Below are 49416 nucleotides of genomic sequence, written 5' to 3'. Positions count from 1 at the left end.
GCGCGCTCTATCTGCGACGGCCCTCACCGACCCCACCCCCCCCCCTACCCCCCCCACCCCCCCGGCGCTGCCCCCCAATTCATTCAGCGGGGGGGGGGGGGGGGGCGCCCCCCCCCCCCCCCCCCCCCCCCCCCGCTTCTCCTTCTGGACTATGCCCGATTAATTTTCGAAGCCCGGTTAGTTCTCGACGCCGACGATCGAGAGGTCGATGCCGCCGAAGAAGTAGCCCACCTGGGCGTTGCGGACGTTGGAACCGACCACGCTGTTGGTGTGGCTGCGGATGAGTGGCACGATCGGGTAGGTCTTCAAGGCTGAGCCGAAGGCCTCGGACCACTTCTTACCAAGTTCCTCTGAGCTGCCGTCCGTATTACGGAGCTCGAACATGGCCTTGGACACTACGGGATCGAAGTAGCGGGAAGTGTTGGAGAAGCCGTAGCTGGTGCCGTCGTTGTTCGGGCCGAGCAGGGGATCTGCGGAGGTGCGGATGGAGGCAGGATCGGCGCCGCCACACCAGCCGGAGCGGCCCATGTCCGGGAGTTGCTCGCTGGCCAGGATGGAGTAGTAGTTCGGTGCGGGGATCGCAACCAACTCAACCTCGATGCCCAAAGCCTTGAGGTTTTGCTGAACCACGGTGCCGGTGTTCTTGAAAGCGTCCCGGTTGTTGGCGTAGCCGTAGGTGAGGGTCTTGGGGTAATCCTTGCCCTCCAGCAGCTTCTTGGCTTCCTCAAGCTTTGGCTTGCCGGTGGGATCCAGTTCCAGTTCGGTCTCCACGTAGCCGCGCATTTTGGAGTTCAGCGGGCTCTGCGTGATCTCACCGAAGCGGCGTCCACCGTACTGCACCAGGATGGATTGGCGATCCAGGGCAAGCGCGATGGCCTTGCGGACGTCCGGATCCGTGATCTTCTGGGTGTTCAGGCTCAGGACGTCATTGCAGCCCAGGAGGCCGGAGGCAACGCGGTCCTTGACCTGGGCGTCGGCCAGCTTGGCGGAATCCGAGGTCTGCAGGGCACCGTTGGAATCGAGCGTGATGGCGTTGGGATCCGAGTCGGCCAGAAGCTGCTGGCTGATGGTGGCCTGGGAGGTGGACAAGGAGAAGCTGAACGTGTCCGGAAGGGCGGAGCGGTTGGGATCCGTGGCGGGATCCCAGTGCGGGTTGCGGACCAGCTTGAGGGATTTGCCGCGGTTGTAGGACTCCACCATGTACGGCCCGGAGGAGACGGGGTGGTTGGTGTAGTCGAGCTTGGTGTCCTTGGCCTTCGGGACCGGCGCCGTGTTGGAGCGCGATGCCAGTGCGGGGAACTCGGCGAACGGCTTCTTCAGGTGGAAGACCACGGTGCGCTCATCGGGCGTTTCGACAGCCTTGAGCACAGCGGAAGGATCCTTGTACGGCCCCTTGTACCCGCCGGCGTCGAGCGCTGCGTTCAACTCCTGCGGCGCCTGGGTGAAGACATCCTGCGCGAAGGTGCGCTCCACGCCGTATTTGATGTCCGCCGAAGTGATGGGCGTTCCGTCCTCGAACTTCACGCCTTCCTTCAGGGTGAAGGTCCAGCTGAGTCCGTCATCGGAGACCTTGCCGGTATCGGTGGCGAGGTCCGGGACGACAGTTGGCGGCTGGCCGGCCGTTTCCTTGGCCATGGTCAAGGTGCGGTAGTACAGCTGACCGACGTTGGCCGTCTGGACATAGTTGCTGTTGCCCGGATCCAGGGTCTGGAAGTCGGAAGACATGAGGACGTTGATGTTTCCGCCCTTGCCGTTGAAGCCGGACTTGACCACGTTGGGGGCCAACTCCGTGACCGAACCGGCGGGCTTGGAACTGCTGGGCTGGCTTTGGCCGGCGCCACAGCCGGTAGCGGCCATGGCGATCAACACCGAGAGTGCCAGTGCTCTTGCAGGGGTTTTCATGATGCTCCTTGTGAGGGGGTGAAAGGCGATGCGGGGATGAGGGTTAGTGGCGCGAAGCTTTGGGGTCCAGGGCATCCCGGACGGCGTCGCCCAGGAGGTTGAAGGCCAGGACGGTGATAATGAGCATGACGCCGGGGACAGCGAGGAACCACGGATCGCTGAGGTACCAGTTGCCGGACTGGGCGGCGTTGAGCATCTGGCCCCACGACGGTGTGGGGTCCTTGACGCCCACGCCCAGGAAGGACAACGCGGCCTCCGCCGAGATGTTGGTGGGGATCAACATGGTGGCGTACACCAGGACGACTCCCATCACGTTGGGGATGATCTGGCGGAAGAGAATGCTCAGGTGTGAGGCGCCAAAGGACCGTGCGGCTTCGACGAACTCGCGCTCGCGGAGGCTCAGTGCCTGGCCGCGGACAATGCGGGCGAGGTAGGCCCAGCCGAAGAAGCCCAGGATGATGACCAGAGAGGCCATGGGCAGGAAGCTGCCTTCCCCGAGCGGGGTATCCCTGAGCCGCGACTGCAGGATGGGCGTCAGCGACAGCACGAGCAGGAGGTGCGGAAACGCAAGGAACAGGTCCATGATGCGGCTGATGATGGCGTCGGTCTTCCCGCCGAAGTAGCCGGCCGCCGCGCCCAGCACCGTGCCGAGGACTACGGAAACTGCGGTGGATAACAAAGCGATGGTGAGGGAGACCTGGCCACCGTAGGCAAGCCTCGCGAAGAGGTCGCGGCCCAGGCCCGGCTCGACGCCCAACCAGTGCTGGGCCGAGGGGTACATGTAGCCGGGGAGCGGAAGCCCGGGGGTCTGGAAGTCATCCAGCACTTCCGGGCTGGTGTTGGAAGTAAAGGGGTCGTTGCCCGACATGGCACTCAATACGGGAGCCAGGATGGCGAACAACAAGATCGCCACCACCACGCACAGGCTGAGGAGCGCGATCTTGCTGCGCCGGATCCTCATCCACGCGGTGGCGAGCAGTGAGCGCGCCTCGGCAGGAGCGGCGGCTTTACCTTCCGGCGACGTTGCCGGAGGCGGCGGGCTGCCGGTGTTCGGTTCGATGGACTGTAACTGGGTCAACGGTTCTGCTCGATTCATGATCCGAGGAGCTGGCTCCGGAGTTCTTGTATACCAAAATAGACTAGAGCACGATTCATGCGATGTAAATCACAAATAATGTAGTGTTTGGAATACCAGAGAGTAGTCATCGTAATGTCCGCCGTAGGACAGGAAACAGGAGTCGCCCGTGCCCACCAAGGTCACCGCCCGCTACGTGCTGGGCCATCACAACGGACAGCATGTCCTGCTGGAGAACGCCTGCGTGGTCTACAGCGGCCACACCATCGAGTACGTCGGCCATGACTACACGGGCCCTGTGGACGAAGAACGCCGGCTGGGTGACGCACTGCTCATGCCAGGCCTGATCGATCTGGACGCCCTGACGGACATTGACCACCTCATCCTGGATAGCTGGGCCGGCGCGGAGCAGGCCAAGGGGCACCAGTGGTCAGAGGACTACTTCCAGAACCGCCGCGCGAATGTCTTCACCGCCGAAGAACGCCAGCAGATCCGCGAATACGCCCTGATCCAACTGGTCCTGCATGGCATCACCACTTACATGCCCATCGCGTCCGAGGTGCACTCCGAATGGGCTGAGCCACTCGAGGAACTGGTGGGGATGGCGAAGACCAGCAGCCGTTTGGGCCTGCGGGCCTTCCTGGGTCCCGCCTACCGTTCCGGCGTGAACGTCGTGTTGGACACGGGCGAACGGTCAGTAATGTTCGACGACGGTCGCGGCCGCGAGGGACTCGCTGACGCCTTGCGCTTCATTGACCATGCGAGCGAACTCAACGATCCGCTGGTCAACGCAGTCCTGCTCCCGTGCCGGATCGAGACGCTGGACATCGAGCTGCTCAAGGCCACTGCGGCAGCGTCGAGCGAGCGGAACGTGCTGGTGCGCCTGCACTCCCTGCAGGGCTTGGTGGAACGCGAACTCATCCTGGACTGGCACGGTGTGACGCCCCTGGAGTTCCTGGACCAAGTGGGTTTGCTCAACGAACGCCTCCTGATCCCGCATGCCACCTACACGGACCGGAATCCCGCGGTGCATGGCGAAGACCGCGGAGACCTGGCAAGGCTGGCGGGCAGCGGCGCCAGCATCATCCACTGTCCGCTGACCTCGATGCGGTACGGCAGCACCCTGGACTCCTTCAACGCGTACACGGAAGCCGGCATCAATATCTCCCTTGGTACGGACTCTTTCCCGCCGGACCTCATCCGCGGCATTGATGCCGGCGTTCAGCTCGCCAAGATCCTCGCAGGCACCAACGACGCCGGTGACGTAGCCGGGTACATCGACGCCGCCACTCTGGGTGGGGCCCATGCATTGAAGCGGCCTGACCTGGGGCGTCTTGAACCGGGGGCCCAGGCCGACATGGTGGCCTTCTCCTTGGCAGATATCCGGGACGGCGTCCACGACGACCCGCTGCGGACCCTCCTCCTGAACGGCACGGCCCGCCAGGCCGTGCTGTCCGTAGTAGCCGGACGGACCATCATGGCTGATGGCGTGATAGCCGGAGTGGACCTGGATCACTGGCGCCTGAAGGGCCAGGAACTGTTCGAAAAGATGCGCAGCGCCTATACGGTCCGGGATGCCCGGAACCGCCCCGCCGACGAGCTCTTTCCTCCCGTGTATGCTCGGTTGGAACGCTGATCGGCGCCGTCCGGCACAGGGAGCGGACGCTGGCATGAAGGGAAGTTTGACAGTGGCTGAGGCGATGCCGGAAACGGGAAATGGCCGCGATGAAGAGGCCCGCGCGGAAAACGTCTACCAGTTGGTGCTGGAGGGCATCGTCACGGGGAAGTACGCCCAGGGGATGCGGTTGCGTGAACGCGAGCTCTCGGAGATCTACAACGTCTCCCGAATCCCCGTACGTGAGGCCATTCAGCGACTGGAGCAGGACGGCTTTGTGGAGACTTTCCCGCGCCGGGGTGCGGTGGTGCGGCAACTGACGCTCACGGACGTCAATGAGCTGTTCGACATTCGCCTCTGCCTGGAAACCTTCGCTGCCAGGATGGCTGCCACTCGTGTGGCGGAGGGCAGCGACGGCGGCCGGCTGGAGGAGCTCATGGAGGCTTCCAAGGCGGCCATCGACGAGGACCGGACCGAAGATGTGGCGGTGATCAGCGCCGAACTGCACGCCGAGATCGTCCGGCTCTCCGGCAATAGGCTGCTCATTGAATCCGTGAAGCCGCTCTTTGGGCGCATGCGGTGGATTTTCGGGCTGGCCCATAATCGCAGCAATGAACTCCAGCGCGACGAACACACTGAGCTGTGCAACGCGATCCTGAAAGGCCGGCCGGACCTGGCATACTCGCTGGCTTACTCGCATATCGAGCTGGGCCGCGAACCGGTCCTGTCAGGGCTCGCCGAAACCCTGGAACCGTGAGTTTTTGTACAGATAACGCCCTTTAGGGGACCTCTTCCGGGCGTTATCTGTACAAAAACTCCGCTAGTCGTCCGCGTCCGGGTACTCTTCCTCGTCGTCGTACCGGCCGGATTCCTCTACCTCGACCTCAAGGATCTTGAGCAGCTCCGTGTCCGGGTTCAGCATGATGGCGGCCTCGTCACGTCGGTGCTGCAGCACTGAGTCCAGGTAGGACTGCACAGTCTCCGCCAAGGGGACGTACCTGTCCTGCTTCTGGCTCATGTACCAGCGGTGCTCCAGGACCTCGTGCACCACTTCTGCCGGCTCCAGCTTCCCTGCCAGGTGACGGGGAATGGACCGCACAATGGGCTCGAAGATCTGGCTGACCCAGATGTGGGCGCTGATTTCCTCGTCGAGATCCGGGTTGTTGTCCGCCCGGAACTGGTCCATGTCGTTCAGCAGCCTGCGGGCCTGGTTCTCCTGGGCGTCCAGTCCGGTGAGGCGCAGCAAGCGGCGCTGGTGGTGACCGGCGTCGACGACCTTCGGCTGGAGCTGGATGGTTGAGCCGTCCGCCGTGGTCTTGATGGCGTATTCCTCCACATCGAAGCCCAGCTCGTTGAGGCGGCGGATGCGGGCGGCCACGCGCCACCTTTCGCCGAGTTCGAAAGATTCCTTCTCGGTCAGCTCAGTCCAGAGCCGACGGTAGCTGTCCATGATCAGCTCGCTGGTGGCGACTGGGTCCACCTTCTCTTCGATGAGTCCGCCGTCCAGCAGGTCCATCAGTTCACCGGCGATGTTCACCCGGGCGATTTCGAGGTCGTATTCGCGCTGGCCCATGGACAGGTCCGGGTAGAGCTCGCCGGTTTCGGCGTCCACCAGGTAGGCGGCGAAGGCGCCGGCATCACGGCGGAACAACGTGTTGGACAGTGAAACGTCACCCCAGTAGAAGCCCACAAGGTGCAGGCGAACCAGCAGCAGGGCCTGTGCGTCAATGAGCCGGGTCAGGGTGTCCTTGCGGAGCATCTGCGAGAACAACGCCCGGTACGGCATGGAGAACTTCAGGTGCCGGGTTACCAGCACAGGGTTCAGTGGGCGCCCGTCCGCGGTGGTGCGTCCGGTGATCACAGCCACCGGCTCCACGCAGGGAACATCCAACCGGGCCAGCTTGCGCAGCATGTGGTACTCGTGTCGTGCCACGTGCTCCGACGTTTCCTTGATGGCGATCACCGAACCGCCCAAGTGCGCGAACCGCACGATGTGCCGGGAGATACCGCGGGGGAGCGCCGCAAGGTTCTCGGCGGGCCAGTCCTCCAGGGCGATATGCCACGGCAGGTCCAGCAGCTCCGGATCAGCCGCAGCCGCCGTAATGTTCAGGGAACCGATGACGCTGGCAGGCGGTGCAGTGTCCTGGGCACTGGCCGCTTCAGTGCGGGGGAGCTTGCCGATCTGCCCGTAGTCGGTAGGTTCGTCGTGCCACTGGGCTTCGTTTTGCTCGCTCATGCCTCAATTGTTCCGTACTTGGCGCTGATGGCTGACGCTTCGGCAAAGGGATACTCCGGCTTCGCAGACCATTCGACGTCGGGTGCTTCCTGGAAGACGACACCCTGCTTGGCGAGCCGGGCACCCAAGGCGCCCAACCGACGTCGGAAGTCACCGGCGTTGCGGACCTCCTGTCCGGACCAGGCGACTTCGGCCAGGGAAACAGCCCGTGGGTAGAGGAGCCACTGTGCCTGCTGGTTGTCGCGGACGGTTTCAGTCCACAGCGGCCCTTCGACGCCCAGGATCTGCTGGTCCGTGAGCCCGCCCTGGGCAGGATCCCAGTTGTAGTACTCGGACCAGGTAAAGGGGCCGCCCTCCACCCATTCAAGTCCGATGGGGCTGTCCGAGGCGTACTTTTGGTCCAGGTAGGTGTTGGCGGCGGGAGACATGATCACCTGTGAGCCAGCCTGTTCTGCCTGCCGCACCACGGGGGCGAAATCGCCGTGCCAGTATTGGATCACGGCACCTTCCGGAAGCTCGACGGCGGCAAATTCGTTCCAGCCCACCACGGTTTTGCCTGTCTCAGCACCGATCCGAACGAACTGCTGCACCATGGCAACGTAATCGTCGTGGTCGGTGACCTTCGCCTCGTCGCCACCGATATGGAGGTAGGGACCCGCTGTGATGGCAGCGAGCTGGCCAAGGACTTCGCGGACGAACTCGTAGGTGGCTGGCAGGTCGGCGGTGAGGGTTGACCACCCCACCTCCGCGGTGGTGCTCATCGGTTTGGCTGCGCCGTCCGGGTTGAGCTGCGGAATAGCGGCAAGGGCGGCGTTGACGTGGCCAGGGAGGTCGATTTCCGGCACTACCAGCACGTTCTTGGTTGCGGCGTAGGCCTGGATGTCCCTGAAATCCTGCTGCGTGTAGAACCCGTGGCGCCCGCGGGCGGGTACGGCGGTGGGGACTTCCACTGCGCCTTGTCCGCCCAAGGCGGTCAGCTGGGCATAGGGCAAACCCGACGGATTTTGTTCCGGTTCGTGGATTTCAATACGCCACGCTTGGTCGTCCGTGAGGTGCAGGTGCAGGGCGTTCAACTTGAACTGGGTCATGACATCGATCTGGGCCTTGACCTCCTCCACCGTGAAGAAGCTGCGGGCAACGTCCAGCATCAGTCCGCGATACGCGAACCGGGGAGCATCGGCAATCTCGACGGCGGGAATCACCCAGGTATCGTCGCTGCGGTCAGCGCCTTCGACAGCCGCCGGGAAAAGCTGCCGGAGTGTCTGCACTCCGTTGAAGAGTCCAGCGGCAGTGGAGGCCGTGAGCTGTACTCCATCTTCGGCGGCGGTAAGGGCATAAGCTTCCGGGCCGCCGTCGAAGGTTTCCGTCAACTCCAAGGCGATGTCGCCGGGGCGGGTGTCCGCAACGAGGGGCAGCTCGAAACCGGTGCCACTGTGCAGAAGCGCAGCGAGCTGTTCACCGACCGGCGCGGCGGAACCGACCGCGGTGATCCGTGCTGTGGAAGCAAGCGTGAAGGCCGGGCCATCCAGGAGTGCGACGTGGGAGGGGCGGGGGATCAGGTTGTCCGTCGTGTTCATGCCGTTCTTTCTGGGAGAAAGGTTAACGCGAGAGCGGCCCGACCTGGAGGGGTCGGGCCGCTTTCATGCGGAGTTATGTGACTGCCGGTGGGATTAGTCGCCCAGGCGGAGGCCGGTCTTCGTGTCGAACAGGTGCACGTGGCCGGACTGCGGACGAACGAAGATGGACTCGCCCTTCATCGGGGGGCGACGACCGTCGACGCGTGCAACGATGTCGTGGCTCTTGCCATCGAGGATGGTGTGGCCGTAGACGTATGCGTCGGCGCCGAGTTCTTCGACAACGTCAACCTCAACCTGGAGGCCTTCGCCGTTGCCGACGGTCTCGAGGTCTTCCGGACGGGAGCCGACGGTGACGGTCTGGCCGTGAGCTTCTTCGAGGACGTCACGCGGCACGGGGTAAACCGTTCCGCCGAACTGGACGCCGCCGTCGACGACGGGGAGTTCCAGGAGGTTCATGGCCGGGGAGCCGATGAAGCCTGCAACGAAGACGTTCTGCGGGCGGTCGTACAGGTTGCGCGGGGTGTCAACCTGCTGGAGGAGGCCGTCCTTCAACACAGCCACGCGGTCACCCATGGTCATTGCTTCGACCTGGTCGTGCGTCACGTAAACCGTGGTGACGCCGAGGCGGCGGGTCAGGGATGCGATCTGCGTACGGGTCTGGACGCGGAGCTTTGCGTCAAGGTTGGACAGCGGTTCGTCCATGAGGAAGACCTGCGGGTTACGGACGATTGCGCGGCCCATGGCAACACGCTGGCGCTGACCACCGGAGAGTGCCTTCGGCTTGCGGTCCAGGTACTGCTCAAGGTCAAGAAGCTTGGCTGCTTCGCGGACACGCTCGGCGCGCTCTTCCTTGGAAATGCCGGCGATCTTCAGTGCGAAGCCCATGTTGTCCGCAACAGTCATGTGGGGGTACAGCGCGTAGTTCTGGAAGACCATCGCGATGTCGCGGTCCTTCGGCGGAACGTCCGTGACGTCGCGGTCACCGATCAGGATGCGGCCGGCGTTGACGTCCTCAAGGCCTGCGAGCATGCGCAGGGAGGTGGACTTACCGCAACCGGAGGGTCCAACGAGGACCAGGAATTCGCCATCGGCGATGTCGATGTTGAGCTTATCGACGGCGGGCTTATCTGTGCCCGGGTACAGACGCGTAGCGTTATCAAAAGTAACTGTTGCCACAGTTATCAATCCCTTCACCGGCAGGTACGTGCCGGACGATCCGTTGTGAATGGTTCATTTTCTTCAGTTGAACTCCCCGGCCAATGGCCGGGGAGGATCGTGTGACGTCGCACGGTTCTGTGCGTCACATCACATCCAAGAGTATGTCAGACTTTTTGACTAACTACCTAAATGTTACGAACGTCACATGTTGCGCTGCTCACACGCTACGCCTCGGCGGTAACCCGCCGACGCTCCTTCAGCAACGCTTCCAGCAACTCCGCCACGTGCACCGGCGCTTCCACCCTGTACTGGGCCTGGGTGAAGTCCAAGCCAACTTTGATGCCCACGTCATCGCCCAGCAGCCGGCCCAAAGCATCCTCGTCGGTGACGTCGTCCCCGGCGAACAGGATGGCCGTAGCGCCGGTGGCCTGGCGCAGGAATTCCACGGCCTCACCCTTGGACGCGTGGACCACTGAGGTTTCCAGCACCCGCTTGCCGGTTTTGAGGTACACGCCAGGGTGCTCGCGCAGCACCCTGGTAGCTGCCTCGACGGCGTCTTCCGCAACGTCGTCGTCGGCCATCCTTGTGTGGAGGACGACGCCGGCGGGTTTGTCTTCGAGCAACGTCCCCGGAGCGATATTCACTATTTCGGCCAGGACCTCGCGGACCGCGGCCAGCTTGGTGCGTTGTTCGTCGTCCAGCTCCAGGCCCAGGGACCCTTCACCAAGCCAGACTTCCGCTCCGTGGCTGCCGATCAGCAGCGTGTTGGCCGGAGGCGACGCGACCAGCCGCAAGCTGTCCAGCGCCCGGCCCGAGATGAGTGCCGTCGTCGTACGCGGAAGTTCGGCGAGGGCCTCCAAGGCCGCTGCTGACCTTGGAAGGGGGCGCGCGTCCTCAGCGCGGTCGACGATGGGGGAGAGCGTGCCGTCGAAATCGAGGGCCACCAGGAGATGCTCCGTGTCGGCGATGTTGCGGATAGCCTCCAACAGTTCCGGCGGGAGGGACAGATTCTCAGCTGTCATCGCGCACTACCTTTTCTTCCAGGGCGGCAAGGAACTCAGCCGACCAGTGATCGACGTCGTGGTCCAGGATTTGCTTGCGCATCAGCTTCATGCGGCGGCGCGCTTCCTTGGCGGGCATGTTGATGGCCCGCAGGACGGTGGACTTGAGTCCGTCGATGTCGTGCGGGTTGATCAGGAGCGCCTGCTTGAGTTGGTCGGCAGCGCCGGCGAATTCGCTCAGGACCAACGCGCCGTCATCCTCGGAACGGGCGGTGACGTATTCCTTGGCCACCAGGTTCATGCCGTCGCGCAGGGCGGTGACCAGCATGACGTCCGCAGCGAGGTACAGCGCCACCATTTCTTCCACCGGGTAACTGTGGTGCAGGTATCGGACAGCCGTGTTCTGGATGGTGTCGTAGGTGCCGTTGATGTGGCCCACGGTGCCTTCGATCTCCTCGCGAAGGAGCCTGTACTGCTCGACGCGTTCGCGGCTGGGGCTTGCCACCTGGATCAGCGTGGCGTCCTCCACCTTGATGTGCCCGTCAGCCAGGAGTTCCTCGAAGGCCTTGAGCCGGTGTCGGATGCCCTTGGTGTAGTCCAGCCGGTCCACGCCAAGGAGGATGGTTTTGGGGTTGCCCAGGTCTTTGCGGATCTGCTTGGCGCGCTCGATGATCTCCGGGTTGGCTGCGAGCTCGCGGATCTGGGCGACATCGATGGAGATGGGGAACGCCTGTGCCCGGGCGATGTGCGTCACCTCGCCGTCGGGACCCTTCACGTGGACCTGCTGCTGTTTGACGCTGGCGCCCAGGAAGCGGCGGGCCGAACGCATGAAGTTGCCGGCGTCGCTGGGCCGCTGGAAGCCCAGGAGGTCCGCGCCGAGCAAACCGTCAATGATTTCCCTGCGCCACGGCAGCTGGGCGAAGATCTCCGGCGGCGGGAAGGGAATGTGGTTGAAGAAGCCGATCTTGAGGTCCGGGCGGGCCTCACGCAGCAGGCGTGGAACCAGCTGGAGTTGGTAGTCCTGCACCCAGACAGTGGCGCCGTCCGCGGCGTGGCGGGCGACGGCGTCGGCAAACTTCCGGTTGACCTTGCGGTAGGAATCCCACCACGTACGGTGGAATTCAGGCGGCGCGATTACGTCATGGTAGAGCGGCCAAATGGTCGCGTTGGAGAAGCCCTCGTAGAACAGCTCGACATCGTCGCTGCTCAGTTGCACCGGGATAAGGTCCATTCCTTCGTGGCTGAAGGGGCGCACCGTCTCATCCGGGGCGCCATGCCAACCCACCCACGCGCCGTCGGACTTCGTCATCATCGGCGCGAGCGCCGTCACCAGGCCGCCGGGCGAACGCCGCCAACCGCTTTCTTCGTTGTCATCGCTGATGCGATCGACGGGCAACCTGTTGGAGACCACCATGAAGTCGAACTTGGTTGCCGTGGGCTTCTTGACGGGAGAAGCCCGGACGCCGTCTTCGGTCTTGAGTTTTTCGCTTGCCAAATCCTGCATTAACGCTCCCTGGGGTTGCTGTGACTCAACTCCCAGCCTACCGGCGGAATCTTCCCTGGCACTTGATCGTTCAACTACCGGGCAGGAAGGTCTGCGGCAGATCTTCAAGTTTGCTCCCGTAAACTGACCCCGTTGCCCTAGCTATGCACTATGACGTCGAGTACCCCGAGGAACTGATGAGCCCCGCAAACGAACCACGCCTGTCCAAGGCCGAACGCACCGCCCAGGCACGGGAAAGAGCGCGCGAAATCCGCGAAGCCCAGCTGAAAAAGGACAAGCGCAGCAAGCTTCTGGTTGGCTGGGGCATTGTGGTTGCCGTTGTCGTCATCATCGCGGTGGTGGCGTTCGTGGTCATCGGCCAGGCGCAGAACAACGCACCCATCGCCGACCAAGGCCCGACGCCGGCCAACGGCAACGTGCACGGTGGCGTCACACTGTTGGCCAACAGTGAAGTTGTTAAGTCCGAACCCGCCACCGTCAACGTGGCAGACGTTCCCAGCCCTGCGGCCACCCCGCCTGCAACCGTGACGGTCCCGGGCGGCGAGGCCGAAGCCGGCAAGCCCGTCAAGGTTGTTGCCTACATCGACTTCATCTGCCCCGTGTGCAAGCGGTTCGAGACCACTTACGGAGAGTCCCTGACCAATCTCCGCAATGAAGGCAAGATCTCCCTCGAATACCGTCCCCTCGGCTTCCTGGACCGGCAGTCCACCACCAACTACTCCTCCCGCGCAGCCAACGCTGCTGCGTGCGTAGTGAACTCATCCCCGGAAAAGTACGCGGACTTCTTCAACTTGCTCTTTGAACGCCAGCCGGCTGAAGGCGGAGCGGGCATTTCCGACAACGACCTGAAGAAGATGGCCACCGAAGTTGGTGCAGCCAACATCGACACCTGCGTTGACAGCAAGCAGTTCCGTCCGTGGGTGAAGGTTGCCACGCAGGAGGCTGCGGCGATCGGTATCACCGGCACGCCCACCGTGTTCATCGACGGCAAGCAGTGGGACGGCAGCACCGACCTGAACGCCGAGATCCAGACGGCAATCACCGCCAAGGGCTAGCCCGGGAATGTACGACGGCGGCCGGTCACCCTTTGTTTTCGGGTGGCCGGCCGCTGTTGTTCCGGCGAATTTCGTTGACGGGGATGGTCTGGGCTAACCTTATCTAGCGCTCTTTCGCGCTTTGCTCCGGGTATCCGGAGCACGCCTCCTTAGCTCAGTTGGCCAGAGCACCGCTCTTGTAAAGCGGGGGTCGTCGGTTCGAATCCGACAGGGGGCTCCACTAACCCCTCCATTCCGGCGATTTTGCCCGGAACGGAGGGGTTTTTTCGTGTCGTATGACTTGCGGCGCCGTTGCCTTCTCTGAAGACTGGGCACCGAGCACGGGCCGAGGGGCCGTGGAGCATTAACTGTTGGGGGGCCGAAAATGCTGGGTCAGAGAATGTATGCGTGGCGTCGCCCCTTGTGGCCGGTCACCTTGGCCATTGTCGTGGCCGACATTGTGGTGTGGTTCCTGCTGATCAACGGTGTCACAGGCGGCGACCCGGCCCTCGGCAATGTCGCGTTTGTGGTGACGATTGGGTGGCTTGTGCTGGGGCAGTCCATCGGCCCGAAGCTCCGGGCCCGGAGGGGCGGGCCCCAAGGCGCCAAGACTGAACGGGCAGACCTCGGACGTGACCACTGACTCCTGAGCCCATCTGGAGAGGCCGGCTAAGGCGACATAGCGCGGGCGGAGGGACCGCTGCGGAATTCAGGTCTGCGGCTTAGCGCCCGTTGAGGGCTGACTGCGTGAACTGGTAGAAGAGTTCTGGGTCGCCTTCGTCCAGTCCGAAGACCATTCCCGCGGAGACCCATCCGCGGCGTGCGAGTAGGCGCTGCAGGCTCAACCACCGTATAGCCGACCTGGGACCGTCCTTGGTGGCTACCCTGACCGAACCGGACTCGAGCCATCTACGGAGTTCCCGTTGCCGGTCTGGATCCTGCTGTGCGACCTGGTCGAGAGCAACCAGGTCGTCGAGCTGATCGGCGTTCCCGTCCCCAATGATTTTCATGCTGACCCTACCTGCGCAGACGGAGACACTCGCAATGGAGCAGCGGCATCAGACGGCGTAGAGGATCCCGACGATTCCGAAAGCCGGACTTCAGGGACAGTTCAGGGTGCCGGTGAGGGGCTGGCCAGCCCAGGCGTTGGTGGAGTTTGGAACCTTGTAATAGCCGCGGATCTGGTAAGTCCACGTCCCGGACAGATTGCTCACGCTTTGGACTCCTGAGCTGTAGGACTTCCCGGAGCTCTTGCTCAGATCGCCGGTGAACTGTACAACGCCGTCAGGGTCGATGATCTTCAGCTCGTGGTAGTTCGCGTAGGCGACGGCACTGAAATTACCGACGCTGATTTTGGCCTGGGCGAACCAGAGGAATGAATCGCAGCTCTTGGTCACGGTCACCGTGTTCGCTGCCGGGGCCGGGATTCGGGCCGCGGTGACTGCCATTGCGCCTGTGTCGGTGTCGTTGAACTTTGCATGGGCCGGCGAGGCGGGGACGCTGATCATCAGTAGCACGACAGCCAGGATGATGGCTGGTACTTGCCAGATGATGCCTTTGCCCTGCATGTGCGTGTTTCCGTCCCTTTAGCGTGTTCGTTCAATTCAACTGTTCCAACGTCAACTGTGCCCCACCAGCCTCAGGAAAGGCCTTGGTGAACACTCAAGGTCCGCTCAAGACCGGAAAATCTCCCATGCGGGGTCGCTCACGGCCTGCTGCCCGGAGCTCTGGGGCGCTTTCCGGGGCTGACTTCTTGGGGGCTTTGGTCCGGACGGTGGCGAGCATTCCAGCCTCGCGACTTGCCCGGGAAATGGGCCGGGGACCGGCCGGAAGGGCATGCCGGCCGGCCCCCGGGGCCTATGGGGTGAACCCCTCGCGGGGATTCAGGTGGTGCTTACTTGGTGGTTTCGGTGCGCTGGGTGCCGGTGAAGGAGAATCCGACGGTGGAGGTGGCGCCCTGGAAGTCGTTGTTCGCGGCGGCGGGCAACGCGGTGGTGACCTTGAGGTTGTCGGTCTTGGTCGAGGTCAGGGAGGTCAGGTTGTTCAGGACCTTGTTCGCCGCGATCACGGGGCCGTTGGCCAGGACGGTGGTCTTGGTGCCGGCGCAGCTGTAGGGGGCGGCGGTGCCGGTCCAGGCGACGGAGCAGTTTTCGATGCTCAGCTGCAGGCCGTTGGTCACGTCGGTGGTGAGCAGGGATCCGGTGGCGCCGGCGGAGGTGGTGAGGGTGACGTTGTTCAGGTCCGAGTTGCCGGTGTTGGCCAGGGTGACGAGCTTTTCGACCTTGTCGCCCGGCAGGAGGCCGGCGACGGGGACGTTCAACGTGTTGGAGGCTCCGGTGCCCAGGGCGATGGTGACGGTTCCTGCGGTGACGGCCTGGGAGGCGGAGGTGGAGGAGGTGAACGCGCCGTAGGTGCCCATGCCGGCGACGGCGGCTGCGGTGCCGACCAGTGCGACGGAGGCGAGGATCTTGCCGGAGGTGGTCTTGAGGGTGATGGCCATCTGAATCGGTTTCCTTTCGGGTGGCCACCGTGTTCGGCCGGCCGTCTTGTCGGCCTCTCTGGCTGACAAGAACTACTGTGCCGGGCCAGGATCAAGAACCAATCCAGTGTTCAGTCAACAGTCGCTCAGGAAAAACTCAAGACTCCCGCACCGGCAAAATCCTGGCATGATTCCGGGCGGTCGTGTCCGCTGCACGCCGCAGGCGATTCAGAAACGCCCGATGGCCTTGGACCGTGCAGCCGAGTCGATCTTGGTTGCGACAGCATCAGCCTTGACGTACATACGCATGAGAAGCACGACCAGGACTGCAGTGAAGCCAAGGCCACTGAAGAAGATCAACGGCACGCTGGCGTCATCCTTGGGCAGGACCGCGAAGAGAACCCACAAGGCTGCCGTGCACACGAGCAAGAAGACGGCTGTCCCTTTCAGAATCCTCAAGGAAAGCGATGCTGAACATGGTCGTGCTGAATGCTGCCCCCAAGAAGCCGCCCTTTCGTTGTGGCGTCACTTATCCGATGACCGACGCTAACCAGCCAGTATGGAGTGGCACAAGTCAATGACCTGAGCCGAGACTCCGCCTCGGCCGCTTGCCAGTGGCCGTTCGTGATACGAATGACCGCTCTTTCTGCAGCACGCCTCACCCGAACCCGGGAAGGTGTCTCCTCGGCCGATTACTTCACTCGGCTCTTCTGTTGAAGCCTCGCTGGCTGACCCTCTGTCGTACCGCGATTATCATCGGACGCGTAGCGAGGGCTGCTGAATTCACGGAACGAAGAAACTTACTGACATCTCCGATGAATCGTCCTCTACCACGCCAGGTTTGCGTCAGTTCCCACATGGTTCGGACAGCATGCACAGCGAGGACGACGACGAAGAGTGAGATCACCAGGCCGGCAATTGAGGCGGCCACGATCATCACCCCTGTGATGTGGACCAGGAGTACGGCAGTGATCACAGCAGTGTGTGCGTCAAGAAGTTCCATATTCATTTCTCGTTATGCGGGAGGGCGGATCGGGTTTGCGCAGGAGGCTCGGGGAAGCGTACTCGCGCGGATCCCGGCACAGTCAAAGCTGTTGACAGCCGGCACGGCAAACGGACACCGAAGCTCACCCCGTGTCGTTTTCGGGCGCTACTCATATCAGGCTGTTCCCCCACAACACCAAGCCTCCCTGATTTCAGTTTCGTCTTATCCTAGCGATGAGCGCGCGGGCGTTCGTTGGCAACGCGTCAGGGACGAGTCAGAATCGACATGGGGAGGGTGTCCGGCACAGCGCTCCCCATAAGGAGGAGAAGAGAAGATGGCAGAACCACAACCACTGGACATCACCTTCGTTGCCCGGCTCGGCAAAGTCCGATCAGGTGACACTTGGACGTGTGTCCAGCTCCCCGAGTCTGCGAAGATCTTTGGAACCCGTGGACTGGTCAAAGTGGCCGGCACCGTAGACGGACACCCATTCACCGGGGCTTTCATGGCGCTGGGAGACGGTACGCACAAACTCCCGGTGGCTGCTCCTGTCCGCAAAGCCATTGGGAAGGGCGACGGTGACGCCGTCGAAGTTCACCTCACTCAGCGACTGAACTGACCTCACTCAGCGACTGAACTGACAGAGCGCAGTGGTGCGACGTGGGACGGCGGATCAGCTCTTGTGTGCGGCCGTCAGGTGTCAGGTTCATTGCCAGGCTTCCGTGGGAGCGCAAAGGCACGTCAGATTCCTCCTTGAGCCTGGCTGTCTGGGCGAGGCGGTGCCACAAGGCTTTGTCAGTCTGCATTGACAGACGAATTCTGTCAGTCTAGCCTGACGGATATGAATGCTGATGAACTCTCCGAACAGATTCGTTCGACGAGCCCCGCTATCGGCTTACGCGCCGTGGGAGCCCTTCACCGCCTGGCCGAACAGGTCGAAGCAGTCCACGTAGGGGCGGCCCGCGAACAGGGTTGGACGTGGGAGCAGATCGGTGACGCCCTGGGCGTTTCACGACAATCGATACACGCTAAATACCGGGAATGAGTTGAGCCATGTTTGAACAATTTGCCCATGACACCCGAAGGATCGTTGGGTACGCCATGGAAGAAGCCCGAAGCCGGGGCGACAAACGAATGGGAACGGAGCACCTCCTTCTGGGTGCGCTCCACGAACCGGGTCCGGAAGCGGTCCTTGGCGTCAGCCTGGAAGACGCCCGGAAGGCAGCTTCGCGGCTGGATGCCACTGCCCTGAAGAGCATCGGACTCGAAACCAAGGACCTCAAGCGGGCAGCCATGCCTACGAAGGGGAGGAAGCCGCCGTTCAGTTCGGGGGCCAAGGAGACCATGGCCAGTATGCTCAAGCATGCCGTGGATCAAAAGTCCCGGCAGATCACCGCCGCCAACCTTATCGAGGCGCTCCTGGAGCGCGGAGAACACGACCCCGTATCGGCGCTTTTTGACGAGCTTCGCATCGACCGTTCTGCCGTGCGGAAGAGGCTGTAGCTGTGAACCAACCGCTGGACAAAGGACCGTTCTTTCACGGAACAAAGGCCAATCTTCGGGAGGGTGATTTCCTGGGCGCAGGGTTCAGGTCCAACTACCGTCCCGAAGTCGTGATGAACCACATCTATTTCACGGCTCTTCGAGATGGTGCGGGACTCGCCGCCGAACTTGCCGCCGGCGACGCTGAGCCGCGCGTCTACGCCGTCGAGCCGACCGGGCCCTTCGAAAACGACCCGAACGTAACCGACAAGAAGTTTCCCGGCAATCCCACCCGGTCATATCGCAGCAGCGCACCACTCAGGGTCATTGGCGAAGTCGCCGAATGGACACGGCTGGCACCCGAGGCGCTGCAGGCCTGGAAGGAACGATTGGCAACACTCCTGTCCGACGAGCGCGGTGAAATTATCAATTAGGGCGGCTCTGCCCTACTGGGCGTTTTCCTTGCCTCGTCGTACCTTGCGGACAATGAGCCATGCCACGAAAGCGGCCACACCTGCGTACACGGCGTAGTTGAGGAATCGTGAGTACTGGTCCACTAAGTGGTATTGCTTGCCAAGCAACGCGCCCAGGCCAATGAGCAAGGCGTTCCACAGCCCGGTCCCGGCAATCGTGAAGATGCTGAAGGTGACCAGGTTCATGCTTTCGGCGCCTGCCGGGAGGGAAATGAGGCTGCGAACGCCGGGCAAAAGCCTGCCGAAGAAGATGGCCGACTTGCCGTGACGTTCGAACCATTTGGCGGCTTTCTCGAAATCCTCACGATCAACCAGGGGAAGTTTCGACAACAGGTTGATGGACCGTTCCAGCCCCACCTTGTATCCCAGCCAATACAACAACAGTGCTCCTGCGTACGCTCCAAGGGTGCTGGTGAGGAACACCAGGAGCAGGCTGATGCTGCCTTGCTGGGTAAGGAATCCGGCCAGGGGGAGGATGACCTCGCTGGGAATCGGGGGAAAGACTGTCTCCAGCAGCGTCAGCAAGCCCACGCCCCATTCGCCAAGGGCTTCGATAACCTGCGCGGCGACACCGACAAGGCCGGTCAATTGGTCCGCTGAACCCGTCGCTTCCAAAGAGCCGATCAAGCAAGTTTCCTTCCAGGGGGTACGGGTCCAAAGGGAAGCCCAGTGATGGGGGACCACTGGGCTTCCACCTCAACGCTATTCCCACTGACGCCGAAGGGCAACGAAAGGATTACTGGGCTGGTGAATGCACTGCAACGGACGCGCGCTCAACCGGCGGGCATTCGATCTTGACAGCCGACTCCAGGGGAGCGGCGTCGAGGCCCAAGAGCATGCGTACGCCCGCAGCGCCCAATTCGTAGTGAGGCAATGACACGGTGGACAGCGGCGGACGCAGGTGGGCTGCGATGACTTCCTGGTTATCGAAACCCACCACGGCCATGTCGTCCGGAATGGACAGCCCGTTTTCCCGCAGGCCATCGTAAAGTCCCATGGCCATGCGGTCGTTGTAGCAGTACACCGCACAGACCTCGAGCTTGAGCAGGTCGCCAGTGGCGCCGTAGCCGCCCTCCTGATCCGGGTAGGCCTCCAGCACCAGCGCGGGATCGAAGGGAATTCCGGCGGCGTCGAGTGCGTCCTTGTATCCCTGGAGTCGTCCGTCCCGGGCCGGTGCGGGGGTGGTGGCATTAATGAAGGCGATGCGGCGGTGGCCACCGCGGAGGAGGAGTTCCGTAGCCGATTGCCCGCCCTGTGTTTCGTCCGGGACCACGGCCCTGGCAGCTCCGGCCTCCGGGGAGAAACAGTTGACCAGGACAAAATCCGATTCCCGGAGGGTTGCCGGGATGTCGGTGGGGCGGTGGAACCAGGTGGAATACAGGATGCCGCGTACTTTGTACTCCAACATCATGGCAATCGCATCTTTTTCGAGCTCTTGATTGCCCTCGGTGTTCGCGATCAGCAGTGCGTAGCCATGTTTCCAGGCTTCGTCCTGGGCCCCATGAATGATTTGGCCGGCGAAGGGCGTAGTGGCTACGCCGTCGGCAACCAGTCCTATGAACTTGGACGTGCCGCTCACCAACGTTTGGGCCATGGCGTTGGGACGGTAGCCCAGTTGGGTGATCGCCGCGGTGACGCGTTGACGGGTTTCGTCGGCAATGCGGGCGTTTTTCTTCTTGTTGATCACCAGGGAGACCGTGGCAGTGGACACGCCGGCCAGTTCAGCAACTTCGCGGAGGGTCACCGGATGGGCGTGGCTTTTCTTGACAGGAACGCCCTGGGCGGCCGCGTTGCCTGACTCTCTCTCCTGCGAAATCATCTGTCCTCCATCAGGAGTATATCCGTCTGCCATGGGCGTCATCCCTTGTTCGCTCCGCTCTCAAGGCCTTGGATCATGGCCTTGTTAAGGACCAGGAACACCAGCAGCAACGGCGTGATGGTCACGCAGACGGCGGCGAAAGTTGCCGTCCAATCGACCTTGCCCATGGCGCCGATGTAGTTCTGCAGGCCCAGCGGGATGGTCTTGAGGTCTTCGGAAAGAACAAACGTGTTGGCGAAGATGAAGTCGTTCCAGATGAAGATACTGTTCACCAACACCACGGTGACCACCGTGTTGAGGGACAGCGGCAGGGTGATCAGGCCAAAGATCCTGTACGGGCCAGCCCCATCCAGTGATGCTGCCTCGTAGGTTTCCCGCGGAATGTATTCGAAGAAGGACGAGAAAAGGTAGATGGACATCGGCAGGGCGAAACCGGCCAGCGGAATGATCATCGACTGGTAGGTGTCCAGCAGGTTCACGGCGGAGTAGTCGATGAACAGCGGGACCAAAGCGATCTGGACGGGAACAATGATCCCGATCAGGAAGAGGCCCCGGACCAATTTGCTGAGGCGGAACCCAAGGACCTGGATGGCGTAGGCGGCCATCATGCCGAACAAGACAATGAGGATGTTGGCGCCCATGGTGACGATGAAACTGTTCAGGATGTTCCGCCCGAGGTCACCGGTTTCGAAGGCCCGGGCGTAGTTCTCCCAGGTCAAGGAGCTGGGAAGCGCGAACGGATCACCCGTGGCAAAGTCGTGTTCTGTCCGCAGGCTGGTCAGGAACAGCCAGGCGAGCGGGTAGACCTGGACGATCACGATGAGCATGATCAGGACCCGCGAGAGCGTTCGGTACAAGCTTGGCTTCCGCCGCCGTCGCTGATGAACCGGGGAAGACGGAGCCGAAGCGCGCGGAGTAGCCGGTGCTGTCTGGGTGATCATTAATCTGCCTTCCGCTTGAGCATGAACAAGATGAGGCCGACGGCGACGAGGCACTCGATCACGATGAAGACGGAGATGGTGCTTGCGTAGCCAAAATCCGTGCTGGTGAAGGCTGTCTTGTACATATAGGTAGTGAGCAGCTCGGAGGATTGTCCCGGGCCGCCATTGGTCATGAGGTAGGGGATGTCGAAGCCCCGCAAGCCGTACGTGGTGGCCATGATGGTGGTGGTAATCCAGACGGGTCGTATGTAGGGGAAGCGGATCTTGGTGAAGAGCGTCCACTTCGAAGCGCCGTCCAGGACCGCGGCTTCTTCGAGTTCCTTGGGCACGGCGATCAGTGCCGCGTAAATGATGAGCATGTAAAGCCCGGTGAACCGCCATCCTTCCGGGGCGGACACGGCGGCCAGGACGGTGTTGACGTCGGACAACCAGGCCCGTTCAAAGGAACCCAGCCCCACCCAGTGCAGCAGCTGGTTCAGCAGTCCGACTGGATCAATGGAGTAGATACGGACGAAGAGGAACGCAATGGCGACCGTGGAGATCACGGCAGGAAGCAAATACAGGGTCTTGATCAGTTCACGTCCCCGGCGCAGGGAAGTGAGCAGGCTGGCGACAACCAGTGCACCGCCCAATTGCAGGACCAAGCAAATGGCCAGGTAGATGAGGGCGTTGAAGAAGGAGCGCCAGAAGATGTCATCAGCAGTCAGCATTCGGACGTAGTTGGCAAGACCTACGAACTCCATGTCGCTGATGCCGTTCCAGGAGAAAAAGCTCAGGAACAGGGATTGAAGAATCGGGAAGAGGACAGCTGCGCAGTAGAGCAGCAGGGGTGGGAGCAGGAAAACCAGGACTGAGGTCCTTGACCTGTTGGGAAGCATGGTGGGCCTTTCGGGGGGGGGGGGGGGGGGGGGCCCCCCCCCGGGGGGGGTGGTTTTAATAATGGGGGGGGGTGGTGGGTTGGGGGGGGGGGGGGGGTGGGGTGTGTGTGCGGGGGGGGGGCGCACCCACCCCCCGTCTTTGCTGTGGTGGTGTGTGTGGGGCCGGGGGGGGGGGGGGGGGGGGGGGCCCCCCCCCCCCCCCCCCCCGCTTCGGTTTACTTGAAGAACTTGGGCGCGTTCTGCTTGATGGCGTCGTCCATGGTCTTGGTGAACTGTTCGGGCGTGATGTTGCCTTGGACCAGGAGGACGAGCTCTTGTTGCAGGCGCCCGTTGGTGGTGGGATCCAGCTGGGTGTCCCACGGCATGGCTTGCTTCTCCCCGAGTGTGTTGGCCGTTTCGAGTGCCTTCTTATACAGCGGGGTGGCGTTCGCGGGGACGGTCGTCTGCACATTGGTGGTGGGGGAGAGCGCTCCGGTGGCCGCGTATTCTGCCGGGTACTTCTCCAAAGCAAACTTCAGGAAGTCGCTGACGAGCGGATCGTACGTCTTTGAGTTCACTGCCATGCCGATGCCGGAGGGTGAGACGAACTCGTTGGCCGCCGTCACGGAACCCGACGTGGTGGGAAGGGTGAAGAAGTCGATGTCGTCCCGGACATCGGGGTTGAGCTTGTCGGTTGCCAGGCTGGGCAGCTCCCACGTGCCGATGTTGTACATCGCGGCCTGGCCGGAGGTGAACTGGTTCTGCGCGTCCGAGTAGCCTTGCGCGGAGAAACCATCCTGGAAGCACTTGGCCTTACCGAGTTCAGCCATCCATTGAACAGTCTTTTGGCCCGCGGGATCGCTGAACGCAGCCTCGCCCTTCTTCAGTTTCTGGACGAAATCCGGTCCAGCGGCCCGGAACGGCTGGTACGCGACGTAGCGTTCCAGCGGCCACTGGTCCTGCCCGTCGATGGCGATCGGCGTGATTCCTGCGTTGCGCAAAGCGGTGCACATCGCGGGGACGTCGTCCAAGGACGCAGGCACAGCCACGCCGGCTTTTTCCAGCAAGGCCTTGTTGTACCAGATGAATTCCAGCTCGAACTGGAACGGGATCATGTACAGGGAGCCGTCGTCGAAGCGTTGGTAGTCCAGCGCGCCGGGGCGGTAGTCGTCATAGAGGTCCAGCGACTTCAGCAGCTTGTCGGCGTCCACCATCTTGCCTTGCTTCGCCAACTGCTGGGCGAAGGGGGTGGCGTCCGTGTCAAACAGCTCGGGGAGCTTGTTTGCCGCGGCCAGGGTTTCGAGTTTCTGGATGTAGGAGGGGCGGTCCGGGGTGGTGATGAGGTTCAGTGCGAAGCCCGGGTGGTCCTTGGCGTAGTCATCGGCGAGCTTCTTCATGATGTTGATCACCGCTCCATCGGCGGGCCTGGAGAGGAGCCACGATATTTCGCGGGGTTTGATCTCCCCGGTGGGGCTGACGTTGGCGGGGTCGCTGGTGCTCCCTCCGCCGCCGCAGGCCGTCAACGCCAAGGCTGCGACGGCTGCGACGGCGGCAGCACGGAATAGTTTCTTCATTGCGGCAATCTCCCTTGATTGGAACAGAGGTTGGTTGGGGTAGGGCGGAGTATTCAGTTGTCGGTGCGCTGACGTATCTCAAGTTCGGTGACAGTGACGTTTCCTTCGCCGGCGAAGACGCCGATCCGTCCGGAAGCGAGGTCGTAAATCCTGGCGCTGAGCGCCACCTGACGGTCGAGGGGGGGGGCGGCCCAGAGGGCCGGGGGGGCGGGCACCCAGGGGGGGGGCGCGCCGGGGGGGGGGCCACTGGGCCGCTCCTGTGCGACGGCGAAGGGGAGGGCGCCGGAGACGTGCCACTGCGCAGCGCCTGTGAGGGTGCGCGGCCAGCGGTCGAAGACGAGCCGGCCGCGCTTGGGTTCCAGACGCAGGACGTAGGAATGGTCGCCGTCGTGGCTTGAGCGGAGCAGCAGCCCGCACTCGGTGGTGTTGGCCGCGATGTCCAGCACAGCCTTGGCGTAGAACTGATCCGGCAGCTCTTCCGCGGAGATCAGGGCGGAGTATCCGTCCGGCACGGCCAGCCGGGCCGGCAACGCGCTGGTCAGGGATACCGGAACGTCGTCCCAGAAGCTCTCCACCAGCTCATCCGCGAAGGAGAAAGCGAGTGTCCCGTCGGGGTTTTGGCGGGCTTCCAGCACGGACATGGTGCCAGCCCACTGCCACGGCCCTTGATCGCGGTTGCCTTCCTTGCTGGCGATCCATCCGAAGAAGAATCGTCGCCCGTCGCGCTCGGCGGACTTTGACGCGTAGAAGGCGCGCCCGTCGATGCTGTCCAGGTCCGGCACGATCCATGGCCCATCCGGGCTCTTGGCCATCCGGTAGCGGGTGGTGAACGATTCCGAGAACTCGGAGTACACCATGTACCACCAGTCACCCCAGGCGAACACGTCCGGGCATTCGTGGGTGATGTAACGGCGCGGATCCCAGAACGGCTCGGTATGCTGCCAGGTCATCAGATCACTGGACACACACTGCGCGATGACTCCGCGGCGCCGTTCAGGCCCGGTGGAATGCCGGGCTGCCAACAGCATCCTCCATTGCGACTTGCTGTCATCCCAAAACACGAAGGGATCCCGCCAGTCACCGGACTCGTAACCGTCCGGAGCGCCGAAAGTCAGTTCCGGGTGTTTTTGCCAGGTCCGCATGCCATCGGTGCTCGTGGCGTGCATGACCAGCTGGAGCGGCGCGCCGTCGGGTCCCAGGTTGCGGGGGTTCTGGCCTGTGTAGAACAAGTGGTGGATGCCGGACTCGTCCGTGACGATGCTGCCGGTATAGGCGTTGAAGTCCAGGTCGGTTTCGCTGCCATGGTGCAGGGAAACGCCGTGGTCCTCAAACTGCGTGAGGTCCTTGGTGGTGACAAGGTTCCATGAGGTTCCGGGCTTCGGGTCGGAGCGGTCTTCGTGAAGGTAGAAGAGCCAGAACTCCCCGTCCTTCTCGAAGGGGATGAGGTCCCCAACCCATCCGTCGGCGGGTTGGAAGAAGACTGAGCGTTTCATCTGCGCTGATGTCCATTCTGCTAAAGCGTTTGATCACTCGTAAGCTAGCGCGAAAACCATCAGTGTTCAAGCGTTTTAGCAAAATTCATTTTCAGTAAAAGTAGTGGTGCTAAAACGCTTGACCGTCGGAACCCCTGCCACTAATGTCCTGCGTAGCCGATGACTTACCGGACCGCTCGATGCTGAGCCGTACGGACCAGGCCACGAGTACCGATCCAGCTCTCCCACATGACGTGCAGCATCAGGCTGCCCGGGAACCGCATCCGGCAGCCCGCGCCCGTTCATTACCGCCGAATGACGTTTGGCGCGCCGTCGTGCCTGCCAAACCTTGAGAGGAAACGAATCAATGACGTATGACATCTCTCGCCGCACTGCCCTGCAAGGTGCAGGAGTTGGCGCACTGGCACTCTTGATGTCCAGTGCCGTCCCTGTAGCAGCGCACGCCCAGGCATCCCTCCGGGCGATCTACCACATGACTCCGCCATCGGGATGGCTGTGTGATCCGCAGCGTCCCGTTCATACCAACGGCGCCTACCAGCTCTACTACCTGCACTCCGGCCAGAACAACGGACCGGGCGGATGGGACCACGCGACCACGAGTGACGGTGTGTCGTACACCCACCACGGCGTGGTGATGCCACTGCAGCCGGACTTCCCGGTGTGGTCGGGATCGGCCGTCGTGGACACCGCCAACACGGCAGGCTTCGGGGCGGGCGCCGTGATCGCGCTCGCCACCCAACCCACGGACGGCATCCGGAAATTCCAGGAACAGTATCTTTACTGGTCCACGGATGGCGGCTACACCTTTACCGCATTGCCTGACCCGGTGATCGTGAACACTGACGGACGAACGGCCACCACCCCCGCCGAGGTGGAGAACGCAGAATGGTTCCGCGACCCCAAGATCCACTGGGATGCGGCGCGGAACGAGTGGGTCTGTGTGATCGGCAGGGCCCGCTACGCTGCCTTCTACACCTCTCCCAATCTGAGGGACTGGCAATGGAAGTCCAACTTCGACTTCCCCAACCACGCCCTGGGCGGCATCGAATGCCCGGACCTCTTCGAGATGACCGCCGGAGACGGCACCCGGCATTGGGTGTTCGGCGCGAGCATGGACGCCTACAGCATTGGCCTGCCCATGACCTTTGCCTACTGGACAGGTTCATGGAACGGCACAGCGTTCATCGCGGACAACGTCACACCGCAGTGGCTTGACTGGGGATGGGACTGGTACGCCGCCGTGACCTGGCCGGCCGTGGAAGCACCTGAGACCAAGCGCCTTGCCACCGCGTGGATGAACAACTGGAAATACGCGGCCCGCGACGTGCCCACGGACGTATCCGATGGTTACAACGGACAGAATTCCATCACGCGCGAACTCAGGCTTGAGCGCCAATCGGGTGGCTGGTACACCTTGCTCAGCGCCCCCGTTCAGGCGCTTTCCAACTACGTCACGTCCACCACCACCCTTCCGGATCGCAGCGTCAACGGCAGCTTCGTACTGCCGTGGGGTGGGCGGGCGTATGAACTGGAGCTCGATATCTCCTGGGACACGGCCGCGAACGTTGGGGTATCGGTGGGCCGCTCGCCGGATGGCGCGCGCCACACCAACATCGGGAAGTACGGTGCTGAACTGTACGTCGACCGCGCACCCTCGGACCAAAGCGGCTACGCACTGGCGCCGTACACGCGCGCTGCAGCACCCATCGACGCCAACGCGCGGTCTGTTCACCTGCGCATATTCGTTGACACGCAAAGTGTGGAGGTGTTTGTGAACTCCGGGCATACGGTGGTCTCCCAGCAGGTGCATTTCGCAGACGGCGACACAGGGATTTCCCTCTATGCCGACGGCGGCCCGGCCAACTTCACCGGAATCACCATCCGCGAGTTCGGGAACGCCATTTAAGGACCGTCCACCAAGGCGGAAAGTACGACGGCGACGCTCCAGCGGGCGGACGCGTCGCCGTCGTACGTCGCTGTCAGTTGATGGTTCCAGCCTTGACAACCGGGACGCTGCCACGACACTGATTGCATGTACAGGAACAGCCGTGTGTCCGCCCAGTTTTCGATGTCCCTCGACGGCTTCATTGCCCGCGACGATGACGGGATCGGCCCCCTATTCGACTGGTACGAGGCCGGAAGCGTTGAAACCTGGATGCCGGGACACCCTGTTCCGTTCCACCTCAGCGAGGCCGATGCTGCGTACTGGACCTCCCTTCCGCGCGAGGGCGCGTTCATCGCCGGCCGCCGAATCTTCGACATGACGAAAGGGTGGGGCGGGCATCCACCCAACGAATCGCCGACGGTGGTGTTGACCCACCGCGAACCCCCGGCGGATTGGCCGCCCATCAGGCGGGACGGCAGGCCCGTGCCGTTCGAGTTCGTCGCGGACCTGGAATCGGCATTTGATCGTGCTGCCGACCTCGCGGCAGGCGGAGAAATTGGCGTCGCGGGCGCGGACGTCGTTCAGCAGTGCTTGCGCCGCGGGCTGGTCGACGAACTGCGCGTGGACCTCGTGCCGGCACTGCTCGGGAGCGGCATACGGTGGTTCGGAGAGCTCGATGGTGACATCATGCTTGACGAGCCGGTGATCGTTCCGGGTAACCGGGTGACCCACTTGATCTACCGGGTACGTCGCTGAGGGCTCAGGTGTTGAGCTCAAGCATCAGTGCCGGCAGTTCGGCGGCCAGTTCGCGTGCCAGGAAACCCAGCGGGCCGAGCTTGCTGGCCAAACGGTCCGCCGCCGCAGCGTGAAGGTGGGTTCCCCAACAGGCGGCCTGCGCGTCGCTGGTTCCCCGCGCCCGCAGCCCGGCGACGGCGCCAGCGAGAACGTCACCGCTGCCGGACGTCCCCAGTCCGCCGTGCCCGGTGGTGATCTTCCAAAACTTCGCGCCGGCGCCCGACGGCTCGGCAATGACGCCCTGGCAGCTCACCACGGCATCAAACCGATCTGCCACGGCGGCAACATCGCGTTCGAGGTCTTTCACGTCCCGACCAGCAGCGCCGCGCCGGGCGTGGTCCGGGCCCCTCCGATCACCAGCACAGCTCCCCGCGAGTACTTGTCCTCGCCCGGTTCCGGCAACGGCCAGTCACGCAGCAGCGAGGGCGTCACCAGGATGGTGGCACCGGATTCACTGCGGGTGGACATTGGCGTCCCCTGCATGTTCGGTCACTGCCACTCCCTGCTCGGCCAGATGGTCAGCCACATTGAAACTCTCCAGTTCCCAGGGGCCCGCACCCGTAGGACGCACGTAACGGGTGATCGACGCATTCAGCACCGACGTGGTCGCCTGGATGGTCTCGGCTCCGGCCAAGCTCGCCTCTGTCGCGGCCACGTTGCCTTCGCTTTCACCGTGCCGGATCAGCAGCAACTCCACGGCACCGGCTTCCTGCACCGCGTCCGTCAGCCCGTCCTCGTTCACAAAGATCACTCCTCCGCGTGCGTTGCCGAATGCAGAACACTACCCACTGGGTACCCACCGGTCCAGAGAATAAACGCACGACGGCGATCGGGGAACCCTGTTCCCGGAACCCGCGGTGAAGTAGGTTGCTCGCATGGAGGACTCATATCAGGTCATCATTGCCGGTGCCGGATTCGCCGGAGTTGCAGCTGCCAAAGAACTTGGCCGCAAGGGTGTGCGCGTCTTGCTGATCGACTCAAACAACTACCACCAGTTCCAGCCACTCCTATATCAGGTAGCGACGTCCCAGATTGGCGTGTCGGCCATCGCCCGGCCGCTGCGTTCAGTTTTCCGCCGCTACAAGACGGTGAAAGTCCTGACCGCCAAGGTGGACACCGTCAATGCGGGAGAGCGGGCGGTCACAACTGCTGATGGCCAAACGATGCGCGCCGAAATCCTGGTTATTGCTGTCGGGGCCGTCCCGAACTTCTTCAACACCCCTGGGGCGGAAGAACTGGCTTTCCCGTTGTATTCCGTCACCGACGCCACCCGGCTCGGCACAGGCCTGACGCTGTTGCTGGACCAGGCGGACAGAAAGCCTGACGGTTCCGTGGATGTAGTAGTGGTGGGAGGCGGCCCCACTGGAGTTGAAACTGCCGGGGCAATGGCCGAGAACGTCAAGTACGTGGTTCGCAAATACTTCTCGCCGGAGCTCGCAGCGCGCTGCCGTGTGCACCTCGTGGACATGGTTCCCAGCGTGTTGAACATGTTCTCCTCAAAATCCCAGAGCTACGCAACAGAACACTTGAAGAAGGTGGGGGTCCAACTTCACATGGGAGTTGGTGTTACCGAGGTCCGCGCTGACGGCGTGACCTTGGCCGATGGGAGTTCCGTACCTGGCCAGATCGTGGTGTGGGCCGGAGGCCTGAAAGCGGGCGATCTTATTGCCGGCTCCGGACTGACCCAGGGGAGAGGGGGCCGCATTGACGTTGATACGGACCTGACTGCTCCGGATGTGGAGGGCGTGTACGTCGTCGGGGATTGCGCCAACATCACCGATTCCACGGGTGCGAAGTTGCCGCAGCTGGGGTCGGTGGCTCAACAGGCAGGTAAGTGGGCCGCATCAAACATCCTTGCGGATCTCAAGGGTGGGACCCGTACCCCGTTCCGATACGTCGACAAGGGGTACATGGCGATGATCGGACGGGGTGCCGCCGTTGCGGAGCTCGGCCGCAAACGGATCCAGTTGCAGGGCGTTTTTGCCTTCCTTTCATGGCTGTTGGTACATCTGGCCCTGTTGTCGGGCTTGCAACAAAAGATCCGTGCCCTGTTTTCGTGGCTCAACGGATACATCCTTCACAGCCCCGCTCAAGTGGTGGTCAGCGGGCCTATCGAAAAGGAAGGGCCCGAGCAGGCGGCCAGCGGGAAGCCATGATGTCACGTCCTTCGGGTCGAGGGTGTGCGCAAGCTGCGAAGATATGAGTAGGAATCCCGAACAAGGAGCATCATGACCCTCAAAGAACGCCTGAAGGCCGACGTCGTTGACCACATGAAAGCCGGAAACAAGATCGCGCTGACCACGGTGCGCAACGTGCTGGGTGAGATCACCACACGGGAGAAGTCGGGCAAGACCCCTGTGGAACTCGACGACGTGCAAGTGACGTCGCTGCTGCAGAAGGAAGCTGCGAAGCGCCGGGATACGGCCCGTATTTACACCGAGGCCGGCGAGGCGGACCGGGCGGCAGCCGAGGTGGCAGAAGCGGAGATCATCGAGGAATACCTTCCCAAGGCACTCACCCGGGAAGAAGTGGAATCCATCGTTGACGAAGCCATCGACGCCCTGAAGGCCGACGGCCAGGAACTTTCCATGCGTTCCATTGGGGCCGTCATGAAGCCCGTCACCGCCAAGGTAGCCGGTCGTTTCGACGGCAAGACCGTCAGCGAAATTGTGCGCGGACGCTTGGCCTAGAGCAACCCCGCAAACAGGTCAGTGTTTGGCGGCCGTTCGGGCCATCAAGGCCCGGAGGTCGTCGGCTACCTTGGCTACCTCGCGTTGGCGGGCGCTTCGGTGAGGCCTTGATTCATGGCCCGCCGGCCTGGCTTTAGGAGGAGTGGCACGGAGCTGCGGATCGCGACGGAACGCTGCGTCGCGTCCAATCTTGGGATCACGCACTGGGGCGTCAACGCTGACGGAGCCCTGCAGGGGATCGTGGAAGAGCGGAAGGTTCATGGTCACTGATCCTGACACATGCGCTCGCCCTCCGATATGGACAACCGCCCACGATCTACCCGAATGACTGTGCAGATGTCCATTCGGGCTGTAGCGCGTGCCTAGCCCCAGAGCGCCTTCTTGAGCAGCGCCCTCAGTTGCACATTCTCCTCGTCGGTCAATGCGGCGAGCTGCGTCTCCTCGCAAACTTCCAGCGCGGCCCGCGCCTTGTTGTGGATCCGCCGGCCCTCGGCTGTGGAGACGATGATCTTCGCCCGGCGGTCCTGCTTGCCCTGGGCTCGTGTGACCAGGCCGCGGTGTTCGAGATCGTCCACGAGGCTGACCACCTGGCTTGGGTCCAGGCTGAGGAAATCAGCGAGCTCCCGCTGCGTGGGTTCCAGCCCGCTGCACGCGAGAGTCAGCACGGAAAATGAGCGTTCCCTCAGTCCGTAATCCGCCAGCGCCTTGTTGTTCAGCAGCGAACCCGTGGCGTGCAGTTTGGCCAGCAACAGGCCCACATCACTGCCGATTTTTGCTGCGGCCAGGCGCGGGGTTTCCACTTCGGTGCTTTGCGGGCCCATGACAACTCCAATAGTAATGAAAAACAATCGTTGACTTTTTCAATGATCCGTATTCTCATTGATCATGACAAGGATCTCACGATGCTGTGGGATCGGCCCCACCGGCGTCAGCCGGTTACTGCATGCGAAGGAGCACGCCATGAGCTTGAACGGCAAGGTTGCAATCGTTACTGGGAGTGGGCAGGGTCTTGGACTCGCTTACGCGAGGGAACTCGCCCGCCGGGGTGCCGCCGTCGTGATTAATGACGTGAATGCTGAGACTGCGGCGGAGGCTGTTGCGCTGATTGAGGCCGACGGCGGTCGGGCTACGGCGGTGGTGGTTCCGGTGGGTTCGACGGATGCTGCGAAGGCGTTGGTGGCCGGTGCTGTGGAGGCGTTTGGCGGGCTGGACATTCTGGTGACGAACGCCGGGATTCTGCGGGACAAGAGCTTGTTGAAGATGACGGATGAGGATTTTGACGTCGTCATCAACGTCCACCTGAAAGGCACATTCACGTGTGTCCGTGAGGCGTTTGCGTACTTCAAGGAGAACAACATCCCCGGCCGGATCATCACGATTGGTTCGCCGACCGGCCAGCGCGGCAACTTTGGCCAGAGCAATTACGCCGCGGCGAAGGCCGGCATCGTCGGCATGGTGCGCACGTGGGCCCTGGAGATGAAGAGGGCCGGTGTGACGGTGAATTCGGTGATTCCGGTGGCGGCAACAGCAATGACCAAGACGGTGCCGTATTTCCAGAAAGCTGTCGAGGCTGACGAGCGTGGCGAGGCGATGCCGTCGTTCTTCCGTCACGATCTTGGTTTTGGAACGGCCGACGACGTTGCCGGGCTGATTGCCTTCCTCGCCTCTGATGAGGCCACCGGGATCACGGGCCAGGCGATTGGTGCCGGTGGTGACCGGTTGCAGGTCTGGACGCACCCGACCGCGGCGAGCACTGAGTACCGAGAGGGCGGCTGGAGCTACGAGGCGCTGCAGGAGAACGCCGGCTCGCTGTTTGGCGCAGAGGCGCTGCAGAGCTTCGGCGAGGAATTCCTGCCCTTGCCCGCGGAGTTGCAGCCCGAGCCGGCTAAATCTGAAGCGGTTCAGGCGCGCTGATCATGGCAGACCGTTACGAACTGGGCATCGACGCCTCCGGGCTGGATGCGATCGACATGCATGTCCATCTCGAGGTGGACAGTTGCGGGCATGGCTCACTCCCGGAGGCGTTGACGGAGGCGTCGGCGAAGTACTTCAAGGCCGAGGACCGGACACCGTCGCTGGACAGGATTGCGGAGGTGTACCGCGAACTCAACATGGCCGCCGTCGTTTTCACGGTGGATGCCCGGACGCAGCTCAAGCACGAACCGAACAGCATCCCGGAGCTGATTGCCGGGGCTGCGCGGAACAATGATGTGCTGATTCCGTTCGGCAGTGTGGACCCGCGGACGGGGGAGGACGCGATCGCCGGGGCCAAGCACCAAGCTGTTGAGCTCGGCGCCCGGGGTTTCAAGTTCCATCCCTCGTTGCAGGGCTTCGACCCGTCCAATGAAGCGTTCTACCCGTTGTGGGAGGCCCTGCAGGAGTTGGGGTTGCCGTGTATTTTCCACACGGGCCAGAACGGCATGGGGGCTGGTCTTCCGGGCGGGTATGGGATCAAGCTGGCGTACTCGAACCCGTTGTTGCTCGATGCGGTGGCTGCTGATTTCCCGGGCCTACAAATCATCATGGCCCACCCCTCGGTGCCGTGGCAGGACGAGGCGAACTCGATCGCGACGCACAAGTCCAACGTGTTCATCGACCTGTCCGGGTGGTCGCCGAAGTACTTCCCGGAATCCTTGGTGAAAGCCTCGAATTCGGTGTTGCAGGACAAGGTGTTGTTCGGCACGGACTTCCCGCTGATCACCCCGCAAAAGTGGCTGGGCGCATTCGCGGACCTGCCGCTCAAGGACGAGGTCCGTCCCAAGATCCTCAAGGACAACGCGGTCCGGCTCCTGGGACTGGGCGGCTTGGGATGAGCACCACGACGACAGCAACAGGTGTGGAGCAGCGGCTGTACTCCGTCGCCGACTGGTACGACGCCGAAGCGCTCCTGACCACCGAAGAGCGCCGGGTTTTGGGCCGCTTGCGGGACTTCCTGGAGACCGCGGCCAAGCCGTTGCTGGCCGAGTATTGGGAGCGTGGGGAGTTCCCTGAGCAGTTGGCCCGGCCGTTGATTGATCTTGACCTGATGGAGCCGGCCGAGCTGACCGTTGAGGCTCCCGCGCGGGGGATCTTCCACGGGTTCCGGAATTTCGAGCTCGCCCGCACGGATGCTTCATTGGCTACTTGGTTCAACGCCCAGTCTGGTTTGTTCCGGACCGCGATCCGCGTCGGTGCCTCCGAGGAGCAGCAGAAGGAATGGATGCCCAGGGTCCTGGACTTCTCCCTCAAAGGCGTTTTCTCGTTGACCGAACCGGACCATGGTTCGGACATCGCTGGCGGGCTCGCCACCACCGCCCGCTACGAACCAAGCCCAGGAACAGACCCCGACGGCGGAACTGGATCCGACGGCGGTAGCTGGGTTCTGGACGGTGCGAAGCGGTGGATCGGGGGAGCCTCCACGGCGGATGTGTTGTGTGTGTTCGCCCGCGATGTCGCCGACGGGCAGGTCAAAGCTTTCCTCGTGGACCGCACCGCTCCCGGGGTGTCCCTGGAGAAGATCCAGGGTAAAACTTCGCTGCGGATGATGCAGAACGCCCACATCACCCTGGACAGTGTCCGGGTTCCGGAGGGAATGCGCCTGCATAACGTGAACTCGTTTAAGGACGTCGCGGCGATGCTGCGGGCGATGAGATCCGATGTTGCCTGGATCGCCACCGGTATCCAGGCCGGGGCGTTCGAAGCCGCCCTGGCGTATGTGAGGGAACGGCAGCAGTTCGGCCGGTCACTGGGTTCGTTCCAACTGGTCCAGGAGAAACTGGCCCGCATGCTGGGCAACATCACCGCGAGTTTGTCGTTGGTGGTGCGGCTCACCGAGCAGCAGGGCTGGGGGATCTACCGGGACCAGGACTCGGCCCTGGCCAAAATGCAGACGTCCCTGATGATGCGCGAAACCGTCGCCCTCGCCCGCGAAGTCGTGGGCGGCAACGGCATCACCCTCGCCGCCGACGTCGCGCGTTTCCACGCCGACGCCGAGGCTGTCTATTCCTACGAGGGCACCCACGAAATCAACGCCCTCATCATCGGCCGCGCCCTCACCGGCGCCAGCGCCTTTACCAACTAAATCTCTTCACACAACACCACAGGAGGCAAAGATGCCCAATCTCATCGTCGATTTCGACACCCTGCTCACCATGTCCGGCAAGGACCTCGGCACCACCGATTACCGTGAGATCACCCAGCAGCAGATCAACCTGTTCGCTGACGCGACGGACGACCAGCAGTGGATCCACACCGACCCCGAACGCGCCAAGGACGGTCCTTTCGGCGCCCCGATCGCGCATGGTTTCCTCACCTTGTCCCTGATCATCCCGTTCTGGGGCGAACTCTTCGACGTCGACGGGGTCACCACCAAGGTCAACTACGGCCTGGACAAAGTCCGCTTCACCTCCCCGGTGAAGGTCGGCTCCAAAGTCCGCATGCAGGGCAGCATCGCCGAAGTCACCGAAGTCAAGGGCGGCGCCCAGATCAAAGTCAACGCCACCATCGAAATCGAAGGCCAGGAACGCCCCGCCGTCGTCGCCGAATTCCTCGCCCGCTTCTACAAGTAACCCGCTTTCCTTCGCTAAGAAACCCACCCCTCCTCTCCCAAGGAACAGCCATGTCAGGACACACTGCGCTCGCTACGTCGAGCACGACCGCAAAGCGCAAGGAAGCGCGCACGGTCATCTTGTCCAGCTATCTGGGCAGCACCATCGAGTTCTACGACTTCCTGCTCTACGCAACTGCGGCGGCGGTCGCTTTCCCCAAAGTGTTCTTCGCCGGTACGGACGAATGGGTGGGCGTCGTTGCTGCTTACGCCACGTTCGCTGCGGGCTACGTTGCCCGGCCTCTGGGCGGCATCATCTTCGGCCACTTCGGTGACCGCATCGGACGCAAGGGCATGCTCATCGTGTCCATGGCCATGATGGGCATCGCCTCCACCCTGATCGGCCTGATTCCGGGCGCCAACGTCATTGGCCCCTGGGGTGCCGTGATCCTGGTGGTCTTGCGGGTCTGCCAGGGAATCGCCGTCGGAGGCGAATGGGGTGGAGCCGCCCTGATGGCTTTGGAGCACTCGGATCCCAAGCGACGCGGTTTCGCGGCGTCGTTCGTGAACGCCGGAGCTCCCACCGGCGCGGTCCTCGGCACCGTTGTCATGGGGATCTTCTCAGCGCTGCCACAGGACGCTTTCCTGGCGTGGGGTTGGCGCGTGCCGTTCCTGTTGTCCTTCGTGCTCCTGATCGTGGGCATGTTCGTAAGGCTCAGGGTTTCCGAGAGCCCCATCTTCGCCGAGGCCGTGGCGAAGGAAAGTGCCCAGGGTACCAAGCGCAAGATCCCGTTACTCGAAGTCCTGAAGCGTCCCAAGGCACTGATCATGATCATGTTCGCCGGCGCCGCGGGCTTCGGACTGCAGGTAGTACTGCCCACGTTCTCCGTGACCTACGCGGTCTCCAAGGGCGCACCGCAGCAGGGCGTGCTCTATGCGTTCGCGGGTGCCTCGGCCATCTCCATCCTGTTTGTCCTCCTGGGAGGCCGGCTGTCCGACCGCTTCGGCCGCCGTCCGGTGATGGTCACCGGTTTGGCCTTGTTCATCCTCTACCTGTTCCCAATGTTCGGGATGCTCAGCTCCGGCAACATCGGCCTCATCTTCCTGGCCTTCACCGTGGCGCTCATTCTGCACTCATCCCTGTACGGACCCCTCGCTGCGTTCGTGTCAGAACAGTTCGGCACCACCAACCGCTACACCGGCGCGGCTGTCGGCTACCAATTGGCCACGCTGATCGGGGCGGGCTTCACACCCGGGATCGTCGCCGGCCTCTACAAGGACGCCGGCCAGAGCATCGTCCCCGTGGTGGTGTTCCTGTCGGTCATGTCGCTGGTGTCGATTGTCTTCATCCTGCTGACGCGGGAGTCTAAGAACAACGACCTTTCCACGGTCAGTTAGGAGTAGCGCACCATGGACAACAACGGAGTTGGATCCTGGCTGCACCGCCGCCGCGCCAAGTCGGGTGCCAAGACGGCGCTCATTTCCGGCAGTCATGTCCTGAGCTACGCCGAGCTCGCCGAACGGACCGATCAATTGGCGAACGCCCTCAGAGACAGGGGAGTGGCCAAGGGGGACCGGGTGGCCTATCTCGGCGAAAACCACCCCTCCTTCGTGGAAACCTTCTTTGCCTGCGGACTGCTCGGAGCGATCTTTGTTCCGCTCAACACGCGGCTCGCCGCCCCGGAATTGCAGTTCCAGCTGGAGGACTCGGGCGCCCGGCTCCTGATCAACGCTGATGCCCTGGAGGGTGTGGCGTCCGCGTCCGTGAAGGACACACTGGTAACCCACCGTCTTGTGGTGGCGCCCGACGGCGGCACTGCCGGTTCCGCTGTGGAGCTGCCGTCCGGCGTCGAGCAGTATGGCGAGGTGATCGCTGCAGCGGCCGGGATGCCGCTGGATCAGGCCGTAACCCTCGACGACGGCGCCATGATTCTTTACACCTCCGGCACCACCGGCAAGCCCAAGGGTGCGCTGTTGACGCATGGCAATATCACGTGGAACTGCTTCAACACGGTGGTGGACATGGATTTGAACCGCAACGATGTTGCGCTCATGATTTCGCCGTTGTTCCATGTGGCCTCCCTGGATATGGGCCTGCTGCCGATGCTGCTCAAGGGCGCCACAGTGGTGCTCGAAACCAAGTTCGACCCAGGCCGCGTCCTCGAGCTGATCGGGCAACACAAAGTCACCACCCTCAACGGAGTGCCAACCACCTTCCAGATGCTCTGCGATCATCCGGAATGGTCGACGGCGGACCTCGCCTCCCTGGATAAGCTCACCTGCGGCGGTTCTGCCGTTCCGCAACGGGTGCTGGACGCATATGAGGAGCGCGGCATTGGTTTTACGAGTTGTTATGGCATGACCGAAACCGCGCCCGGCGCGACGATGCTGCCCGTGTCCCGCTCCAAGGAAAAGGCTGGCTCTTCCGGTTTGCCGCACTTCTTCACGGATGTTCGGATTGCGGATCCCCTGGGCGGTGTTGCTGCCCTAGGCGCGGTGGGGGAGATCCAGATTTCCGGCCCCAACGTCATCAAGGAGTACTGGAACCGGCCGGAGGCCACCGCGGACAGTTACGCTGACTCTTCCTGGTTCCGTTCGGGGGACATGGGCCACCAGGACGAAGAAGGCTTCCTGTTCGTCTCGGACCGTATCAAGGACATGATCATTTCCGGTGGCGAGAACATCTACCCGGCCGAGGTGGAAGCAGCCATCGCGGACCTGCCTGCTGTGGGGAGCGTGGCCGTGATCGGAGTTGCCGACGACAAGTGGGGTGAAGTTCCCCGGGCCATCGTCACTTTGCGTGAGGGTGCCACTCTCACGGAGGAGCAACTGCGCTCGCATCTGGAGAGCCGGCTGGCCAGGTACAAGATTCCCAAGTCCGTGGTGTTCGTGGAGGAGATGCCGCGCACGGCCAGCGGGAAAATCCGGAAGATGGACCTGCGGAAGCACTACGCCCAGTGACCACCTTTCCGGAGCCACCCGCGCTGACGTTCCTCGCAACGTTGGACGTCCAGGTGGGGGCGCCGATTGATGTCGGGGTAACGCCCCAGGGGCATCGGCGGATCATTCCGATTGTTGGCGGGACCGTAGCCGGCCCTGGATTCAACGGACGCGTGTTGCCCGCCGGCGCTGACTACCAGGTCCTCCGCAGCGCCGAACTGACCGAATTGGACGCCAGATATGCGGTGGAACTTGATGGAGGAGCCGTGGTCCATGTCCACAACCTGGCTCTCCGGTTTGGGGCTGCGGAAGACATCGCCCGGCTCAACCGTGGCGAGGACGTGGACCCCGCGCTGATCTACTTCCGTTGCACTCCACGGTTTTCCACCGCAGCCCCGGAGTTGAACTGGCTGAACCACGTGGTCACGGTGGGAAATGGGCGTCGCCGTCCGGGTTCGGTGGAGATCGACGTCTTTACGGTCGCCTGAAGAGCTTCGGGAAAAGAGGAAATGTTGGAGCGTTTTATGGCGACATATTCCGTTACTGGGCTAAATCGGGGTTAATTTCATCCAACGAACTGCCTAATTGGCGCGGGGGGCATTACGATGGGCACGACTCATCACTGAGTACGACCCATCTCAATGATTCACACCTACCCCGGGGGAAATACCAATGACCAGCTATCCTCAACAACCGCAACAGACCCAGCCCTATGCAGCAGAGGCCGGCGAGCCGCCGCTGTGGGCTCCGTACTATGGCGCACCGATCGGTGCCGCCGTTAAGCGTTTCTTCAAGAAGTACGCCGACTTCACCGGCCGCGCGAGCCGCAGCGAATACTGGTGGTGGACGCTGGTTTCGGTCATCGTCAGCTCGGTCTTCAACATCCTCGCAGGAGTTGTTGGAGCCGCCGGTGCAACCGTTAGTGACTCAGGCACGGTAGTCCTGGGTGGTGGAGCATACGTGTTCTACGCACTCCTCGGCATCTGGGGCCTCGCTACGATCGTCCCGTCCATCGCGCTGCTCATCCGCCGTCTGCACGACGGAAACTTCAGTGGACTGCTTGCTCTGCTCATCCTGATCCCGGGTCTTGGAGCGCTGGCAGTATTCGTCTTGGCACTCCTGCCGTCCAACCCGGCCGGTCAGCGTTTCGACCAGCCCAAGGCTGCATAGCAACAGGAGAATCACCATAAAGGGGCGGCACCACGTGTGCCGCCCCTTTTGCGTGCCCTGTGCCTGCTTCGGACCGCCCCGTGAAATGCTGTGACTGACGCGGACCGATCCCCAACGACGAGGAGTGCCATGTCCAGCCCTTCACCGATGAGGCCCAGCCCTTCACCGATGCGGCCCAGCCCTTCACGCATACGGGCCGTCAAGCGCTGCGCCGTGGTGGGCGGCGGAATCATCGGCGTTGCGGTGGCCAGGGAGCTCGCCACCAAGCTCGACGGCGCCCGGGTCACCGTCTATGAGAAGGAAGACCGCCTCGCTGCTCACCAGACCGGCCACAACTCGGGCGTGGTCCATGCCGGCCTCTACTACGAGCCCGGCGGGCTGAAGGCGCGGTTGTGCCGCAGGGGAGTGGAGTTGCTGCAGGAATTCTGCGCCATGAAGAACCTTCCCTACGAGGCCTGCGGCAAGCTGGTCATCGCCCAGACGCCTGAGGAATCAAAGCGGCTGGACAGCATCTTCGCCCGCGCTACGGCCAACGGCGTGCCGGGTGCGCGAATGCTGCACGGTGACCAAATACGCGAGGTGGAGCCGAACGCCGTCGGACTTTCTGCTTTGCACTCTCCGGAAACCGCGATCGTCGACTATACGGCCATTACCCAGGCGCTCGCCGACGACGTCCGCGCCATGGGCGGAACGATCCGGCCTGGGCAGGAGGTGACAAGGCTTGAACAGCAAGGCAGTGGGGTGGTGGTTCATACGAAGGGCGGGCGGGATCACTATGACCTCGTTGTGGCTTGCGCGGGCCTCCAGTCCGACCGTCTCGCCGAGGCAACCGGCGAGCCGGCCACCCCGCGGATCGTGCCGTTCTTCGGGCAGTACTACCTTTTGGGCCAGGAAGCCCGGGACCAGGTGAAGGGCTTGATCTACCCTCTGCCAGACCCCAGGCATCCGTTCCTGGGTGTGCACCTCACCAAGCGCATCGACGGTGAGATGATGCTCGGGCCGAATGCGTTTATCTCGTTCGGCCGTGAATCCTACGCGTGGAATGAGGTGAATTTTTCCGACATCCTGAATTACGCGCTTTTCCCGGGGTTCTGGAATTTTGCCCGCCAGAACGTGCCCTCTGCCGTCCGTGAATTCCGGACCGTCGTGAGTAGGAAGAAGTTCATCCGGGAAGCGATGCGCTTTGTTCCCTCGCTGGAGGGCGCCGGCATCCTCCCCGGAACGCGCGGCGTCCGGGCCCAGGCCATGAACGGTGACGGTTCGCTGGTGGATGACTTTGTGATCGCACGACGCCGGGACACGGTCTTGGTGCGCAACGCGCCATCGCCGGGGGCAACGTCGTCGATGGCCATCGCCGAGTACATCGTGGAGCAGGCGCTGCAGGACTGATTGGCGCCAGAGTTAACAAGCCTGTGACCCAGCAGAAACGGCGCCCACATCAGGGCTGGATACGGTTGCGGCATGATCGCATCACTGGCCTCCCTGGCAACCCGCATCGGCACCACCCTGGCGGCGTGGATCGAGGCGGCCTATGTTCTGGATTGCGTGGACCCTTCAACGGAGGAAGACGCCGGAGCGGGGTACGGAGCCAGAAGCGATCTGACCTGGCTGCCGGCACTTAGCGGCGTCACGGTAGCCAGTGCACGAGCCATCCAATCGCACGCGGAAAGGCCCCGTATTTAGCGCTGGAACCAGCTCGAAAAGCTGCAGTATGTTGCGTTGGGCACACTATTCGTTTATCGCGGGTAGTATGCCCTAAACTGCTTCACTGAGGTGCCGGTATAGGCACTATGCAGCAACGAAAGCGAACCTTCAATGGCTACTGATTACGACGCCCCGCGCAAGACAGAAGAAGAGTCTCCCGCCGAATCGCTTGAAGCCCTTCAGGCATCCCGTGGGAACAGTGCGCAGACTGCAGTGATCGACGTCGAGGAAAACGATACCGCCGAAGGAATCGACCTTCCTGGCGCCGACCTTTCCGGTGAAGAACTGACTGTCATTGTGGTCCCGGAACAGTCCGATGAATTCACCTGTGGTTCCTGCTTCCTTGTCCGCCACCGCTCCCAGATTGCGCTGGAAAAGAACGGCCTGAAGTTCTGCAAGGACTGCGAGGGCTAAGTAACGCCAGGGTCTCGTTATCTTCGATCACGAAAAAGTGCGCGGAGACCTTTAAAACAGCCGCGGAATGCGGCTGTTTCCGGCTTTCGACGACCCTCCTGTGATCACTGGACAGCGCGCTTAACGGTTGCGCGCCGAAGCGGCCACAACCCGTTCAAACCCCGCATGCGCTCCTACAGTTGAAGTATCAACTTCGCCTGAAGGGGGCACAAAAAATGAGGAAACTAGGAGCGGGTTTGGCAGCCGTCCTGGCAGCTGCCGGACTCGGTCTGGCGGCACCGGGGCCGGCCTCGGCAGCGCCATATTGCGGAATCGCGTGGGGTTCCTTGGCCAAGGCCGATCCCGACATGAGTTCCGCCAACGTCACGAACGTCCGCACCGGCCAACAGCCGTGTTTCGACCGTTTGGTGATTGACATGACCGGCAAAGTGGCTGGCTATTCGGTGCAGTATGTGCCGGTGGTGGTGCAGGACGCCACTGGCTATCCCATCCCGGTTCTCGGGGACGCTGACCTGCAAGTAGTGGTAACGGCACCCTCCCACGACCAGTACGGCCAGCCCACGTACCTGCCTGCAGCCAAGGCAGAGCTCTCCAACGTGTCGGGCTACCAGACGTTCCGTCAGGTGGTCTTTGCGGGCAGCTTCGAGGGCACCACGAGCATCGGCTTGGGCGTCCGTGCCCGGCTTCCGTTCCGGGTGTTCACCTTGGACGGGCCCGACGGCGGGTCCCGCCTGGTGGTGGACGTCGCCCATCGCTGGTAGGAGGTTCGGCCACTGCTCGCCACAACGCGGGAAGTCCGCCACAACGCGAGAAAGCGGCCAGTTCGCCGGAGACTTCCCTGCGAACGGGCCGCTTTCCCACGAACTCGACGCAGGCGTACCGGGGGGGGGGCGTCTATTCCGGTACCACCAGGGCCGGGGTGTCCTTCCGGATGGTCTCGCCGCGGAAGAAGCCCGGGCGGACACGGGACATGATCAGCATGACCACGGCACCCAACGCCAGGATCCCGATGCCGAGCACGAACACGAGCCCCACTCCGAAGATCTCCGAGCCGCTGCCGAACTCCGGAGCCCAGCTGTCAACGGCGGTCTGCAGGAAGACCACGAACAGGCCTACGCCACCCAGCAGCGGGCAGACGAGCCGGAAGAAGAAGTTCCGGGCGCTGGAGAACACGCTGTTGCGGAAGTACCAAACACAGGCAATCGCCGTCAGCCCGTAGTAGAAGCAGATCATCAAGCCCAAAGCCAGGATGGTGTCGTTAAGGACGTTCTCGCTGATCACGTGCATCACTGCGTAGAAGCCCGCCGACAGGACGCCGGCCGCAACGGTGGCGAAGCCCGGCGTCGAGAACTTCTTGCTCATGTGGCTGAAGCGCTCGGGCAGGGCGCCGTAGTGCGCCATGGCCAGCAGGCTGCGCGACGGCGAGGTGAACGTGGACTGCAGGGAGGCGGCGGAGCTGGACAGCACCGCCAGGGACATGAGGATCGCGAAGGGACCCATGACCGGGGAGGCGAGTGCCGTGAAGACGTTGGCATGGTTGTCGGCGTTGTTCAGGCCGATTCCCGTATCGCCGACTCCGGCAAACATCATGGTGGCGATGGTGACCAACAGGTAGATGCCCAGGACGATCACTGCGGTCAGCGTGCCTGCAAGGCCGGCCGTCTTCTTGCCGTTGGCGGTTTCTTCGTTCACAGTGAGGCAGACATCCCAGCCCCAGTAGACGAAGATCGACAATGAGATGCCGGCCGCGATCTGGCCGAAAGTCTCGATCTTGGTGACGTCGAACCAGTCCCAGCTGAACGGAACAGCGGTCTCGGAGGTGGACCAGTTGGCGAAAGCCATAGCCACGAACAGTCCCAGGACCAGCAGCTGGAAGCCCACCAAACCGTACTGGACGATCTTGGTGGTGTGCAGTCCGCGGTAGCTGATCCACACCGCCAGGGCCACGAAGACGAAACATGTGGCAACGTTCAGGAGTTTGTCCGAAGCGAGGTCGGCGAGCTCGGGTGAGCCCGTGGCCTGCGCCAGGAACAGGTAGAAGAAGTCCACGGCGACGCCCGCGAGGTTGGACAGCACAATGATGTTGGCCGCGAGCAGGCCCCAGCCACCCATCCAGCCCACCCAGGGGCCGAATGCCTTGGTGACCCAGGTGAACGTGGTGCCGCTGTCCGGGGAGTCCGCGTTGAGCTCCCGGTACGCGAGCGAGACCAGGATCATCGGAATGAACCCGATCAGGAAGATGACGGGTAGTTGCAGCCCGACTTCGTTGACTGTCGGGCCAAGGGCGCCCGTTAGTGTGTACGCCGGAGCGATGGTTGAAATGCCAAGAACGACGACGGCGAGGAGCCCCAACTGCCCCGTCTTCAGTCCTTTGCCGCTGATGTCGTGCGACTTCGCAGCGTCACTGCCGCTGCGGCGGATTGTCTGGCTCATGAGAGGCCCTTTCTAGATGGCCGAAGGCTGTTGCTGCGTAATGCAGTGGATGCGGCCGCCCCGGGCGAAGAGTTCCGGCGTGTCAACACTGACCACGCGGCGTCCGGGGTAGGCATCGGCGAGAATGCGGAGCGCTTTCTCGTCCATGGGGTCGTTGAATCTGCAGGCGATGACGCCGCCGTCTCGGACGGCATGCGCCAAGAGCTCACGCGGAGGCTCCTTTGGATAGAGGTCCGTGCTTGTGCTTGTGCGGTGCCGCGCGGTGCGTTGGGGTGTGGGCTCCCCGTTTGGTACGGGCCAGGAAAGTCGGGGCTTCCAGGCTGGCAATTTCAATCATGGGGGCAAGTACTCCGTGAGACGACAGTCACTAAATGAATAGCGTTCATTTAGTATGACCGGAGTCACGCTTCAGCGCAAGGAGCGGGCAGAATGCCATGCATTTATGACTGGTCTGGGTTGGGCTGCGGGTGGAGCCGCTCCCGGCTCGAGGGTACGGCCTGCGTGGGGCGGCATCTCAACCAGTCCCGTGCCCCGCACTATGGGTGGGTTCGACTGCCGAGGGGCGGCATCTCGGCTCTTTGCCGACGGAACCAACGCTCATCGAGCTGGGCTCCCTCATGTCTTGGGGCAAGTTTTCCACATAGGGAAGTTGGGGCCTGATGGTGCTACGTGCCGGCTGGAAGAGTTGAGGCATGGAGCAGATTCGAGCCACTCAGACGCCGTCAGGCACGGCTCTCGCTCGCGCCCAACGGCCGCCGTCCAGGGGATCCGGACCTCGGGTTTCTGACCTCATCACACTCCTGGGCGCAGTCCGCCTCGGCGCCGACAGCGGGGAGCTGATCGATCAGATCCGCGGGTTGGAGAATCTGAAGTCCGCCGTCACCGGGTTGCAGGCGAGGATCGCGGTGGCTTTCGATCTGGCACAACGGCAAGAGCAGGCCGAGGCCGGTGTGCCCGTGTCCGAGCGGGGTAAGGGTGTCGGGGCGCAGGTGGCGTTGGCTCGGCGGGAGTCCCCGAATCGTGGCTCCCGACTCCTGGGGATGGCCAAAGCCCTGGTCATGGAGATGCCGAGGACTCTGGCGGCGCTGGAGTCAGGGGAGTTGAATGAGTGGCGGGCGACGCTGCTGGTCAGGGAAACGGCGTGCTTGTCTGTGGAGGACAGGTGTGCGGTGGATGAGGAACTCGCCGCGGACACCGGAACTTTCGACGGCGCTGGGGATCAAGCGATCATTGCCGCGGCGAAAGCGGCCGCGTACCGGCGTGATCCGCGGTCGGTGGTGAAGCGTGCCTCCCACGCTGTCACCGAGCGGACCGTGAGTCTTCGTCCGGCGCCGGACACCATGACGTACCTGACTGCGTTGCTGCCCGTCGCGCAAGGGGTCGCGGTCTATGCCGCGCTCACGCGTCGGGCTGATTCTGCCCGTTCGGCCGGTGATCCCCGGAACCGGGGCCAGATCATGGCCGACACCCTCGTCGAGCGCATCACCGGTACACCGGGAGGGATCTCAGGGATCAACCTGGACCTCGTCATGACCGACCGAACCCTCTTCCAGGGCGATGCCGAACCCGCACGCGTGAAGGGCTACGGAATTGTCCCAGCAGGGTGGGCCCGGAAACTGGTCGGCGCGGGAGAAGCGGCATCACCAGGACACAGGCCAATAGCAGGCGTCGAACCCGCACCACGCCAAAAGCGACCGCCGGTCCCAGACCCCTCGCTACGGCAGAGCTTCGGATCATCGCCAGACCGGGATGTCCCGCGGGTTAGGGATGCCCCGCCGGAGCAGGATCGCGAGTTCCAGGTCTGGCTTCGCCGGCTCTACACTGCACCGGCCACGGGAGACCTCCTGACCATGGATTCCAAAGCCAGGCTCTTCCCACCCCGGCTCAGACGCTTCATCGAAACCCGTGATGACACCTGCCGCACCCCCTACTGCGACGCGCCCATCCGCCATATCGACCACATCGTGCCCTGGCACGCCGGAGGCACCACCACCCTGGCCAACGGGGCCGGACTCTGCGAAGCCTGCAACCACACCAAAGAAAACACCGGCTGGAGCGCCAACACCGTGTCCGGGGACGTCCATACCGTGGAATTACGCACGCCCACGGGGCATGTGTACCGTTCCAAAGCCCCGCCGATGCCGGGCCCTGGCACTCTTCGCGCCACCGCTCCAATGTCCGAGTCGCCTGAGATTTTCGTCAGCTGAACCTGAAGGCTCAGGGCTTATTTAGCGGCCCAGTATCTAGCGGCCCGGTGATTAGTAACCCAGTGTCGGCAACGTCAGGATTTCGGCTCCGTCGTTGGTGATGGCGATGGTGTGCTCGCTGTGGGCTGTCCGGCAACCCGTCACGCTGCGGAGCGTCCATCCGTCGGCGTCGGTGACCAGTTGTGCGGTGTCGGCCATGACCCAGGGCTCGAGGGCCAGCAGCAAACCGGGACGCAGCTTGTAGCCGCGGCCGGGCCGTCCCATGTTTGGGACGTGGGGATCCTGGTGCATGGTCGACCCGATGCCATGGCCACCGAACTCGGTGTTGACGGGGTAGCCCGCCTCGCTCAGGACTGCGCCGATGGCGTAGGAGAGGTCTCCGATCTTGGCGCCGGGGCGGGCTGCTGCAATTCCGGCGCGCAGGGCTCGCTCGGTCACCTCGATCATCGCCACGCTCTCCGCCGGCCTCGATTCGCCCACGATGAAGCTGATGGCAGAGTCGGCTGCGACGCCGTGGAGGGAGACGGCGAGGTCGAGTGTCAACAGGTCGCCGTCGGCAAGTGCGTAGTCCCGGGGCAACCCGTGCAGCACGGCATCGTTGACGCCTGTGCAGATGTAGTGGCCGAAGGGACCCCGTCCAAAGGAGGGTGCGTAGTCGACGTAACAGGAGACTGCTCCTGCCTCGAGGATCATGGACTTTGCCCACTGGTCGATGTCCAGGAGGTTTGTGCCCACAGTGGTACGGCCCTTCAAGGTGTGCAGAATGTTGGCGACCAATGCCCCCGTATCCTTTGCGCGGACAAGCTCAGCGGGGCTGAGGATTTCGATCATTCGGCGCCTTTCGTTCATGTGAGACCAATAACTATCCCGGCCATATTATCCCGGTATTACAATTGGAGCCATGGTCAGGCTGCCGCTTACTCCCGCAGAGGCCGAGCGTGGACAACGCCTCGGTGCTCTGCTGCGTCGCGCCCGGGGCGGGCGATCCATGTTGGAGACCGCCCTCGATGCCCGGGTCTCGCCGGAAACGCTCCGAAAGATTGAGTCGGGCAGGGTGGCTACGCCGGCTTTCCCAACCGTAGCTGCGATCGCCGACGTCCTTGGGCTTTCCCTTGACGAGGTATGGGCCGAGATCAACCAACCCGACAAGGGCGTAGATGCTGAAGGCTCTCGACGAAGCGCCCGCGAATGGCTCGCCTCCTAGGCTTTGTGGCAGACGCCTCAGCGCTTGGGGCGGGCCCGAACATGAAGTCGCTCGCCTTGCTGGCCAAATAGTGTGAGGAGTTCCACCGGTTCCGAGGTGGCACTCGTAAACCAGTGTGGAGTGCGGGTGTCGAATTCCGCCACCTCGCCCGGTTTCAAAATGAAGTCGCTGTCGCCAAGCACTAAGCGCAGCTTTCCGTTGAGGATGTACATCCAGTCGTAACCTTCGTGCGATTGCGGCTCCGGAATCTCCTTGCCTGTGCCACTCTTGAGCACCATCTTGAACGCCTGGATTCCGCCGGGTCGCCGAGTGAGGGGGAGGGCGGTGCCCCACTCGTGAACGTGTGGTTTGAGGTGGATGCGGGGATCACCAGTCTCCGGGGCGTCGATCAACTCTTCGAGCGGGACTTGATGGAGCCGCGCGATCGGGAGCAGGAGTTCCAGGGTGGGTTTGCGCTGGCCTGACTCCAGCCTCGAAAGCGTACTGACGGAGATGCCGGTTGCCTCCGAAGCTTCCGCAAGCGTCACGTTGCGCTGTGTCCGCATCGTGCGCAGGCGGGGACCGACGGCGTCGAGCATGGTGCTGAAATCTGTAACCATTCCTCCAGTTTGCCATAGCGGCAAAAATACTTGCTGATACTGCCGAGTGTCCCGAACCATGGAAGAAAGCGGTACGGAGCCGCTTGAGACATGTGGAGGCACCGTGGGTGAAGAATTGAACAACAGCCAGATGGTCGAGCAATACGACGTCGTAGTGGTGGGAGGTGGCGCAGCTGGGTTAAGTGCGGCGGTCACCCTGGGGAGGGCATTGCGCTCGGTCCTGGTCATCGACGCCGGCGAGCCCAGGAATGCGCCGGCGGCCGGGGTGCACGGTTTCCTGTCCCGGGATGGCATCAATCCCATGGAACTGCTGGCGCTCGGACGCGCTGAGGCGCGGCAGTATGGGGCCGACCTCGTGGACGGCATCGCAGTTGCAGCGAGGACGACGGCGGATCCCGGCTCAGGCGCGGAGCTCGCGTTCGAGGTGGACTTGGCCGATGGCCGGACCGTGGCCGCACGCCGCCTGCTGGTCAGTACCGGGCTGGTAGACAAACTGCCCGACATCGATGGCATCAGGGAGCGCTGGGGAAGGGATGTTCTGCACTGCCCCTACTGCCACGGCTGGGAGGTCAGGAACAAGGCGATTGGAATTCTGGGTTCGGTGCCCATGGCGCTGCACCAGGCCCTGCTCTTCCGCCAGTGGAGCCCCAACATCACCCTGTTCCTGAACGACATTGTGGAGCCGACGGAAGAGGAATGGGAACAACTTGCTGCCCGTTCCATCACGGTGGTGGACGGCAAGGTGCGGTCCCTGGACGTGACCGATGACGTCTTGTCCGGCGTTGTCCTGGCATCAGGGAAAATGATCCCCGTGGAAGCTGTCGTTACAGGGCCTCGACTACAGGCGCGCTCGGCCGTGCTGGAATCGCTGGGCATCGCATCAGTGGTTCACCCGATGGGCGTGGGGACCCATGTCGAGGTGACGCCACAGGGCGCGACGTCGATGCCGGGTGTGTGGGCGGCGGGCAACGTCTCCGACCTCACCGGTCAGGTGATGGCGTCGGCAGCTTCGGGCGTCATGGCAGGGGCAGCCATCAATGCCGATCTGATGGTTGAGGAGACGAGGTTGGCTGTGGATGCGGCCCGACTCTCAGCCTTGTCACGATAACGGTCCAAGTCCGTGGCAGCCTCTTCTTCGACCACTGGGACCCGGCGGTGGTGAGCTGGTTGGGCAACCGCCGCGACAGCTGACCAGAAAACAGTCGGCTTGTGGCGTTCACGAGAGGACGATTAAGGGACAGCAGTTGGAGGAGGTTGGTATGTGCTGCGCGCACTACGACGACTTCGAGCGGCGCACGAAGAAGGACTCCGCGCGCAAGCCCGAGACGCACACGTTTGATGCAAGCAAAGATGAAGCACCCGCAGGGAAGCGTCCGCAGACAGAAGGAACACTGTGGACTTTCCTTGCCCGCCGTCGCAGGGAATTTGAGGTTTCAGAACCGAAGATCGACCGCATCCGCGAGAAGGTTTAGGCATTCACAGGCACAGTCATGGAAGCTGGACCTGCTCGAACAAAAGGGTGAAGGGGGGGGGGGGGGCGGGCCCGGGCCCCATTGGGGGGGGGGGGGGGGTTTTGGTTTAAAACCACGGGGGGGTTGGGCGGGGCCGGGGGGGCGGCCGCCCCCCCGGGGGGCGGCCCCCGGGG

At 62.9% G+C, this 49416-nt stretch carries 54 protein-coding genes, 1 tRNA gene and 2 pseudogenes; 29 read left to right on the top strand and 28 right to left on the bottom strand.

Annotation, left to right across the window (positions count from 1 at the left end):
• Nucleotides 1-177: 177 nt before the first annotated feature.
• The gene (locus LN996_RS14230) at nt 178-1902 is read right to left on the bottom strand and encodes an ABC transporter substrate-binding protein (protein ID WP_231341015.1); all 1725 of its coding nucleotides are present in this window, start codon (nt 1900-1902) and stop codon (nt 178-180) included.
• Nucleotides 1903-1945: 43 nt separating this feature from the next.
• Nucleotides 1946-2998 carry an ABC transporter permease gene (locus LN996_RS14225; protein WP_231341014.1) on the bottom strand — a complete coding sequence of 351 codons (1053 nt, stop codon included), beginning with the start codon at nt 2996-2998 and terminating at the stop codon, nt 1946-1948.
• Between the two features lie 148 nt (nt 2999-3146).
• Here LN996_RS14225 and LN996_RS14220 point away from each other — a divergent pair, with 148 nt between their 5' ends.
• Nucleotides 3147-4613: a chlorohydrolase family protein gene (locus LN996_RS14220; RefSeq protein ID WP_231341013.1), complete on the top strand. Its 1467-nt coding sequence runs from the start codon at nt 3147-3149 to the stop codon at nt 4611-4613.
• A gap of 34 nt (nt 4614-4647) precedes the next feature.
• Entirely contained in the window at nt 4648-5349 is a 702-nt protein-coding gene (locus LN996_RS14215) for a GntR family transcriptional regulator (RefSeq protein ID WP_231341012.1), read from the top strand.
• Between the two features lie 63 nt (nt 5350-5412).
• Here the strand turns inward: LN996_RS14215 and LN996_RS14210 are convergent, their stop codons facing one another.
• From LN996_RS14210 to LN996_RS14190, 5 genes are all read right to left on the bottom strand, one after another.
• Nucleotides 5413-6828 (bottom strand): DUF4032 domain-containing protein, encoded by a 1416-nt coding sequence (locus tag LN996_RS14210; RefSeq protein ID WP_231341011.1) that lies wholly within the window; start codon nt 6826-6828, stop codon nt 5413-5415.
• Complete coding sequence (locus tag LN996_RS14205) at nt 6825-8405, bottom strand: beta-N-acetylhexosaminidase (protein WP_231341010.1); 1581 nt, start codon at nt 8403-8405, stop codon at nt 6825-6827. The genes LN996_RS14210 and LN996_RS14205 overlap by 4 nt, the downstream gene beginning before the upstream one ends.
• A 93-nt stretch (nt 8406-8498) precedes the next feature.
• Nucleotides 8499-9581: an ABC transporter ATP-binding protein gene (locus tag LN996_RS14200; RefSeq protein WP_159735410.1), complete on the bottom strand. Its 1083-nt coding sequence runs from the start codon at nt 9579-9581 to the stop codon at nt 8499-8501.
• Between the two features lie 206 nt (nt 9582-9787).
• Entirely contained in the window at nt 9788-10585 is a 798-nt protein-coding gene (otsB, locus tag LN996_RS14195) for a trehalose-phosphatase (protein WP_231341009.1), read from the bottom strand.
• Nucleotides 10575-12068 (bottom strand): trehalose-6-phosphate synthase, encoded by a 1494-nt coding sequence (locus LN996_RS14190; RefSeq protein ID WP_269215732.1) that lies wholly within the window; start codon nt 12066-12068, stop codon nt 10575-10577. Before LN996_RS14190 ends, otsB begins: the two co-directional genes overlap by 11 nt.
• Before the next feature lie 176 nt (nt 12069-12244).
• Between LN996_RS14190 and LN996_RS14185 the strand changes: the two genes are divergently transcribed.
• The 3 genes from LN996_RS14185 to LN996_RS14175 all read left to right on the top strand — a co-directional run bounded on the left by LN996_RS14185 (nt 12245) and on the right by LN996_RS14175 (nt 13745).
• The gene (locus tag LN996_RS14185) at nt 12245-13123 is read left to right on the top strand and encodes a thioredoxin domain-containing protein (protein ID WP_231341008.1); all 879 of its coding nucleotides are present in this window, start codon (nt 12245-12247) and stop codon (nt 13121-13123) included.
• Nucleotides 13124-13266: 143 nt separating this feature from the next.
• Nucleotides 13267-13343 (top strand) — tRNA-Thr (locus LN996_RS14180).
• Between the two features lie 144 nt (nt 13344-13487).
• Nucleotides 13488-13745, top strand: a complete 258-nt coding sequence (locus LN996_RS14175; protein WP_231341007.1) for a hypothetical protein — start codon at nt 13488-13490, stop codon at nt 13743-13745.
• A 79-nt stretch (nt 13746-13824) separates the two neighbouring features.
• Here LN996_RS14175 and LN996_RS14170 read toward each other — a convergent pair whose 3' ends face one another.
• From LN996_RS14170 to LN996_RS14150, 5 genes are all read right to left on the bottom strand, one after another.
• The gene (locus LN996_RS14170) at nt 13825-14112 is read right to left on the bottom strand and encodes a hypothetical protein (protein ID WP_231341006.1); all 288 of its coding nucleotides are present in this window, start codon (nt 14110-14112) and stop codon (nt 13825-13827) included.
• Nucleotides 14113-14202: 90 nt separating this feature from the next.
• A complete protein-coding gene (locus LN996_RS14165; protein ID WP_231341005.1) occupies nt 14203-14670 on the bottom strand; it encodes a hypothetical protein in 468 nt (155 codons plus the stop codon).
• Between the two features lie 326 nt (nt 14671-14996).
• Nucleotides 14997-15602 (bottom strand): TasA family protein, encoded by a 606-nt coding sequence (locus tag LN996_RS14160; RefSeq protein WP_231341004.1) that lies wholly within the window; start codon nt 15600-15602, stop codon nt 14997-14999.
• Between the two features lie 207 nt (nt 15603-15809).
• Nucleotides 15810-16040 carry a hypothetical protein gene (locus LN996_RS14155; RefSeq protein ID WP_231341003.1) on the bottom strand — a complete coding sequence of 77 codons (231 nt, stop codon included), beginning with the start codon at nt 16038-16040 and terminating at the stop codon, nt 15810-15812.
• 238 nt (nt 16041-16278) lie between these two features.
• Nucleotides 16279-16584, bottom strand: coding sequence for a hypothetical protein (locus tag LN996_RS14150; protein WP_231341002.1), 306 nt, complete (start codon nt 16582-16584; stop codon nt 16279-16281).
• A 316-nt stretch (nt 16585-16900) separates the two neighbouring features.
• Between LN996_RS14150 and LN996_RS14145 the strand changes: the two genes are divergently transcribed.
• Complete coding sequence (locus LN996_RS14145) at nt 16901-17185, top strand: DUF1905 domain-containing protein (protein ID WP_231341001.1); 285 nt, start codon at nt 16901-16903, stop codon at nt 17183-17185.
• Here the strand turns inward: LN996_RS14145 and LN996_RS14140 are convergent.
• Nucleotides 17166-17372 carry a hypothetical protein gene (locus tag LN996_RS14140; protein WP_231341000.1) on the bottom strand — a complete coding sequence of 69 codons (207 nt, stop codon included), beginning with the start codon at nt 17370-17372 and terminating at the stop codon, nt 17166-17168. The genes LN996_RS14145 and LN996_RS14140 overlap by 20 nt on opposite strands.
• Before the next feature lie 35 nt (nt 17373-17407).
• On the opposite strand from LN996_RS14140, the gene LN996_RS14135 reads away from it, so the two are divergent.
• From LN996_RS14135 to arr, 3 genes are read left to right on the top strand one after another with little or no spacing between them, the layout of a single operon-like run.
• Complete coding sequence (locus LN996_RS14135; protein ID WP_159708676.1) at nt 17408-17611, top strand: hypothetical protein; 204 nt, start codon at nt 17408-17410, stop codon at nt 17609-17611.
• An 8-nt stretch (nt 17612-17619) separates the two neighbouring features.
• Nucleotides 17620-18069, top strand: coding sequence for a Clp protease N-terminal domain-containing protein (locus LN996_RS14130; RefSeq protein ID WP_231340999.1), 450 nt, complete (start codon nt 17620-17622; stop codon nt 18067-18069).
• A gap of 2 nt (nt 18070-18071) precedes the next feature.
• Nucleotides 18072-18482 (top strand): NAD(+)--rifampin ADP-ribosyltransferase, encoded by a 411-nt coding sequence (gene arr / locus LN996_RS14125; protein ID WP_231340998.1) that lies wholly within the window; start codon nt 18072-18074, stop codon nt 18480-18482.
• Between the two features lie 12 nt (nt 18483-18494).
• On the opposite strand, the gene LN996_RS14120 is transcribed toward arr, so the two are convergent.
• From LN996_RS14120 to LN996_RS14095, 6 genes are all read right to left on the bottom strand, one after another.
• On the bottom strand, nt 18495-19148 hold the full coding sequence (locus tag LN996_RS14120; RefSeq protein ID WP_231340997.1) for a DedA family protein: 654 nt from the start codon (nt 19146-19148) through the stop codon (nt 18495-18497).
• A gap of 109 nt (nt 19149-19257) precedes the next feature.
• On the bottom strand, nt 19258-20340 hold the full coding sequence (locus tag LN996_RS14115) for a LacI family DNA-binding transcriptional regulator (RefSeq protein WP_231341018.1): 1083 nt from the start codon (nt 20338-20340) through the stop codon (nt 19258-19260).
• Nucleotides 20341-20378: 38 nt separating this feature from the next.
• The gene (locus LN996_RS14110) at nt 20379-21281 is read right to left on the bottom strand and encodes a carbohydrate ABC transporter permease (RefSeq protein WP_231340996.1); all 903 of its coding nucleotides are present in this window, start codon (nt 21279-21281) and stop codon (nt 20379-20381) included.
• The gene (locus LN996_RS14105; protein ID WP_231340995.1) at nt 21281-22159 is read right to left on the bottom strand and encodes a carbohydrate ABC transporter permease; all 879 of its coding nucleotides are present in this window, start codon (nt 22157-22159) and stop codon (nt 21281-21283) included. The genes LN996_RS14110 and LN996_RS14105 overlap by 1 nt, the downstream gene beginning before the upstream one ends.
• A 215-nt stretch (nt 22160-22374) precedes the next feature.
• Nucleotides 22375-23712: an ABC transporter substrate-binding protein gene (locus LN996_RS14100; protein WP_231340994.1), complete on the bottom strand. Its 1338-nt coding sequence runs from the start codon at nt 23710-23712 to the stop codon at nt 22375-22377.
• 53 nt (nt 23713-23765) lie between these two features.
• The gene (locus tag LN996_RS14095; protein WP_231340993.1) at nt 23766-25205 is read right to left on the bottom strand and encodes a glycoside hydrolase; all 1440 of its coding nucleotides are present in this window, start codon (nt 25203-25205) and stop codon (nt 23766-23768) included.
• Nucleotides 25206-25551: 346 nt separating this feature from the next.
• Here LN996_RS14095 and LN996_RS14090 point away from each other — a divergent pair, with 346 nt between their 5' ends.
• Nucleotides 25552-27111, top strand: a complete 1560-nt coding sequence (locus LN996_RS14090; protein ID WP_231340992.1) for a glycoside hydrolase family 32 protein — start codon at nt 25552-25554, stop codon at nt 27109-27111.
• Here LN996_RS14090 and LN996_RS23680 read toward each other — a convergent pair.
• Nucleotides 27108-27230, bottom strand: a complete 123-nt coding sequence (locus LN996_RS23680) for a hypothetical protein (RefSeq protein ID WP_269215731.1) — start codon at nt 27228-27230, stop codon at nt 27108-27110. The two genes, LN996_RS14090 and LN996_RS23680, sit on opposite strands and share 4 nt — an antisense overlap.
• A 7-nt stretch (nt 27231-27237) precedes the next feature.
• Between LN996_RS23680 and LN996_RS14085 the strand changes: the two genes are divergently transcribed.
• Nucleotides 27238-27846, top strand: coding sequence for a dihydrofolate reductase family protein (locus LN996_RS14085; RefSeq protein ID WP_231340991.1), 609 nt, complete (start codon nt 27238-27240; stop codon nt 27844-27846).
• 4 nt (nt 27847-27850) lie between these two features.
• On the opposite strand, the pseudogene LN996_RS14080 reads toward LN996_RS14085, so the two are convergent.
• Together LN996_RS14080 and LN996_RS14075 are read right to left on the bottom strand one after the other, a co-directional pair.
• Nucleotides 27851-28353, bottom strand: a pseudogene (locus tag LN996_RS14080) (NAD(P)H-hydrate dehydratase).
• Nucleotides 28337-28627, bottom strand: a complete 291-nt coding sequence (locus LN996_RS14075; RefSeq protein WP_231340990.1) for a hypothetical protein — start codon at nt 28625-28627, stop codon at nt 28337-28339. The pseudogene LN996_RS14080 and the gene LN996_RS14075 overlap by 17 nt, the downstream one beginning before the upstream one ends.
• A gap of 133 nt (nt 28628-28760) precedes the next feature.
• Here LN996_RS14075 and LN996_RS14070 point away from each other — a divergent pair, with 133 nt between their 5' ends.
• Both LN996_RS14070 and LN996_RS14065 read left to right on the top strand, forming a co-directional pair.
• Complete coding sequence (locus LN996_RS14070; protein ID WP_231340989.1) at nt 28761-30041, top strand: NAD(P)/FAD-dependent oxidoreductase; 1281 nt, start codon at nt 28761-28763, stop codon at nt 30039-30041.
• Nucleotides 30042-30113: 72 nt separating this feature from the next.
• Nucleotides 30114-30575 (top strand): GatB/YqeY domain-containing protein, encoded by a 462-nt coding sequence (locus tag LN996_RS14065; RefSeq protein ID WP_231340988.1) that lies wholly within the window; start codon nt 30114-30116, stop codon nt 30573-30575.
• Nucleotides 30576-30593: 18 nt separating this feature from the next.
• Here the strand turns inward: LN996_RS14065 and LN996_RS14060 are convergent, their stop codons facing one another.
• Both LN996_RS14060 and LN996_RS14055 read right to left on the bottom strand, forming a co-directional pair.
• Entirely contained in the window at nt 30594-30836 is a 243-nt protein-coding gene (locus LN996_RS14060; protein ID WP_231340987.1) for a hypothetical protein, read from the bottom strand.
• A gap of 101 nt (nt 30837-30937) precedes the next feature.
• A complete protein-coding gene (locus LN996_RS14055; protein ID WP_231340986.1) occupies nt 30938-31396 on the bottom strand; it encodes a MarR family winged helix-turn-helix transcriptional regulator in 459 nt (152 codons plus the stop codon).
• 139 nt (nt 31397-31535) lie between these two features.
• Between LN996_RS14055 and LN996_RS14050 the strand changes: the two genes are divergently transcribed.
• The 12 genes from LN996_RS14050 (at nt 31536) to LN996_RS13995 (ending at nt 42089) form a co-directional block, all read left to right on the top strand.
• Nucleotides 31536-32489, top strand: a complete 954-nt coding sequence (locus LN996_RS14050) for an SDR family NAD(P)-dependent oxidoreductase (RefSeq protein ID WP_231340985.1) — start codon at nt 31536-31538, stop codon at nt 32487-32489.
• Nucleotides 32490-32491: 2 nt separating this feature from the next.
• Nucleotides 32492-33388, top strand: a complete 897-nt coding sequence (locus LN996_RS14045; protein WP_231340984.1) for an amidohydrolase family protein — start codon at nt 32492-32494, stop codon at nt 33386-33388.
• Complete coding sequence (locus tag LN996_RS14040; RefSeq protein WP_231340983.1) at nt 33385-34635, top strand: acyl-CoA dehydrogenase family protein; 1251 nt, start codon at nt 33385-33387, stop codon at nt 34633-34635. Before LN996_RS14045 ends, LN996_RS14040 begins: the two co-directional genes overlap by 4 nt.
• A gap of 31 nt (nt 34636-34666) precedes the next feature.
• A complete protein-coding gene (locus tag LN996_RS14035; protein WP_231340982.1) occupies nt 34667-35122 on the top strand; it encodes a MaoC family dehydratase in 456 nt (151 codons plus the stop codon).
• Nucleotides 35123-35172: 50 nt separating this feature from the next.
• Nucleotides 35173-36498, top strand: a complete 1326-nt coding sequence (locus LN996_RS14030) for an MFS transporter (RefSeq protein ID WP_231340981.1) — start codon at nt 35173-35175, stop codon at nt 36496-36498.
• A 12-nt stretch (nt 36499-36510) separates the two neighbouring features.
• Complete coding sequence (menE, locus tag LN996_RS14025; protein ID WP_231340980.1) at nt 36511-38061, top strand: o-succinylbenzoate--CoA ligase; 1551 nt, start codon at nt 36511-36513, stop codon at nt 38059-38061.
• The gene (locus LN996_RS14020; protein ID WP_231340979.1) at nt 38058-38528 is read left to right on the top strand and encodes a DUF3237 domain-containing protein; all 471 of its coding nucleotides are present in this window, start codon (nt 38058-38060) and stop codon (nt 38526-38528) included. Before menE ends, LN996_RS14020 begins: the two co-directional genes overlap by 4 nt.
• Nucleotides 38529-38712: 184 nt before the next feature.
• Nucleotides 38713-39210 (top strand): DUF805 domain-containing protein, encoded by a 498-nt coding sequence (locus LN996_RS14015; protein ID WP_231340978.1) that lies wholly within the window; start codon nt 38713-38715, stop codon nt 39208-39210.
• 168 nt (nt 39211-39378) lie between these two features.
• Entirely contained in the window at nt 39379-40599 is a 1221-nt protein-coding gene (gene lhgO, locus LN996_RS14010) for an L-2-hydroxyglutarate oxidase (RefSeq protein ID WP_231341017.1), read from the top strand.
• Nucleotides 40600-40671: 72 nt separating this feature from the next.
• Nucleotides 40672-40893 carry a hypothetical protein gene (locus LN996_RS14005; protein WP_231340977.1) on the top strand — a complete coding sequence of 74 codons (222 nt, stop codon included), beginning with the start codon at nt 40672-40674 and terminating at the stop codon, nt 40891-40893.
• A 132-nt stretch (nt 40894-41025) separates the two neighbouring features.
• Nucleotides 41026-41328 carry a DUF4193 domain-containing protein gene (locus LN996_RS14000; protein WP_090820569.1) on the top strand — a complete coding sequence of 101 codons (303 nt, stop codon included), beginning with the start codon at nt 41026-41028 and terminating at the stop codon, nt 41326-41328.
• Between the two features lie 215 nt (nt 41329-41543).
• The gene (locus LN996_RS13995) at nt 41544-42089 is read left to right on the top strand and encodes a hypothetical protein (RefSeq protein WP_231340976.1); all 546 of its coding nucleotides are present in this window, start codon (nt 41544-41546) and stop codon (nt 42087-42089) included.
• A 133-nt stretch (nt 42090-42222) separates the two neighbouring features.
• Here LN996_RS13995 and LN996_RS13990 read toward each other — a convergent pair whose 3' ends face one another.
• Together LN996_RS13990 and LN996_RS13985 are read right to left on the bottom strand one after the other, a co-directional pair.
• The gene (locus tag LN996_RS13990) at nt 42223-43761 is read right to left on the bottom strand and encodes an APC family permease (protein WP_231340975.1); all 1539 of its coding nucleotides are present in this window, start codon (nt 43759-43761) and stop codon (nt 42223-42225) included.
• A gap of 12 nt (nt 43762-43773) precedes the next feature.
• Nucleotides 43774-43956, bottom strand: a pseudogene (locus tag LN996_RS13985) (agmatine deiminase family protein); the annotation flags it as partial.
• A gap of 497 nt (nt 43957-44453) precedes the next feature.
• On the opposite strand from LN996_RS13985, the gene LN996_RS13980 reads away from it, so the two are divergent.
• Complete coding sequence (locus tag LN996_RS13980; protein WP_231340974.1) at nt 44454-45968, top strand: HNH endonuclease signature motif containing protein; 1515 nt, start codon at nt 44454-44456, stop codon at nt 45966-45968.
• A gap of 51 nt (nt 45969-46019) precedes the next feature.
• Here LN996_RS13980 and map read toward each other — a convergent pair whose 3' ends face one another.
• Nucleotides 46020-46799: a type I methionyl aminopeptidase gene (map, locus tag LN996_RS13975; protein ID WP_231340973.1), complete on the bottom strand. Its 780-nt coding sequence runs from the start codon at nt 46797-46799 to the stop codon at nt 46020-46022.
• 70 nt (nt 46800-46869) lie between these two features.
• Between map and LN996_RS13970 the strand changes: the two genes are divergently transcribed.
• Nucleotides 46870-47172, top strand: a complete 303-nt coding sequence (locus LN996_RS13970; RefSeq protein ID WP_231340972.1) for a helix-turn-helix domain-containing protein — start codon at nt 46870-46872, stop codon at nt 47170-47172.
• 17 nt (nt 47173-47189) lie between these two features.
• Here the strand turns inward: LN996_RS13970 and LN996_RS13965 are convergent, their stop codons facing one another.
• A complete protein-coding gene (locus LN996_RS13965; RefSeq protein WP_231340971.1) occupies nt 47190-47771 on the bottom strand; it encodes a helix-turn-helix domain-containing protein in 582 nt (193 codons plus the stop codon).
• A gap of 130 nt (nt 47772-47901) precedes the next feature.
• Here LN996_RS13965 and LN996_RS13960 point away from each other — a divergent pair, with 130 nt between their 5' ends.
• Nucleotides 47902-48879 (top strand): NAD(P)/FAD-dependent oxidoreductase, encoded by a 978-nt coding sequence (locus tag LN996_RS13960; protein WP_231341016.1) that lies wholly within the window; start codon nt 47902-47904, stop codon nt 48877-48879.
• 151 nt (nt 48880-49030) lie between these two features.
• A complete protein-coding gene (locus tag LN996_RS13955) occupies nt 49031-49243 on the top strand; it encodes a hypothetical protein (protein ID WP_231340970.1) in 213 nt (70 codons plus the stop codon).
• Nucleotides 49244-49416: the final 173 nt, after the last annotated feature.

The organism is Arthrobacter sp. AK01 (assembly GCF_021109375.1).
Taxonomy (GTDB): Bacteria; Actinomycetota; Actinomycetes; order Actinomycetales; family Micrococcaceae; genus Arthrobacter.
This window is presented reverse-complemented; position numbering and strand designations above follow the sequence as displayed.

Excerpts from the sequence above, each read along its gene's own strand:
- LN996_RS14015 (WP_231340978.1), top strand. The coding sequence starts at position 38,713 with ATGACCAGCTATCCTCAACAACCGCAACAGACCCAGCCCTATGCAGCA.
- LN996_RS14145 (WP_231341001.1), top strand. The coding sequence starts at position 16,901 with ATGGCAGAACCACAACCACTGGACATCACCTTCGTTGCCCGGCTCGGC.
- LN996_RS14070 (WP_231340989.1), top strand. The coding sequence starts at position 28,761 with ATGGAGGACTCATATCAGGTCATCATTGCCGGTGCCGGATTCGCCGGA.
- LN996_RS14060 (WP_231340987.1), bottom strand. The coding sequence starts at position 30,836 with ATGAACCTTCCGCTCTTCCACGATCCCCTGCAGGGCTCCGTCAGCGTT.
- LN996_RS14135 (WP_159708676.1), top strand. The coding sequence starts at position 17,408 with ATGAATGCTGATGAACTCTCCGAACAGATTCGTTCGACGAGCCCCGCT.
- LN996_RS14160 (WP_231341004.1), bottom strand. The coding sequence starts at position 15,602 with ATGGCCATCACCCTCAAGACCACCTCCGGCAAGATCCTCGCCTCCGTC.
- LN996_RS14205 (WP_231341010.1), bottom strand. The coding sequence starts at position 8,405 with ATGAACACGACGGACAACCTGATCCCCCGCCCCTCCCACGTCGCACTC.
- LN996_RS13980 (WP_231340974.1), top strand. The coding sequence starts at position 44,454 with ATGGAGCAGATTCGAGCCACTCAGACGCCGTCAGGCACGGCTCTCGCT.
- LN996_RS13990 (WP_231340975.1), bottom strand. The coding sequence starts at position 43,761 with ATGAGCCAGACAATCCGCCGCAGCGGCAGTGACGCTGCGAAGTCGCAC.
- LN996_RS14100 (WP_231340994.1), bottom strand. The coding sequence starts at position 23,712 with ATGAAGAAACTATTCCGTGCTGCCGCCGTCGCAGCCGTCGCAGCCTTG.
- LN996_RS14130 (WP_231340999.1), top strand. The coding sequence starts at position 17,620 with ATGTTTGAACAATTTGCCCATGACACCCGAAGGATCGTTGGGTACGCC.
- map (WP_231340973.1), bottom strand. The coding sequence starts at position 46,799 with ATGATCGAAATCCTCAGCCCCGCTGAGCTTGTCCGCGCAAAGGATACG.
- LN996_RS14225 (WP_231341014.1), bottom strand. The coding sequence starts at position 2,998 with ATGAATCGAGCAGAACCGTTGACCCAGTTACAGTCCATCGAACCGAAC.
- LN996_RS14055 (WP_231340986.1), bottom strand. The coding sequence starts at position 31,396 with ATGGGCCCGCAAAGCACCGAAGTGGAAACCCCGCGCCTGGCCGCAGCA.
- LN996_RS14105 (WP_231340995.1), bottom strand. The coding sequence starts at position 22,159 with ATGCTTCCCAACAGGTCAAGGACCTCAGTCCTGGTTTTCCTGCTCCCA.
- LN996_RS14150 (WP_231341002.1), bottom strand. The coding sequence starts at position 16,584 with ATGGAACTTCTTGACGCACACACTGCTGTGATCACTGCCGTACTCCTG.
- LN996_RS13955 (WP_231340970.1), top strand. The coding sequence starts at position 49,031 with ATGTGCTGCGCGCACTACGACGACTTCGAGCGGCGCACGAAGAAGGAC.
- LN996_RS14190 (WP_269215732.1), bottom strand. The coding sequence starts at position 12,068 with ATGCAGGATTTGGCAAGCGAAAAACTCAAGACCGAAGACGGCGTCCGG.
- LN996_RS14095 (WP_231340993.1), bottom strand. The coding sequence starts at position 25,205 with ATGAAACGCTCAGTCTTCTTCCAACCCGCCGACGGATGGGTTGGGGAC.
- LN996_RS13995 (WP_231340976.1), top strand. The coding sequence starts at position 41,544 with ATGAGGAAACTAGGAGCGGGTTTGGCAGCCGTCCTGGCAGCTGCCGGA.
- LN996_RS13965 (WP_231340971.1), bottom strand. The coding sequence starts at position 47,771 with ATGGTTACAGATTTCAGCACCATGCTCGACGCCGTCGGTCCCCGCCTG.
- LN996_RS14000 (WP_090820569.1), top strand. The coding sequence starts at position 41,026 with ATGGCTACTGATTACGACGCCCCGCGCAAGACAGAAGAAGAGTCTCCC.
- LN996_RS14045 (WP_231340984.1), top strand. The coding sequence starts at position 32,492 with ATGGCAGACCGTTACGAACTGGGCATCGACGCCTCCGGGCTGGATGCG.
- LN996_RS13960 (WP_231341016.1), top strand. The coding sequence starts at position 47,902 with ATGGTCGAGCAATACGACGTCGTAGTGGTGGGAGGTGGCGCAGCTGGG.
- LN996_RS14050 (WP_231340985.1), top strand. The coding sequence starts at position 31,536 with ATGAGCTTGAACGGCAAGGTTGCAATCGTTACTGGGAGTGGGCAGGGT.
- LN996_RS14040 (WP_231340983.1), top strand. The coding sequence starts at position 33,385 with ATGAGCACCACGACGACAGCAACAGGTGTGGAGCAGCGGCTGTACTCC.
- LN996_RS14175 (WP_231341007.1), top strand. The coding sequence starts at position 13,488 with ATGCTGGGTCAGAGAATGTATGCGTGGCGTCGCCCCTTGTGGCCGGTC.
- LN996_RS14170 (WP_231341006.1), bottom strand. The coding sequence starts at position 14,112 with ATGAAAATCATTGGGGACGGGAACGCCGATCAGCTCGACGACCTGGTT.
- lhgO (WP_231341017.1), top strand. The coding sequence starts at position 39,379 with ATGCGGCCCAGCCCTTCACGCATACGGGCCGTCAAGCGCTGCGCCGTG.
- LN996_RS14005 (WP_231340977.1), top strand. The coding sequence starts at position 40,672 with ATGATCGCATCACTGGCCTCCCTGGCAACCCGCATCGGCACCACCCTG.
- LN996_RS14115 (WP_231341018.1), bottom strand. The coding sequence starts at position 20,340 with ATGATTTCGCAGGAGAGAGAGTCAGGCAACGCGGCCGCCCAGGGCGTT.
- LN996_RS14230 (WP_231341015.1), bottom strand. The coding sequence starts at position 1,902 with ATGAAAACCCCTGCAAGAGCACTGGCACTCTCGGTGTTGATCGCCATG.
- LN996_RS14090 (WP_231340992.1), top strand. The coding sequence starts at position 25,552 with ATGACGTATGACATCTCTCGCCGCACTGCCCTGCAAGGTGCAGGAGTT.
- LN996_RS14065 (WP_231340988.1), top strand. The coding sequence starts at position 30,114 with ATGACCCTCAAAGAACGCCTGAAGGCCGACGTCGTTGACCACATGAAA.
- LN996_RS14140 (WP_231341000.1), bottom strand. The coding sequence starts at position 17,372 with ATGCAGACTGACAAAGCCTTGTGGCACCGCCTCGCCCAGACAGCCAGG.
- LN996_RS14085 (WP_231340991.1), top strand. The coding sequence starts at position 27,238 with ATGTACAGGAACAGCCGTGTGTCCGCCCAGTTTTCGATGTCCCTCGAC.
- LN996_RS14030 (WP_231340981.1), top strand. The coding sequence starts at position 35,173 with ATGTCAGGACACACTGCGCTCGCTACGTCGAGCACGACCGCAAAGCGC.
- LN996_RS14215 (WP_231341012.1), top strand. The coding sequence starts at position 4,648 with ATGAAGGGAAGTTTGACAGTGGCTGAGGCGATGCCGGAAACGGGAAAT.
- LN996_RS14110 (WP_231340996.1), bottom strand. The coding sequence starts at position 21,281 with ATGATCACCCAGACAGCACCGGCTACTCCGCGCGCTTCGGCTCCGTCT.
- LN996_RS14165 (WP_231341005.1), bottom strand. The coding sequence starts at position 14,670 with ATGCAGGGCAAAGGCATCATCTGGCAAGTACCAGCCATCATCCTGGCT.
- LN996_RS13970 (WP_231340972.1), top strand. The coding sequence starts at position 46,870 with ATGGTCAGGCTGCCGCTTACTCCCGCAGAGGCCGAGCGTGGACAACGC.
- otsB (WP_231341009.1), bottom strand. The coding sequence starts at position 10,585 with ATGACAGCTGAGAATCTGTCCCTCCCGCCGGAACTGTTGGAGGCTATC.
- menE (WP_231340980.1), top strand. The coding sequence starts at position 36,511 with ATGGACAACAACGGAGTTGGATCCTGGCTGCACCGCCGCCGCGCCAAG.
- LN996_RS14185 (WP_231341008.1), top strand. The coding sequence starts at position 12,245 with ATGAGCCCCGCAAACGAACCACGCCTGTCCAAGGCCGAACGCACCGCC.
- LN996_RS14035 (WP_231340982.1), top strand. The coding sequence starts at position 34,667 with ATGCCCAATCTCATCGTCGATTTCGACACCCTGCTCACCATGTCCGGC.
- LN996_RS14210 (WP_231341011.1), bottom strand. The coding sequence starts at position 6,828 with ATGAGCGAGCAAAACGAAGCCCAGTGGCACGACGAACCTACCGACTAC.